Annotated in this window: 41 protein-coding genes and 2 pseudogenes; 15 read left to right on the top strand and 28 right to left on the bottom strand. The window is 69.6% G+C overall.

What is annotated here, in order from left to right; translation table 11 throughout:
* The first annotated feature begins 120 nt into the window (after positions 1-120).
* The 4 genes from ALMP_RS40635 to ALMP_RS40620 all read left to right on the top strand — a co-directional run bounded on the left by ALMP_RS40635 (position 121) and on the right by ALMP_RS40620 (position 4,875).
* Entirely contained in the window at positions 121-1,605 is a 1,485-nt protein-coding gene (locus ALMP_RS40635; RefSeq protein WP_264937029.1) for an NAD-dependent succinate-semialdehyde dehydrogenase, read from the top strand.
* Between the two features lie 417 nt (positions 1,606-2,022).
* Positions 2,023-3,162 (top strand): N-methyl-L-tryptophan oxidase, encoded by a 1,140-nt coding sequence (gene solA / locus ALMP_RS40630; protein ID WP_264937028.1) that lies wholly within the window; start codon positions 2,023-2,025, stop codon positions 3,160-3,162.
* A gap of 18 nt (positions 3,163-3,180) precedes the next feature.
* Positions 3,181-4,152: a succinylglutamate desuccinylase/aspartoacylase family protein gene (locus ALMP_RS40625; protein ID WP_264937027.1), complete on the top strand. Its 972-nt coding sequence runs from the start codon at positions 3,181-3,183 to the stop codon at positions 4,150-4,152.
* Positions 4,153-4,413: 261 nt separating this feature from the next.
* Positions 4,414-4,875, top strand: coding sequence for an Lrp/AsnC family transcriptional regulator (locus tag ALMP_RS40620; protein WP_264937026.1), 462 nt, complete (start codon positions 4,414-4,416; stop codon positions 4,873-4,875).
* Between the two features lie 69 nt (positions 4,876-4,944).
* Here the strand turns inward: ALMP_RS40620 and ALMP_RS40615 are convergent, their stop codons facing one another.
* From ALMP_RS40615 to ALMP_RS40605, 3 genes are all read right to left on the bottom strand, one after another.
* On the bottom strand, positions 4,945-6,375 hold the full coding sequence (locus ALMP_RS40615; protein ID WP_264937025.1) for an aldehyde dehydrogenase family protein: 1,431 nt from the start codon (positions 6,373-6,375) through the stop codon (positions 4,945-4,947).
* Positions 6,368-7,456, bottom strand: coding sequence for a homoserine dehydrogenase (locus ALMP_RS40610; protein ID WP_264937024.1), 1,089 nt, complete (start codon positions 7,454-7,456; stop codon positions 6,368-6,370). Before ALMP_RS40610 ends, ALMP_RS40615 begins: the two co-directional genes overlap by 8 nt.
* A 221-nt stretch (positions 7,457-7,677) precedes the next feature.
* The gene (locus tag ALMP_RS40605) at positions 7,678-7,800 is read right to left on the bottom strand and encodes an RICIN domain-containing protein (RefSeq protein ID WP_264937175.1); all 123 of its coding nucleotides are present in this window, start codon (positions 7,798-7,800) and stop codon (positions 7,678-7,680) included.
* A gap of 479 nt (positions 7,801-8,279) precedes the next feature.
* On the opposite strand from ALMP_RS40605, the gene ALMP_RS40600 reads away from it, so the two are divergent.
* The 6 genes from ALMP_RS40600 (at position 8,280) to ALMP_RS40575 (ending at position 17,707) form a co-directional block, all read left to right on the top strand.
* Positions 8,280-9,638, top strand: a complete 1,359-nt coding sequence (locus tag ALMP_RS40600; RefSeq protein ID WP_264937023.1) for a glycoside hydrolase family 43 protein — start codon at positions 8,280-8,282, stop codon at positions 9,636-9,638.
* 422 nt (positions 9,639-10,060) lie between these two features.
* On the top strand, positions 10,061-12,367 hold the full coding sequence (locus tag ALMP_RS40595) for a beta-L-arabinofuranosidase domain-containing protein (RefSeq protein ID WP_264937022.1): 2,307 nt from the start codon (positions 10,061-10,063) through the stop codon (positions 12,365-12,367).
* A 164-nt stretch (positions 12,368-12,531) separates the two neighbouring features.
* Positions 12,532-13,947: a non-reducing end alpha-L-arabinofuranosidase family hydrolase gene (locus tag ALMP_RS40590; protein ID WP_264937021.1), complete on the top strand. Its 1,416-nt coding sequence runs from the start codon at positions 12,532-12,534 to the stop codon at positions 13,945-13,947.
* An 83-nt stretch (positions 13,948-14,030) separates the two neighbouring features.
* The gene (locus ALMP_RS40585) at positions 14,031-15,677 is read left to right on the top strand and encodes an RICIN domain-containing protein (protein ID WP_264937019.1); all 1,647 of its coding nucleotides are present in this window, start codon (positions 14,031-14,033) and stop codon (positions 15,675-15,677) included.
* A gap of 222 nt (positions 15,678-15,899) precedes the next feature.
* Positions 15,900-16,598, top strand: coding sequence for a response regulator transcription factor (locus tag ALMP_RS40580; protein WP_309299612.1), 699 nt, complete (start codon positions 15,900-15,902; stop codon positions 16,596-16,598).
* Complete coding sequence (locus ALMP_RS40575) at positions 16,595-17,707, top strand: sensor histidine kinase (protein ID WP_264937017.1); 1,113 nt, start codon at positions 16,595-16,597, stop codon at positions 17,705-17,707. Before ALMP_RS40580 ends, ALMP_RS40575 begins: the two co-directional genes overlap by 4 nt.
* Before the next feature lie 132 nt (positions 17,708-17,839).
* Here ALMP_RS40575 and ALMP_RS40570 read toward each other — a convergent pair whose 3' ends face one another.
* Positions 17,840-19,627 carry an ABC transporter ATP-binding protein gene (locus ALMP_RS40570; protein WP_264937016.1) on the bottom strand — a complete coding sequence of 596 codons (1,788 nt, stop codon included), beginning with the start codon at positions 19,625-19,627 and terminating at the stop codon, positions 17,840-17,842.
* Positions 19,628-19,704: 77 nt separating this feature from the next.
* Complete coding sequence (locus ALMP_RS40565) at positions 19,705-19,920, bottom strand: hypothetical protein (RefSeq protein ID WP_264937015.1); 216 nt, start codon at positions 19,918-19,920, stop codon at positions 19,705-19,707.
* Positions 19,921-20,134: 214 nt separating this feature from the next.
* Here ALMP_RS40565 and ALMP_RS40560 point away from each other — a divergent pair, with 214 nt between their 5' ends.
* Positions 20,135-21,382, top strand: coding sequence for a DUF418 domain-containing protein (locus ALMP_RS40560; RefSeq protein ID WP_264937014.1), 1,248 nt, complete (start codon positions 20,135-20,137; stop codon positions 21,380-21,382).
* Positions 21,383-21,469: 87 nt separating this feature from the next.
* Here the strand turns inward: ALMP_RS40560 and ALMP_RS40555 are convergent, their stop codons facing one another.
* The 3 genes and pseudogenes from ALMP_RS40555 to ALMP_RS40545 form a co-directional block, all read right to left on the bottom strand.
* A complete protein-coding gene (locus ALMP_RS40555; RefSeq protein WP_264937013.1) occupies positions 21,470-23,902 on the bottom strand; it encodes a SpoIIE family protein phosphatase in 2,433 nt (810 codons plus the stop codon).
* A gap of 178 nt (positions 23,903-24,080) precedes the next feature.
* Positions 24,081-24,236: pseudogene (locus ALMP_RS40550) on the bottom strand (LuxR C-terminal-related transcriptional regulator); the annotation flags it as partial.
* Between the two features lie 391 nt (positions 24,237-24,627).
* The gene (locus ALMP_RS40545) at positions 24,628-25,191 is read right to left on the bottom strand and encodes an MBL fold metallo-hydrolase (protein WP_264937012.1); all 564 of its coding nucleotides are present in this window, start codon (positions 25,189-25,191) and stop codon (positions 24,628-24,630) included.
* A 198-nt stretch (positions 25,192-25,389) separates the two neighbouring features.
* Between ALMP_RS40545 and ALMP_RS40540 the strand changes: the two genes are divergently transcribed.
* A complete protein-coding gene (locus ALMP_RS40540; RefSeq protein ID WP_264937011.1) occupies positions 25,390-25,668 on the top strand; it encodes a hypothetical protein in 279 nt (92 codons plus the stop codon).
* 228 nt (positions 25,669-25,896) lie between these two features.
* On the opposite strand, the gene trpC is transcribed toward ALMP_RS40540, so the two are convergent.
* A complete protein-coding gene (gene trpC, locus ALMP_RS40535; RefSeq protein WP_264937010.1) occupies positions 25,897-26,682 on the bottom strand; it encodes an indole-3-glycerol phosphate synthase TrpC in 786 nt (261 codons plus the stop codon).
* A 263-nt stretch (positions 26,683-26,945) separates the two neighbouring features.
* On the bottom strand, positions 26,946-28,262 hold the full coding sequence (locus tag ALMP_RS40530; protein WP_264937009.1) for a ferredoxin reductase family protein: 1,317 nt from the start codon (positions 28,260-28,262) through the stop codon (positions 26,946-26,948).
* A 761-nt stretch (positions 28,263-29,023) separates the two neighbouring features.
* On the opposite strand from ALMP_RS40530, the gene ALMP_RS40525 reads away from it, so the two are divergent.
* Entirely contained in the window at positions 29,024-30,130 is a 1,107-nt protein-coding gene (locus ALMP_RS40525; RefSeq protein WP_264937007.1) for a ricin-type beta-trefoil lectin domain protein, read from the top strand.
* A 389-nt stretch (positions 30,131-30,519) separates the two neighbouring features.
* On the opposite strand, the gene ALMP_RS40520 is transcribed toward ALMP_RS40525, so the two are convergent.
* The 3 genes and pseudogenes from ALMP_RS40520 to ALMP_RS40505 form a co-directional block, all read right to left on the bottom strand.
* Entirely contained in the window at positions 30,520-32,790 is a 2,271-nt protein-coding gene (locus ALMP_RS40520; protein WP_264937006.1) for a glycoside hydrolase family 97 catalytic domain-containing protein, read from the bottom strand.
* Positions 32,791-32,868: 78 nt separating this feature from the next.
* Positions 32,869-34,185, bottom strand: a pseudogene (locus tag ALMP_RS40510) (family 43 glycosylhydrolase); the annotation flags it as partial.
* A gap of 366 nt (positions 34,186-34,551) precedes the next feature.
* Positions 34,552-36,000 (bottom strand): glycoside hydrolase family 43 protein, encoded by a 1,449-nt coding sequence (locus ALMP_RS40505; RefSeq protein WP_264937004.1) that lies wholly within the window; start codon positions 35,998-36,000, stop codon positions 34,552-34,554.
* A gap of 657 nt (positions 36,001-36,657) precedes the next feature.
* Between ALMP_RS40505 and ALMP_RS40500 the strand changes: the two genes are divergently transcribed.
* Positions 36,658-38,610, top strand: coding sequence for an RICIN domain-containing protein (locus ALMP_RS40500; protein WP_264937003.1), 1,953 nt, complete (start codon positions 36,658-36,660; stop codon positions 38,608-38,610).
* Positions 38,611-38,688: 78 nt separating this feature from the next.
* Here the strand turns inward: ALMP_RS40500 and ALMP_RS40495 are convergent, their stop codons facing one another.
* The 12 genes from ALMP_RS40495 to ALMP_RS40440 form a co-directional block, all read right to left on the bottom strand.
* On the bottom strand, positions 38,689-39,411 hold the full coding sequence (locus ALMP_RS40495; RefSeq protein ID WP_264937002.1) for a FadR/GntR family transcriptional regulator: 723 nt from the start codon (positions 39,409-39,411) through the stop codon (positions 38,689-38,691).
* Positions 39,402-40,415: an aldo/keto reductase gene (locus tag ALMP_RS40490; RefSeq protein WP_264937001.1), complete on the bottom strand. Its 1,014-nt coding sequence runs from the start codon at positions 40,413-40,415 to the stop codon at positions 39,402-39,404. Before ALMP_RS40490 ends, ALMP_RS40495 begins: the two co-directional genes overlap by 10 nt.
* A 35-nt stretch (positions 40,416-40,450) precedes the next feature.
* Positions 40,451-41,488 (bottom strand): sugar kinase, encoded by a 1,038-nt coding sequence (locus ALMP_RS40485; RefSeq protein WP_264937000.1) that lies wholly within the window; start codon positions 41,486-41,488, stop codon positions 40,451-40,453.
* Positions 41,485-42,117 carry a bifunctional 4-hydroxy-2-oxoglutarate aldolase/2-dehydro-3-deoxy-phosphogluconate aldolase gene (locus ALMP_RS40480; protein ID WP_264936998.1) on the bottom strand — a complete coding sequence of 211 codons (633 nt, stop codon included), beginning with the start codon at positions 42,115-42,117 and terminating at the stop codon, positions 41,485-41,487. The genes ALMP_RS40485 and ALMP_RS40480 overlap by 4 nt, the downstream gene beginning before the upstream one ends.
* Positions 42,114-42,875: an SDR family oxidoreductase gene (locus tag ALMP_RS40475; RefSeq protein ID WP_264936997.1), complete on the bottom strand. Its 762-nt coding sequence runs from the start codon at positions 42,873-42,875 to the stop codon at positions 42,114-42,116. The genes ALMP_RS40480 and ALMP_RS40475 overlap by 4 nt, the downstream gene beginning before the upstream one ends.
* Positions 42,872-43,915, bottom strand: coding sequence for a zinc-binding dehydrogenase (locus ALMP_RS40470; protein ID WP_264936996.1), 1,044 nt, complete (start codon positions 43,913-43,915; stop codon positions 42,872-42,874). The genes ALMP_RS40475 and ALMP_RS40470 overlap by 4 nt, the downstream gene beginning before the upstream one ends.
* Complete coding sequence (locus tag ALMP_RS40465) at positions 43,912-44,349, bottom strand: RbsD/FucU family protein (RefSeq protein ID WP_264936995.1); 438 nt, start codon at positions 44,347-44,349, stop codon at positions 43,912-43,914. Before ALMP_RS40465 ends, ALMP_RS40470 begins: the two co-directional genes overlap by 4 nt.
* Complete coding sequence (locus ALMP_RS40460; protein ID WP_264936994.1) at positions 44,340-45,239, bottom strand: amidohydrolase; 900 nt, start codon at positions 45,237-45,239, stop codon at positions 44,340-44,342. Before ALMP_RS40460 ends, ALMP_RS40465 begins: the two co-directional genes overlap by 10 nt.
* A complete protein-coding gene (locus tag ALMP_RS40455) occupies positions 45,232-46,557 on the bottom strand; it encodes an L-fuconate dehydratase (RefSeq protein ID WP_264936993.1) in 1,326 nt (441 codons plus the stop codon). The genes ALMP_RS40460 and ALMP_RS40455 overlap by 8 nt, the downstream gene beginning before the upstream one ends.
* A 92-nt stretch (positions 46,558-46,649) precedes the next feature.
* On the bottom strand, positions 46,650-47,693 hold the full coding sequence (locus tag ALMP_RS40450) for an ABC transporter permease (RefSeq protein ID WP_264937173.1): 1,044 nt from the start codon (positions 47,691-47,693) through the stop codon (positions 46,650-46,652).
* A 4-nt stretch (positions 47,694-47,697) separates the two neighbouring features.
* A complete protein-coding gene (locus ALMP_RS40445) occupies positions 47,698-49,260 on the bottom strand; it encodes a sugar ABC transporter ATP-binding protein (protein ID WP_264936992.1) in 1,563 nt (520 codons plus the stop codon).
* A 72-nt stretch (positions 49,261-49,332) separates the two neighbouring features.
* Positions 49,333-50,394, bottom strand: coding sequence for a sugar ABC transporter substrate-binding protein (locus tag ALMP_RS40440; protein ID WP_264936991.1), 1,062 nt, complete (start codon positions 50,392-50,394; stop codon positions 49,333-49,335).
* Between the two features lie 434 nt (positions 50,395-50,828).
* On the opposite strand from ALMP_RS40440, the gene ALMP_RS40435 reads away from it, so the two are divergent.
* The gene (locus tag ALMP_RS40435; RefSeq protein WP_264936990.1) at positions 50,829-53,060 is read left to right on the top strand and encodes an alpha-L-fucosidase; all 2,232 of its coding nucleotides are present in this window, start codon (positions 50,829-50,831) and stop codon (positions 53,058-53,060) included.
* A gap of 209 nt (positions 53,061-53,269) precedes the next feature.
* Here ALMP_RS40435 and ALMP_RS40430 read toward each other — a convergent pair whose 3' ends face one another.
* The 3 genes from ALMP_RS40430 to ALMP_RS40420 form a co-directional block, all read right to left on the bottom strand.
* Positions 53,270-53,755 carry a hypothetical protein gene (locus ALMP_RS40430; RefSeq protein WP_309299611.1) on the bottom strand — a complete coding sequence of 162 codons (486 nt, stop codon included), beginning with the start codon at positions 53,753-53,755 and terminating at the stop codon, positions 53,270-53,272.
* A gap of 47 nt (positions 53,756-53,802) precedes the next feature.
* Positions 53,803-55,320: an ABC transporter substrate-binding protein gene (locus ALMP_RS40425; protein ID WP_264936989.1), complete on the bottom strand. Its 1,518-nt coding sequence runs from the start codon at positions 55,318-55,320 to the stop codon at positions 53,803-53,805.
* 85 nt (positions 55,321-55,405) lie between these two features.
* Positions 55,406-55,862: lyase family protein (locus ALMP_RS40420; RefSeq protein WP_264936988.1), on the bottom strand; the 457-nt coding region annotated here is incomplete at its 5' end.

The raw sequence follows: 55,862 nt of genomic DNA, 5'->3' as shown, positions 1-55,862 counted from the left end.
CCCTGCTCTCGGTCGAGAACACAGTCGGCGTCGCCAACCCCGGAGGCGACGCCGTATGACCACCCACCGATCGTGCTCCCTCAACCACACCATCCTGCGTTCAGCGAAAGAGCCACGCGCATGACTGACACGCTCACCGCTCCCTCAGGGGAGTCGGAAGTCCTCGAATCCGTCCCCCGTGGTTTCCTCGCCCACGACTGGCAACCCGCCACCGGAGGTCGCACCTTCGAGGTGCGCAACCCCGCGACCGAGGAAGTCATAGCCACCGTCGCCGACTGCGGCGCACAAGACGCGCTGAAAGCACTGGACGCGGCGGCCGCGGCCGCCGACCAATGGGCCCTCACCAGCCCGCGGGACCGTGCGACCGTCCTGCACCGGATCACCGACGCCATGACCGAACACCGTGAGCGTCTGGCCCGGATCATCACCCTGGAGATCGGCAAGACGATCACCGAAGCCCGGGGCGAGGTCGACTACGCCGCGGCCTATTTCCGCTGGTACGCCGAGGAGGCGGTCCGCCCCCACGCACGCAGCACCCCCTCCCCCGACGGCAAGAGCCACATCGTCACCGTCGCCGAACCGGTCGGGCCCTGCCTGCTGATCACTCCGTGGAACGTGCCGCTGGCCATGGCGGCCCGCAAGGCCGCCGCCGCCCTCGCCGCAGGCTGCACCGCCGTGCTCAAACCGGCCGCGCTCACCCCGCTGTCCTCCCTGATACTGGGCGAACTGGCGCGCGAGGCCGGCGCGCCCGCGGGTGTCCTGACCGTGATCACCAGCAGCGACGCGGCAGCGGTCACCACGGCGCTGCTGGCCGACCCCCGTCTGCGCAAGCTGTCCTTCACCGGGTCCACGCCGGTCGGCAGGCTGCTGCTTCAGCAAAGCGGTGCCCGGGTGCTGCGCACCTCGATGGAGCTGGGCGGCAACGCGCCGTTCCTGGTCTTCGACGACGCCGACCTCGACCTCGCGGTCCGCGAAGCGATGATCGCGAAGATGCGGCTGGGCGGCCAGTCCTGTGTCGGCGCCAACCGGTTCCTGGTCCAGGAGGGAATCGCCGACGCGTTCGCCGCGGCGCTGGGCGAACGGATCGCCGCCATCCGGGTGGGTGCCCCGGACCGGGAGGACACCGAGCTCGGCCCGCTGGCCGACCACCGCGCGGTGGACAAGGTCCGCCACCTCGTCGAGGACGCCGTGGCCCGTGGTGCCGTCGTCATCGGCCAGGCGGACATCCCTGACGGGCCGGGCCACTACGCCGCCCCGACCGTGCTGGACCACGTCCCCGCCGACGCCGCGATCATGCACGAGGAGGTCTTCGGACCTGTCGCCGCCATCCACCGGTTCTCCACCGAGGCCGAGGCCATAGCGGTGGCCAACGACACCGAGCACGGCCTCGCGTCGTATGTGATGACGTCCCACATCGACCGCGCCCGCCGGGTCGCCGCCCGTCTGCAGGCCGGCATGGTCGGTATCAACCGCGGCCTGGTCTCCGAGGTCGCGGCGCCCTTCGGCGGGATCAAGCAGTCCGGCCTGGGCCGCGAAGGCGGACCCGAGGGTCTCCACGAGTACCAGCAGCTCAAGTACCTGTCGATGCCCGGCTTCAACACCTGAGCCGTCACACCGGTTCGGAACCGGGTCAGTCAGAAGTGCTCCAGGGGCTGCTGGGAGGCGGGATCTGCTTTCCTGCGCCGGTCAGGCGGGTCGCGAGATCGGGTCGGCAGACGGGCCCGTCGCCGGTCCACGAGGACCGGGCGGGGTCACGCGCGGCGTGAGGGCGAGTCGCGCGGCCATCCCCGGGACTCTTGACTCCCGCCTGAGCCAATGCCATCCTCTGTGCCAGATATTAGCACAGCATTCCACAATGTGGCACGGCTTGGGAAGGGTTCGAGGACTCGGGACCACCAGTCCCCCGGACCCGGGACGGATACGAGTGTTGGGGCCTTAGGGCGCGCTCCGCTCCAAGTCGCCACCAAGCATCCTCACGCTCGGCGCCCGGCTCGCGGCCCGGTGGTACGAAAGGAAAGTCCTGTGTCAGCTGCCAGGAGGCGCGTCGCCGTGGTCGGCGTGGGAACGATGGGCAGCCAGGCCGCTTGGCGGCTGGCGGCCCGGGGTGCCGAGGTCGTCGGCTACGACCGGTTCGCCCCCGGCCACGACCGGAGCGCCGCCGGCGGTGAGACCCGGGTCTTCCGCAGCGTGCAGACCCACGACGGCCGCTATGTGCCGCTCGTCCGGCACGCCGACGCCCTGTGGAAGCAGTTGCAGGCGGAGACCGGGCGGGAATTGCGCCGTCTGACCGGAGCCCTGGTGATGGGGCCGGCCGACGACCCCGAGATGCGTAACGTCATGGACGGCATCGCCGAACACGGCCTCGACCACGAGGTGATCGACACCCAGGCGATGGCGAAGCGCTTCCCGCAGTTCCACGTCGACGACGGCGACCTGGTGGTCCTCGACTCCCACGCGGGCTTCGTCCGCCCCGAGCTGACGGTCCAGACCGCGGCCCGGCGTGCCGAGGAGTTGGGGGCCCGGATCCGCCGCTACACCCGGGTGCGGGAGGTCACTCCCGTCGCCGGGGGAGGCGTGGAGATCCGCACCGACACCGACACGGAGCGCTTCGACGCCGCGGTCGTCACCCCCGGCCCGTGGGTGGGTGACCTGTTGCCCGACCTGCCGTGGGAGGTGAGCGTCTACCGCGCGATCAGCGCCTGGTTCCTGCCCCACGAGGACCACCCGGCGGACATCGAGCGTCCCGCCTTCGTCCGCTGCGGCGACACCCCCTTCTACGGCATCCCGTCCCCGGACGGCCTGGCTGTCAAGCTCGGCCTGCCCCAGCCCCACCACAAGCCCGTGGACGACCCGAACCGGCTGAACCGAACCGTCGCACCGGAGGAGCTGGAGACCTTCACCACGGCGGTGCGACGCCACCTGCCCGGCCTGAACCCCGACCCGGTGCGTCTGTCCGTCTTCATGGAGGGCTACACCGAGAGCACCCGGCCGCTGGTCGGCCCCCTGCCGGGCTGCGACGACATCGTCCTGCTGGCCGGCTTCTCCGGCCAGGGATTCAAGATCTCGCCCGCCATGGGCGACATCGCCGCGGACCTCGCCCTGGAGGGCCACACCTCCCAGCCGATCGACTTCATCACCACACACGACCGCACTGCGGCCTGAGCCCCGACGAGGAAGACCATGATCCTGACCATCGGCGCGCTGCGGGCCGAGCCCGGCCGGAAGACCCGCGGGAGCCTGCCCGCCGACCTCGGCACCACGACGGTGGAGGTGCCCCTGATCCTCGTCAACGGCTCCCGGCCCGGCCCCAGGGTCGTGATCACCGGTGGTGTCCACGGCGGCGAGTTCATCGGCGTCGACGCCGCCACCCGCCTGGCCGGGCTGCTGGAACCGGACGAGGTCGCCGGCCAGGTGGTGATCTGCCCCGTGGCCAACCCCCCGGCCGTTTACGGGGGCAGGCTCAACATCTCCCCGCTGGACGGCGTCAACATCAACCGCGTCTTCCCCGGCGACAAGGACGGCGGCCCCACCGAGCGGATGGCGGCCTGGCTGTTCGAGAACCTGATCGACGGCGCCGACGCCTACATCGACCTGCACAGCGGCGGCATCGACCAGCACCTGCTCGACTTCGTCGGCTACCGCCTGACCGGCGACGACAAGCTGGACGCGAAGAACAAGGCGATGGCCCACGCGGTCGGATACGAGCGGGTCATCTTCGGCACCAGCCCGGACGGCGGCAACAGCCACGCCGCGGCGAACCGGCGGGGGATCCCCGCGATCCTCGTCGAGACCGGGCAACTCGGCGACCGGGACCCGGCCACCGTGCGCAGGCTCCTCGACGGCCTGTACCGGCTCCTGCACCACCTGGGCGTCACAAAGGCGCCGCAGCACGTCGCGCAGGTGGCCGTGCAGCCGCGCGACTGGATCTGGACGGGCGAGGTCGAATCTCCGGCCGCAGGCCTCTGGTACCCGGACGCGGTCACCGGTGACGAGGTGACCGAGGGGCAGACCATCGGCCGCGTCATCGACCCGGTCGACGGCGCCGAGCTCAAGGTCTCCGCCGTCTCCACCGGAACGATCATCTACAACATGAACGGGCTGACCGTGCGTCCCGGCACGCACCTGGCCGCCATCGCCGCCCCCCGCGACTGACGGGCCTCATGCCCCACCAGCGAACGAAGCAGCCGTCATCAAGCGCCGGCTGGAGTGGGCTCGTGGCTGAATTCGGTGTCGCGCACCGTCCGTCGCGGTGGCCGGCGGCAAGCCGGCCACCGCGACCGGCACATCGCTGTCGGTAGCGGCCCCGCGCAAGATCTACGGCGAGTCGTCGCCGTCGATGGGACGTCCGTGGAGATCGCCGGTCCCCGGTGAGCCGGGATGCCGAGGGACGATTCGCGAAGGAGACGGTCCGCCATGGACGCCATCGACGAGAAGATCATCGCCGAGCTGACCCGCAACGCCCGCATTTCACACTCCGAGCTGGCCGGCAAGGTGCTGCTGTCCCGCAACGCGGTGCGCCAGCGCGTCGAACGGCTGGAGCGCCAGGGCCACATCGCCGGCTACACCATCGTCCGCGCAGGCGGCGACACCGGCGATGCGGTCTCCGCGCTCGTACTCGTGTACCGCCAGGACCGTATGCGCGGCGGCGACGTCCTGGCCGCGCTCAAACGCATCCCCGAGGTCGTCCTCTGCGAGATCCTCAGCGGCGACTTCGACATCATGGTGCGCCTGGAGGCGGCCTCACTGGAACGCGTACGGGGCATCTGGGAGGACATCGCCCAGATGCCCGGTGTACGGGACACGGTCACCGCGCTCACCCTGTCCAGGGTCGTCAACCCTCGGCGAGGACCGCGGATTTCGACGGAGCCGGGGTGAGCAGCGCATCGGCAGGTCCTCGCCGGTCACCGTTCGGTTCCAGGGCTTCGCGCTCGGTGCGGAAAGCGGTCATCGCACCACGTCGGAGATGTGGTTGACGCAGACGACCTTGGGCTGGGTCATCTCCTCGAAGGCGAAGCGCACGCCCTCGCGGCCCATGCTGCCGTACTTGAACCCGCCGAACGGCATCGCGTCGAAGCGGTAGTCGGACGAGTCGTTGATCATCACTCCCCCTGCCTCCAGCAGCCGGGCCGCGGTCAGGGCGCGGTCCAGGCGCGAGGTGAAGATGCCCGCGTGGAGGCTGTAGTCGACGGCGTTGGCCTGCTCGATGGCGTCCTCGAAGGACGTGAACGGCTGCAGCACGACGACCGGGGCGAACACCTCCTCCTGCCAGATCGAGCAGGTCGCCGGGACGTCTTCCAGGACGGCCGGCGTGTACAGGGCGCCGGCGACGGCGTTGCCGCACAGCAGCACCGCGCCTTCGGCCACCGCCGTGTCGACCTTGGCCCGGGTGGCGGCCGCGGCGTCCGGGGTGATCATGGGGCCGACGTCGGTGCGCTCGTCGAGCGGGTCGCCGACGCGCAGCAGCCTGGTGCGGGCGACGAACGCGTCGCGGAAGCGCTCGTAGACCTCGGCCGCGATGAGGATCCGCTGGGTGCCGATGCAGTTCTGGCCCGCCGCCCAGAACGCGCCGGAGACACAGCAGGCCACGGCCTCGTCGAGGTCGGCGTCGTCCATGACGATGACCGGGGCGTTTCCGCCCAGGTCCATGGCGAGCTTTTTCAGGCCGGCGGTGCGGGAGATGGCTTCGCCGGTGGTGAATCCGCCGGTGAAGGACACCATGCGCACGTCGGGGGCGGCGACGATCGCGGCGGCGATGCCGGCGTCGCCGTTGACGACGGTGACGATCTCCTCGGGCAGGCCGGCCTCGATGAGGGTGTCGACCAGGCGCAGCGCGGACAGCGGTGTCAGGGCGGACGGTTTGAGGATGACGGCGTTGCCGCCGGCGATGGCCGGGCCGAGCTTGTGGGCGACCAGGTTGAGGGGGTCGTTGAACGGGGTGATGGCGGCGATGATGCCCAGCGGCTCGCGGGTGAACCAGCCCTGCCGTTTCTCCGAGCCCTCGTAGGAGTCGAAGGGGATGACCTCCCCGGCGTTGCGCCGTGCCTCGGCCCCGGACAGGGACAGGGTGTTGACCGCGCGGGCGACTTCCTTGCGGGCCTGGGTGATGGTCTTGCCGGCCTCGCTGACGATGAGCTGGGCGAAGGACTCGGCGCGCCGCTCGACCAGGTGGGCGGCGCGTTCCAGGGCCGCAGCCCGTGAGGCGCGGGACAGCGCGGCGGCGGTACGGCGCCCGCACCTGGCCTGCTGCAGGACGCCGCCGACGGCGCCCGCGTCGACGGTGGGGACCGAGGCGATGACCTCGCCGGTGTAGGGGTTGTGCACGGGCACCGTGTCGGCGCCGAGTTCGATGCTGGGGGGCACGGCGGTGTCAGACACGGTGGGTCTCCTGGAGAACGGGGCGCGTGGGGGCGGTGTCGTCGTCGGCGTGGCGCTGGTGGATGGCGATGATGTCCGACAGCAGGGCGTAGGCGGTCTCGAAGCGGCCGGCGCCCGGCCCGGACACCGTGACGGTGCCGAGGAGGTCGGTGTGGAAGGCGACCGCGTTGACCGGGCCGGAGATCCCCGCCAGCGGGTGGTGTGCCGGCAGGGCGAGGGGGGCGACGCGGGCATCGACGCTGCCGTCCTCTTGGCGGGTGGCGGAGCCGACCAGCTTCCAGCGCAGCCCCTTCGAGGCGGCGTCCCGCACCTCGTGGGGCGTGAGCGCGGAGATGCCCTCGCAGAAGACGTCCTCGCGGCGCAGCTCGGCGCCGAGGACCTCGTTGGCCAGGATCATGACCTTGAGCTGGACGTCGTGGCCCTCGATGTCCGCGGTGGGATCGGCTTCGGCGTACCCCAGCTCCTGGGCTTCGGCGACGGCCGCCGACAGCTCGATGCCCTCTTCGAGGCGGCCGAGGATGTAGTTCGAGGTGCCGTTCATGATGCCCTGGACACCGGTGATCTCCAGGCCGCCGAACATGCGCTCGGCGGTGCGCAGGATGGGGGTGCCGCTGAGTACCGAGCCCTCGAACTCGAAGCCGACACCGTGCTCGGCAGCAAGCTGCTTCAGTGCGCGGCCGGCGAGTGCGACCGGTCCCTTGTTGGTGGTGCACACGTGCTTGCCCGATTCCAGGGCCCAGCGCACATGGGAGAGGGCGGGCTCTCCGTCGGTCGGGTCGGTGAACGTCGCCTCCACGACGATGTCGGCCGGGACTTCGCGGATCACCCACTCGTTGCGCGGTTCAGCGCTGCCGCCCGCACGTCCCGCGAAGCTCAGCTCCCCGGGCTCGGCGGCCAGCAGCGGCGCCAGATCGATGCCGTCGGTGTCCACCAGGGAACCGGCCCGCAGATCGGTGATGGCCACCACCCGCAGGGCGAAGCCCAAGTCCTCGGCGAGGCGGTGCCCGCGTTGGGATATGAGTTCGGCGAGCGCGCGATTGACGCCGCCGAATCCGATGAGGGCGAGATCGTATCGGCCCATGAGATCGCTCCTTCACAGTCCGCCGCCTCCACGGTGCGGCTGCTCAGAGCCTCGCTTCTCCGCCTGTCACCTGCTCCATGCCGCAACGACCACCCGGCATGCCGATCTGCACCGTTGTGATGACGATTCGCCGCCCACCCCACCTCCGGCAGGCTGAGTACGCCAGGCGGGCGGCCGTCGGTCGGATGGCCCGACGAAGGCGCCGCCCGTCGGCGGGATCGTCAGAAGGCGATGATCTGCCATTGCTGGCGCGTCAGTGACGCGCACGGCTGCTGCTCGGCCCTGGCTCCGTCGGCGGTGCTGCCCTCGTCGACGCCGAGGCAGAGCCCGCTGTAGCGGTTGATGAGGAAGAAGTAGCGTCACCGGTGGGCGTGACGGCGTACGAGGTGATGTCTCCGTCGGTTGAGTCGGTGCGGTTCCACTGCTTGCGCAGGTACTCCAGGGCGGAGACGTTGCTCCACACCCCGCCCAGGCCGATCGTGAACCGGGTCGGCAGGCCCGGTTCGGGGCACGGGGGTTCCTTACGGTGGCCGGATCGCACTCGCACGCGCATGTCCGACTGCCGGACGCAGGTCCTACGGAATGGCCGCCCGAACGCAAAGGGCACCCCCGTACGGAAGTCAACCCATGCGGCAGCGCGCCTTTTCCGCCATCCCGGCGGATGAACCGCGCAGGAACGAAACTCGTGGGAAACATTGACGGGGCCACGACTCAAACTTATCTTCTGCTCGAACCACCGCACATTGTTCGCAATGTCGAACAATTAGGGCCCCTCGCGACGGCGTAATCAGTCAAGCGGACGGGCCGGCCTCCGGAGGAAGAGTTGAACAGAACCGTCAGAACCCTGCTCGCCCTGCTAGGCCCGCTGATGCTGGTCCTGCTGGGCGTGCCCGCCCTTCAGGGCACGGCCTCCGCCGCCGCCCCGCCGCCCGGGCAGGCCACGCGGTACACGATGACCGCGTTCACCAATTCCAGCGAGTCGAACATGTACGTGTACGACTCGCCGGACGCAACCGGCTTCACCCTCCGCAAAGGCCCGGCGTACACCCCGCCCTCCGGGTTGATTCGCGACCCCAGCGTCTTCAAGCACACGGACGGCTTCTACTACATCACTTACACCACCAACTGGACCGGGAACACGATCGGCTTCGCCCGGAGCACCGACCGGGTGAACTGGACGTTCCTGTACAACTACACGATCCCGATCAGCGGACTGACCCGCACCTGGGCGCCGGAGTGGTTCATCGACAGCGACGGCAGCGTCAACATCATCGTGTCGCTGACAACGGCGAGCACCGCCACCCACTTCACCGCCTACAAGATCACCGCGACCAACTCCGCGCTGACCACCTGGTCGACGCCCACCCAGCTGTCCGGCATCGGCCCGAACTACATCGACACCTTCATCGTCAAGGTCGGCTCCACGTACCACGCGTTCACCAAGAACGAGACGACGAAGTACATCGAGTACGCCACCGCCTCCAGCCTCACCGGCCCGTACACCATGCTGAAGACGGGCAACTGGGCCGGATTCGGTGACTGGGTCGAGGGCCCGGCCCTGGTCCAGCTCGACAACGGCGGCTGGCGCATCTACTACGACGGCTACCGCGCCGGGAAGTACTGGTACAGCGACAGCTACGACGACTTCGCCACCTGGACCACCCCCACCGAGCTGCCCGGGCTCACCGGCTTCGCGCGTCACCTCACCGTGCTGAAGGAGACGGTCCCCGGGGGTGTCACCCTGCCCACCAACACCACCAGGTCACTGCAGTCGGTCAACTTCCCCGGCCGATACGCCGTGGTGCGCTCCGACAGCCGCGGCTACATCGACCCGGTGAGCACCTCCAGCACCACCGCCGTCAAGCAGAGCGCGACCTTCACCGTCGTGCCCGGTCTCGCCGACGCCAACTGCTACTCCTTCCGCGACTCCTCCGGCCGCTACCTCCGCCACTGGGACTACCGGATCCGCTTCGACAGCAGCAACGGCACCGACACCTTCAACAAGGACGCCACCTACTGCGCCCGCCCCGGCAGCACATCCGGCTCCGTCAGCCTCGAGTCGTACAACTACCCCGGCCGCTACCTGCGTCACTACAACTACGCGCTGCAGGTGGACCCCTACCAGAACACCGACACCTTCCGAGCCGACAGCTCCTTCACGGTGGTCAGCCCCTGGGCCTGACCTGTCCGCCCCACCCCCTGCCGTGCCGCCGTGGCTGGCGACCCGCGGCGGCGCGGCCCTGACTCGCTGCGCGCGGCCACAGGACGACCAACGACGATCACACATCCAATGTTTGACTGGCCGTCATGGCGCTAATCGGCCACTCATCCGCCAGTAGCCAAGTATTCCGTGTCCCAAGGCTAGACACGGGCAACGTTCATATCCGTTAATCCATCCTATGTATCGCTGGAGAGGGCCGATGGGACCGAGACTCCCATGACCCCCAGGCCTCCTTGCTCAGCTGGGCTGCGGTGTCGTCGCCGCGCTCGACGTATGGCGCCACTTCGGCAGCAGACAAGTCCGCGACGTGCTGCAGCCGACCGCAGGAGATCTGCACCGACCAACGACCGAGCCGTCACTCTCTCCTCAACGAAAGGTGCACCATGCCCTCTTCCGTCAGCAGACGGCGCCTCCTGCAAGTAGCCGGGGCCACCGCCGCCGCTTCTGCCACCGGAGCCTTCATCGGCGCATCTCCCGCACGCTCGGCCGTCCCTCCCGCAAGGGTCGACATCGGCGTCTCCGCGCGCCCCTTCGAACTCGACCAGGTCCGGCTCACCGCGAGCCGGTGGCTGGACAACCAGAACCGTACGCGGAACTACCTCCGGTTCGTCGACGTCGACCGGCTGCTGTACAACTTCCGCGCGAACCACCGGCTGTCCACCAACGGCGCGGCTGCCACCGGCGGCTGGGACGCGCCGACGTTCCCCTTCCGCACCCACGTCCAAGGGCACTTCCTCACGGCATGGGCCCAGCTGTACGCCGTGACCGGGGACACCACCTGCCGGGACAAGGCGACCTACATGGTTGCCGAGTTGGCCAAATGCCAGACCAACAACAGCGCCGCCGGATTCAACGCCGGATACCTCTCCGGCTACCCCGAGTCCGACTTCACCGCCCTCGAGCAGCGGACCCTGAGCAACGGCAACGTGCCGTACTACACCATCCACAAGACCCTCGCCGGCCTGCTGGACGTATGGCGCCACATCGGCAGCACGCAGGCCCGGGACGTGCTGCTCGCCCTGGCCGGATGGGTCGACTGGCGCACCGGCAGACTGAGCAGCCAGCAGATGCAGGCCATGCTGCAGACCGAGTTCGGCGGCATGAACACCGTGCTGACCGATCTCTACATGCAGACCAACGACGCACGGTGGCTCACCGTCGCCCAACGCTTCGACCACGCCGCGGTGTTCGACCCTCTGGCGGCCGGCCAGGACCAGCTCAACGGACTGCACGCCAACACCCAGGTACCCAAGTGGATCGGGGCCGCCCGCGAGTACAAGGCCACCGGCACCACCCGCTACCGGGACATCGCCACCAACGCCTGGAACATCACCGTCAACTCGCACACTTATGCCATCGGCGGCAACAGCCAGGCGGAGCATTTCCGCGCCCCGAACGCCATCGCCGGCTTCCTGAACAAGGACACGTGCGAGAGCTGCAACACCTTCAACATGCTCATCCTCACCCGGGAACTGTTCGCCCTGGACCCGAACCGAGTCGCGCTGTTCGACTACTACGAGCGGGCATGGCTGAACCAGATGATCGGCCAGCAGAACCCGGCCGACGACCACGGCCACGTCACCTACTTCACCCCGCTCAACCCGGGCGGCCGACGCGGTGTGGGCCCGGCCTGGGGCGGTGGCACCTGGAGCACCGACTACGGCACCTTCTGGTGCTGCCAGGGCACGGGCCTGGAGATGCACACCAGGCTGATGGACTCCATCTACTTCCGCAGTGACGACACGCTGATCGTGAACATGTTCGTGCCCTCGGTGCTCAACTGGTCCGAGCGCGGAATCACCGTTACCCAGACCACGACATACCCCGTCAGCGACACCACGACCCTGCAGGTCACCGGCAACGTCAGCGGCACCTGGGCGATGCGCGTCCGCATCCCGGGCTGGACCACCGGGGCCACCATCAGCGTCAATGGCGTCGCGCAGAACATCACCACCACCCCCGGCAGCTACGCCACCCTGACCCGCTCCTGGACCTCCGGCGACACGGTCACCGTCCGCCTGCCCATGCGGGTCGTGATGCGAGCGGCCAACGACAACGCGAACATCGCCGCCATCACCTACGGCCCGGTCGTCCTGTCCGGCAACTACGGCGACTCCACGCTCAGCTCCCTCCCGACGCTGAACACGTCCTCGATCACACGGGCCAGCAGCACGTCGCTCGCCTTCACCGCCACCGCCAACGGCTCCACCGTCAACCTCGGCCCGTTCCACGACGCGCACGGTCACAACTACACGGTGTACTGGAACACCACCGGCAGCGTCCGTCTGGTCAACGTGGCCAGTGGTCTGCTGCTGGGCATCCAGAACATGTCCACGGCCGACGGTGGCCGCGCTCTGCAGTGGTCGGACAACGGCACCGCCGACCACGACTGGTACATGATCACCGACGGAAGCGCGGTCCGCTTCCGCAACGCCCACAGCGGCAAGGTGCTCGGCGTCCTGAACATGTCCACCGCGGACGGCGCGACGGTGCTGCAGTGGTCGGACAACGGCACCGCCGACCACCGGTGGACGCTGCTCGACCAGGGAGACGGGACCTTCAAGATCCGCAACGTCAACAGCGGGAAGCTGCTGGCCATCGCCAACAACTCCACCGCTGTCGGCGCGTTCGCCATCCAGGACGCGGACGACGGCACCGCCGACAACCGGTGGCGCATCGTGCGGAACTGAGTCCGCCGCGGAACCAGATCTCCATCGATCCCGTCCTCATCGTCCGCTCACTCCCCCGACCATGGTTCGGCATTCCGAACATCTCCCCCTGGTCGCAGCCCCATCCGTCCGGACGGCCCGTCAGCGGGCCGTCCGGACCCGCTCCCGCAAAGAATGAGGTCTACGTGCTCAGAAGTACGTTCAGTCGCAGGCACCTGTCCGTGGCACTCTCGGTCCTGGTCGCTTCGGCGGCGACGCTCGTCGTCAACCCCAGCCCGGCTCAGGCGGCCAGCACCGGCGCCTTGCGCGGTGTCGGCTCCGGCCGGTGTCTCGATGTGCCGGGCGCCAGCCAGACCGACGGTACGAACCTGCAGATCTGGGACTGCCACGGCGGGACCAACCAGCAGTGGACGCTGACGGACAACAACCAGCTGACCGTCTACGGCAACAAGTGCCTGGACGTCCCGGGCCACGCCACCACGGCCGGGACCCGGCCGGTGATCTGGCCCTGCAACGGCGGTACGAACCAGCAGTGGCGGGTGAACTCCGACGGCACGGTCGTCGCCGTGGAGTCCGGGCTGTGCCTGGACGTCAGCGGCGGCGCCACAGCCAACGGCACGGCCGTACAGCTGTGGAACTGCACCGGCGCCAACAACCAGAAGTGGACCGGCCTGTCCGGGACGGGCAACACGTGTGCTCTTCCGTCGACGTACCGGTGGACCTCGACGGGTCCGCTGGCGCAGCCGGCGAACGGGTGGGTCGCCCTGAAGGACTTCACCACCGTGAAGTACAACGGCCAGAACCTGGTTTACGCGACCACCTCTGACGGATCGTCGTGGGACTCCATGGCGTTCCGTCCCTTCACGAACTGGTCGGACATGGCGACGGCCACCCAGACCGGGATGGGCGAGGGCTTGGCGGTGGCGCCCAAACTGTTCTACCTCTCCACCAAGAACATCTGGGTGCTGGCTTCGAACGGCTGGGGTACCGCCTGGCCCTTCGTCTACCGCACGTCCAGCGACCCCACCAACCCCAACGGCTGGTCCTCCCCGCAGCCGCTGTTCACCGGCAGCCTCCCCGTGGGCGGCCCGATCGACCCGACCATGATCGCCGACGGCCAGAACATGTACCTGTTCTTCGCCGATGACCTCGGAAGCATCTACAGGTCGACCATGCCGCTCGGGAACTTCCCGAGCAGCTTCGGCTCGTCGTACACGACGGTGATGAAGGACACGGAGGACAAGCTGTTCGAGGCCCCGGAGGTCTACAAGGTCCAGGGCCAGAACCAGTACCTCATGATCGTCGAGGCAAAGGGCGCGGGCGGGCGCTACTTCCGCTCGTTCACCGCCCCCAGCCTGAACGGTCCGTGGACCGAGCAGGCCGGCACCGAGAGCAGCCCCTTCGCGGGCAAGGCCAACAGCGGTGCCACCTGGACCAACGACATCAGCCACGGTGACCTGATCCGCGTCAACGCCGACCAGACCATGACCATCGACCCCTGCAACCTGCAGTTCCTCTACCAGGGCAGGGACCCCGGCGCGAACAGCCCCGACTACCTGAAACTGCCGTACCGGCCGGGCCTGCTCACCTTGCAGCGCTGACCGCGCGTCATCCCGAGCTCGTGACCATGCTCCCAACGCCCGCACCGCGGCTTCCGCGGTGCGGGCCAGGAAGGACCCCCCTCATGGCACCCCTGCACACACGACTGCTGCGTCTCCTCGCAGCCACCGCACTGACGCTCACCGCCTGCGTCACCGCCTCCGCCGGCACGACCGCCACGGCCGCGCCCGGCAGCCCCGCGCTCACCCCGCCCCTGGGCTGGAACAGCTGGAACAGCTTCGGATGCGGGATCACCGAGGCGCAGGTCCGCCAGGCAGCCGACGCGATGGTGTCCTCGGGCATGAAGGACGCCGGCTACCAGTACGTCGTCGTCGACGACTGCTGGTTCGACCCGCAGCGCGACAGCGCGGGCAACCTCCGGGCCAACCCGACCAAGTTCCCCAGCGGCATGAAGGCGCTGGGCGACTACATCCACAGCAAGGGCCTGAAGTTCGGCATCTACCAGGCACCCAACGAGAAAACGTGCGCACAGGGAGTGGGCACCTACCCCGGCTCCACCGGAAGCAAGGGCCACGAGGCCCAGGACGCCGCCACGTTCGCGTCATGGGGCGTCGACTACCTCAAGTACGACTGGTGCTCCGGCAGCGGCACCCTCAACGAGCAGATCGCACAGTTCACCCTCATGCGCAACGCCCTGCGCGCCACGGGGCGGCCGATCGTCTACAGCATCAATCCCAACAGCTTCCACGCCCCCACCGGCGACAAGTACAACTGGGGCGAGGTCGCCGACCTGTGGCGGACCACCGAGGACCTGCTCGACATCTGGCAGAACAACAACACCAACAGCTATCCGATGGGCGTCGGCAACGTTCTGGACGTCACCGCGCCGCTGGCCGCTCAGTCGGGCCCGGGGCACTGGAACGACCCCGACATGCTCGTCGTCGGCCGCCCCGGCCTGTCACTGACCGAGTCCCGCTCCCACTTCGCCCTGTGGGCGTTGCTGGGCGCCCCGCTCATGGCCGGCAACGACATCCGCACCATGTCCGCCGACGTGAGCGCGATCCTGCGCAACCCGCGTCTGCTGGCGGTCAACCAGGACTCGCTGGGTGCGGGCGGACGCAGGGTGCGCGACGACGGCGCCACCGAGGTGTTCGCCAAGCCCTTGTCGGACGGCTCGGTCGCCGTGGGTCTGTTCAACCGGGGAGGGAGCACCACGACCATCACCGCCACGGCCGCGCAAGTCGGCCTCACCGGCGGGTCGTTCACCCTCACCGACCTGTGGACCGGCGGCACGTCGAGCACGTCCGGCCAGATCTCGGCGAGCGTCCCGGCGCACGGTGTCGCCGTGTTCAAGATGACCGGCGGCAGCCCGCTGGCCGCCACCACCGCACGCCTGCGCGGCAACGGATCCGGCCGCTGCCTGGACGTGGATCGCGCCTCCACCGCGGCCGGGGCGGCGACGCTGATCTGGGACTGCCACACCGCCGCCAACCAGCTCTGGACCACCTGGGCCGGCGGCGAGATCCGCGTCTACGGCGACAAGTGCCTGGACGCCACCAACCAGGGCACCACCAACGGCACCCGGGTCATCATCTGGCCCTGCAACGGTCAGAACAACCAGAAGTGGACCAAGCAGGCCGACGGGACGATCCGCAACGCCCACGCCGGACTGTGCCTCGACGTCAACGGGTCCGGCACCGCGAACGGGACCCCGCTGGTCCTGTGGACCTGCAACGGCCAGAACAGCCAGAAGTGGACCACACTGCCGTAGGAGAGTGTCTCAGCAACGGCTGATCTGATCGACGACGGTCTGAAGGGCCGGGGTGACCTACCCCGGCCCTTCAGCGCGAGGAGCCCACGGAACCGCAGGCAGAAGGCCGCGGTGTCCCTGCCGACCGGTGGGTGTCACCCCGCCGTGTGGCTGGACCTACCGCTCGTCGGGCCGCCGACGCTCCGCATGGCTTTAAGGTCGAGTCGGCATGGGCCGGCCGGCATGAACGAAGGTGAGGCGGGAGCGCGCGTGATCCGGGTAGTGGTGGTGGACGACGAGGCACTGGTCCGGTCGGGGTTCGAACTCATTCTGGGCGCGTCCGAGGACATCGAGGTAGTCGCGACCGCGAGCGGGGGCGAGGCCGTGCAGACCGTCCGCCGGGAGCGGCCGGACGTCGTGCTGCTGGACATCCGGATGCCCGACGTCGACGGACTCACCGTCCTGCGAGAGCTGCGGAAGACGCCCGACGCTCCGGTGGTGGCGATGCTGACGACGTTCGATGCCGACGAGTACATCCTGACCGCGCTGCACTGCGGTGCGGCCGGTTTCCTGCTCAAGGACACCGAGCCGGAGCAGCTCGCCCACCTGGTGCGCACCCTGGCCGCGGGCGGCGTGGTCCTCTCCCCCAAGGCGTCGCGGACCCTGCTGCACAGCCACCCCGGCACCACTGCCGCGGTCGATGAGGAGGCCGCCCGGGTCCGGCTGCTCACCGCCCGCGAGCGCGACGTCCTCGTCCTGGTGGCGGAGGGCCTGTCGAACACCGACATCGGGGCACGCATCCACCTGAGTGCAGGGACGGTCAAGGACCACGTCAGCGCGATCCTCACGAAGTTGCGGGTGACGAGCCGGGTGCAGGCCGCGCTGCTGGCGCAGCGGGCCGGTCTGCTCGACGAGCACCCGCGGTCGGAGGCCGGGCGATGAGCCGTGCACGTGCCGTGTGGCAGCGGGTTCCCACGCCGGTCATCGACCTCGTCCTGGTGGCGGTGGCGGCCGTGGACGTACGGGTGGTGAGCATGTGGGAGCACACCCGCCTCGAGGTGGCGCTGGCCGTGGTCGGCTGTGCCGCGTTGGCGTTCCGGCGCAGGTTCCCGCTCGGCGTGTTCCTGCTCACCCTGCCCATCGCGCTGATGCAGGATGTCGCCGTCGCTGTGCTCGCGGCGCTGTTCACCCTGGCCGCACACTCCCGCGACCGCCGTCTCCTCGCGGTGTGCGTCGCCCTGGCCGCCGTCGCGAGCAGCACTCCGTGGCCCCTGGCCGAGGCCGACCGGAGCATGACCCTGATCTTCTTCGTGTACGGCCTGGCGACCGCCGCGGCCCCGGTTCTCTTCGGCCAGCTTCTCCAGGCGCAACGGGACCTGGCGCGGCGGCTGACCGAGATCGAGGAGGCCAGGGAGCACGAGCGGACCCTGCACGCACAGGCCGTGCTCGCCCGCGAACGCGCCCAACTGGCCCGCGAGATGCACGACGTGGTCTCCCACCAGGTCAGCCTGATCGCCGTACGGGCCGGAGCGTTGCAGGTCGCCACCAAGGACGCGGATGCCAAGGAGGCCGCCCGCACGATCCGCTCGCTGAGCGTCACCACGCTCGACGAGTTGCGCACCATGGTCACGCTGCTGCGCGCCTCCGGCGGCCACACCACCGAGCTGACGCCCCAGCCCACCCTGGCCGACCTGCGCAAACTGGTGGAATCAAGCGGCACTAACGCGCAGCTGACGGGTGAGCTGCCGCCCGCCGTGGGCACCCCCGCGCAACGGGCCCTCTACCGCACGGTCCAGGAGGCGCTGACCAACGTCCGCAAGCACGCCCCCGGCGCCACGGCGTCCGTCGAGCTGTGGCAGGACGGCGACGGCATCGGAGTGACCGTCACCAACACTCCCCCCACGCGTCCTTCGCTCTCCCTGCCCGGTTCGCAGCATGGCCTGGTCGGACTGCGGGAACGGGCCGATATCCTGCACGGCACCCTGGATGCGGGCCCGACCGCGGAGGGCGGCTACCGGGTGCGGGTGCGGATTCCCGTCAGCGCGGACTGACCGCCCCCTCACTCAGGTAGTGGCTGACCGTGCACGGCGTGACGGAGACCGGGCAGGGCCGATATGCGGCTCGGCGCCATCGGCCACGCCCTTCTCGATGCCTGTCGAGCGCCACCAGCCAAGGCCCGCGGGTCATCGCGCGGGGGCCAGGAGCTGGGTGGCCGCCAGCTGGGCGTACAGCGGGTCCTGGGCCACCAGTTCCTCATGCGTGCCCAACGAGCGGACCCGGCCGGATTCCATGACGACGATCCGGTCGGCGCCGGTCACCGTCGACAGACGGTGGGCCACCACCAGCACGGTGGTCTCGCGGGCCACCTCCGCGATGACGTCCCGCAGCGCCAGCTCGTTGACGGCGTCGAGTTGCGAGGTCGCCTCGTCGAGGAGCAGGAGCCGGGGCCTGCGCAGCAGGGCGCGGGCGATGGCGATGCGCTGCCGCTCGCCGCCCGACAGCTTCGAGCCGCGGTGTCCTACCGGTGTGTCCAGGCCGTGGGGAAGGCGCTCGACGAGGGTGTCGAGCTTCGTCCGGGCCAGGACGCCGCGGAGGTCGTCGTCCGTCGCGCCGGGCGCCGCGAACACCAGGTTCTCCCGCAGCGTGCCGGCCAGCACCGGAGCGTCCTGCTCCACGTATCCGATGGCGGACCGCAGCTCGGGCAGGAGCCAGTCCCGTACGTCCTTGCCGTCGATCAGGACCCGGCCACCGGTGGCCTCGTAGAACCGCTCGATCAGGGCGAACACCGTCGACTTGCCCGCACCGGAGGGACCCACGAAGGCCGTCATCCCGGCGCCCGGCACCTCGAAAGTCACCTGCTGATGGACGTACGGCAGGCCGGGGCGGTAGCGGAAGGACACGTCCTCGAAGCGGACCGACGCCGGACCCGGCACCGCTGCCCCCTGCTGGGGCAGGGCGACCGTCCGCCGGTCGGTGGGCTCCGTCGCCAGGCGTTCCACCCGCGCGATCCGGGAGATCGCGGCAGCCCCCTCCTGATAAGAGGTCACGGCGTCGATCAGCGTGGACACCGGCTCGATCAGGTAGAAGAGGTACAGCAGGAAGGCGATGAGGGTGGACACGGGAATGTCCCCGGACGCCACCCGCGCCCCGCCGACCGCCAGCACCGCGAGGAAGGCCAGCTGGACGGCGAGTTCGTCCGCCGAGCCCGCCACGGACTCCCACTTCGCGCTCTTCACCCCGTGCCGCCACGCCCGCTGCGCCGCCGCCTCCACACGGGCGGTCTCCCGCTCCTCGGCACCGGACGCCTTCACCGTACGAAACGCCCCAAGAGCCCGCTCCAACGCGACGGAGATCTCCCCGACCGCCTCCTGCGACCGCTCGGTGGCCCGCGCGATCCTCGGCATCACCAGGGCGACGCCACCGCCGACCAGCACGACGACCCCGAGCGTCACAGCCAGCAGTACGACGTCCAGGTAGGCCATCATCACGATCGCCGCCACGAAGGCCACCGCGCCGGTGGCCGCGGAGACGACCGCCTGGGTGCTGACCGCCCGCAGCAGCGTGGTGTCCGAGGTGACCCGGGACATCAGATCGCCCGGCGGGATCCGCTCCCACTCCGCGATCCGCAGCCGCAGCAGCCGTCCCACCAGGGTGCGCCGCGCGGCCAGGACCACCGACTCCGCCGTCCGCTCCAGCACATACGCGCCGAACGCCTCGACCGCCGTGCCCAGCACCACCAGCACGGTGAGCGCGATCAGGATCCCGGCGATGGTGTCACCGGACGCCAGCCGGTCCACCAGTGCCTTCGTGGCCAGCGGCTGCAACAGTCCCCCGGCGGCTCCGGCCAGGGCACACAGCAGGCCGAGGGCGACGGCCCACCGGTGCGGCCGGACGTACGCGCCCAGTGCCTTGACCGTCTCTCGGGCGGACAGGGACGTCTCATCCGTCGTCGGGGCGGATGCGGTGTTCACAGAATGCCTTTCTTCTACGGTGTGCCGGGCACCACATCAGCGGTGCCGCGTACCAGGGAGCGTGAGCGGGTGTCGGCTCAGTGACCGAGTCCGGCTGTGCTCGTGGCGAGGGTGTGCGCCAACGCTTCGGAGACCTCAGGACGGACGACGAACAGTACGAAGGCGCCCGCCGCCAGCGTGAAACCGAGGAACTCCAGAAACTCGCCCCTGCCAGGGACGACGTCACGGCCCGGTACGTCGGCCGTTGACTCGAGGAAGTCCTCACGCTCGTTGTGTCGCGCACGGTGTGTCATGCCTTCAGCATGGAAGCCCGTCCGCCCCGCGCCCATCCGGCGACTGTCGGGTCCACCCCCGCCGAGTGGCTGGAGAGGACCGCCCTCCGGTCGCGCCGGAGACCGGTCAGGGCGAGACTCCGCCGGTCGGCCGGGCGGTACCCGCCGATCGGCGGGGGCGTTACCGAAGACTGCCGGATGGTCCGCCCCCTGACGTCCACGCGAGATTCTCCGTATGACACAGACACAGCCGCCGCAGGAGACGTCAGCTCTCCAGGAGAACTCGCCTCCGCAGCCCCGAACCTCCCCCGAGTCCGCCGTGCCGGACTCGCCCGGTCCCTCGATGGGACGCCTCGTCGGGGTGGATCTGGCCCGCGCGCTGGCGGTGTTCGGCATGTACGTCGTGCACATCGGCCCCCCGCTGTCGGCCACGGACGGCGTCGCCAGCTGGATCCGGTACCTGGCGGACGGTCATTCGTCGGTCCTCTTCGCCACCCTCGCCGGGTTCTCGCTGATGCTGCTCGCCGGCCGCCGGGAGCCGAAGACCGGCCTGGCCGGCCGGCAGGCGAAAGCCCGCATCGCGATCCGCGCCGTGGTCCTGCTGGCGCTGGGCACCGCGATGGCCATGGAGTACGGGGGAGTGATCATCCTCGGCTTCTATGGCGTCTACTTCCTCCTCGCCCTGCCCCTGGTGCGACTGAGCGCCAGGACCCTCGCGATCACCGCGGCCGCGTTCGCGCTCGTCACACCGCAGCTGGCCTTCGCCCTCAACTCGCTGCTGACCGACTCGATCCGGCAGAGCGTCAACGCCTACGACCCGCTGTACCGGCTCAGCGAGGTGGGAGTTCTCGATCTGCTGCTCACCGGCTTCTACCCGGCGCTCACATGGCTGTCGTTCGTGATCGCGGGCATGGCACTGGGCCGCCTCGACCTGTCCTCCGGCACTGTCCAGCGGCGCCTGGCCGTGTTCGGTGCCGCCCTCACCGTGACCGCCTACGGCATGTCCCTGCTGCTCGCCGGTCCGGGCGCGTTGAGGAGCCTCGCGGAGGACGGGCCGTCGTCCGGCGGCTCCGGGTCGATGCCCCCCGACAGCGGGTCGTTCCCCGATATGCCGGCATCGTCGCTCCTGACGGCCGGGCCGCACAGCGGCACCACGTTCGACATCATCGGCAGCATCGGAGTCGCGATCCTCGTGATCGTGGGCGCGACGGTGGCGATGGACCGCCTGCCGCGACTGCGCCGCCTGGCCACACCGGTCATCGCCGTGGGCACCATGTCCCTGACCGCCTACGTCGGCCACTTCCTCGCACAGTCCATGCTGTCCCTGCCCACCGGGACCAGTACCCAGCAGTCATGGGTGCCGCTGCTCCTGTTCGTCCTCGGGGCGATCTTGTTCGCCGCACTCTGGTCCCGCTTCTTCCGCCGCGGCCCCCTGGAGTACCTCCTCAACGCCGCCACCAAGCCGGCGAAGCACATCCGATGAGACCCGACCGTGGTGGGACGCCTCCACGTCCCACCGGCGGCTCCGACCAGGGGCGGCAGATCATCGCGGTGTGAGCGGCTGGGACGCTCAGTGAGGCAGAGATTGTTCGGCCCAGATCGTCTTGCCTGCGGCGGTGTGGCGACTGCCCCAGCGCTCGGCGATCTGGGCGACGAGCAGCAGTCCGCGTCCGCCCTCGTCGAAGACGCGGGCCCGCCGCAGGTGCGGGGCGGTGCTGCTGCCGTCGGAGACTTCGCAGATGAGCACGTCGGCCCGGATGAGCCGCAGCTCGACGGGGGCGTTTCCGTATCGGATGGCGTTGGTGACCAGCTCGCTGACGATCAGCTCGGTGGGGAACTCGAACTCGGCCAGTCCCCAGGCGGCCAGCTGTTCGCTCGCCATCCGGCGGGCCCCCGCGACGGCCGCGGGGTCCACGGGCAGTTGCCAGGTGCGTACCTGTTGCGCGCCGAGACCGGAGGTGCGGGCCAGGAGCAGGACGATGTCGTCGGCGGGCGGGTCGGGTCGTACCTTGCGCATGACCTCGTCGCAGACTTCCTCCAGGCCGGCGGCCGGACGGTGCAGCGCTTCGGTCAGCAGGTCCAGTCCGACGTCGATGTCCCGGCCGGGGGCCTCGATCAGGCCGTCGGTGTAGAGGGCGAGCAGGCTGCCCTCGCTCACGTCGATCCTGGCGGCCTCGAAGGGCAGTCCGCCCAGGCCGAGCGGTGGCCCGGCGGGCAGGTCCAGGACGTGTACGGTGCCGTCGGGGTCCACCAGGACGGGCGGCGGGTGCCCGGCCCGGGCCAGGTCGCATCGGCCGGCGACGGGGTCGTAGACGGCGTAGAGGCACGTGGCACCGACCTCTCCCGAGGCTCCCTCCGCCTGACCCCGGGTGTCGGGGCCTTCCTCCCGGTCGAGGCGGATGACCAGGTCGTCCAGCCGGGTGAGCAGCTCGTCGGGTGCGAAGTCGGCGTCGGCGAGAGTCCGTACCGCGGTGCGCAGGCGGCCCATCGTGGCCGAGGCGTGCACGCCGTGGCCCACGACGTCGCCCACCACCAGCGCGACCCGTCCTCCGGACAGCGCGATGACGTCGAACCAGTCTCCGCCGATCTCGTCCCCCGGACCGGCGGGAAGGTACCGGTGGGCGAGGTCCACGGCGGGTGCTTGGGGCAGCCGCTCGGGCAGCAGACTGCGCTGGAGGGTGAGCGCGGTACGGCGCTCGCGGGTGTAGCGGCGGGCGTTGTCGATACTCACGGCCGCCCTGGCGGCGATCTCCTCGGCGAGCGTCAGATCGTCCTCGACGAAGGCGTCCCCCGTACGGTGTCGAAGCAGGTGCATCACGCCCAGGGTGACGCCCCGGGCGCGCAGCGGCACCATCATCACCGAATGGATCCTGAACCGCCTCATGCTCTCGGCGCGGGCCGGGGAAGCCGTCGACCACTCGCGCAGCCGCGGGTCTCCCGCGCGGTAGTGGGCACCCCGGCCGGTGGTCAGCGCCTGTGCCGGTGGTGAGCCGGGCGGGTATACGTCGACGTCGCCCGTCCGGACCACGGATTCCGGGCAACCCGAGAGCACCGAGCGTTGCGCGGTACGGCGGCACTGCACCGGCGTGTCGGGCGGTATCGGTTGCGGTTCGTGCCCCTGGACGACCGACTCCAGCAGGTCGACGGTGACGAAGTCGGCGAACCCGCCCACCGCCACCTCGGCCAGCTCCTCGGTCGTCCGGGTCACGTCCAGGGTGCTGCCGATCCGCGTGCTGGCCTCGTTGAGCACCGCCAGACGGCGCCGGGCCCAGTACTGCCCGGTGATGTCGATCACCAGCGCCGACATCCCCAGCACCGCGCCCGCCCGGTCCTTCAGCGGCGAGAGGTAGACCGACCACGCGTGATCGCGGACCTCCCCGGAGGCCCGAAAAGGCTGCTCCTCGCGGAAGATCATCTCACCGGTGCGCACCACCTGCCGCTGAAGGCGGTCGATCTCGTCCAGCGGCGGGACGGGATAGATCTCCCACAAGGTCAGGCCCCGCATCTCCTCCTGTGTCAGGCCCATGGCACGGCTCATCACCTGGTTGCAGGCCACGAACCGCGCCTCATGGTCGTAGACGGCCACGGGCACCGGGAGCTGTGCGAGCGTGAGGTCCCACAGCCGCGCCGTCCCCGCCTCGGTCGGCGCGGCGGCGTATGCCATGGCCGCCGGTGTGACGACCCACAGGGTGTCGCCGTCCGGGTCCGCCAGTGGCGTACCCCGCAGCTGCACCTTGACTCGGTCTCCGTCCCGATTCCGCAGCGACACATCGCTCGTCCACGGCTCCCTGGCCGCGAGGTGGCGCCGCAACGCGACGGGCAGCTTCGCGGCGAGCAGGTAGGCGGCCGGCCGGCCGACCACCTCCTGGGACTCGTATCCGAGCAGTCGCCGTGCTCCGGCGCTCCACGCCGTGACGGCTCCGCGGCCGTCGATGACGACGGCGAAGTCCTCGGGTGCTCCCGCGCCCCTCGCTTCGGTGGTCGTGTCGAGTTCGTTGTCCATGCGCGTACCACGACCTCGTTCCTGCAGCCACTCAGCATGGCGTCGCGTCGCTTCTCACGCCGCTGCCTCCAGCATCCCGCCACTGCCCACCCCGCTCAACCGGCCGCGTTCCGGCGCCGTGCCCACGGTGTGCCGTTCCCGGTCCGGGCACGGGCCGGTCTGATCCGAACGACAGGGCCTAGCCCGCCAGCCAGCCGGGGCTGACCCTCCCGTATTCGTACGCGAGGACGACGACCTGGGATCGGTCCCTCGCGCCGAGTTTTGCCATGATGCGGCTGACGTGGGTCTTCGCTGTCAGGGGAGAGACCACCAGGCGGGCCGCTATCTCGTCGTTGGCAGATGCTGGGCAGGAGGGCTTGGTGGCTGCCCGCACCGCTCGCCCGAAAGCTGCCCAGGGTGTCCGTCGAACGCCCCGATCAGCCGGCCTCTCGGGAAGCGGCTCGACCGCACACCGCCGAGCGTTGAACCCGCCCTCGCCGCAATGACGCCGCGAGTGCCGTCTCCCGCGACGTCAGCCGGCGGCGTCGGCACGAAGTCCGATGGCGGTGTCACTTTCGCATCAGCGTGCCCACCGCGCCGAAGCCATGGCCAGGAGACGAGCCCGGCTGATTCTCATGTTCGCTCTCCCCCGTGGCGCCCCCTGGGTCGATATCAGTGTGGGAGGGGGGAAGGCGGGAAGGTGTCGGCCGAAGATCCATGGCAGGGCGACGACGGTATGAGGCAGGCTAGACGGGCGTCGACGCCGACGGCACGAACGGTGCCCCGTGTCCCGGCACGATCAGCGCCGGGCCGAGGCCCAGGACCTTCTCCCTGGCCGCCCGCAGCTGCTCGCGGTCGGGCGCGAAGGGGTCGTCGGCCGGTCCCTCGGCGGTCCACCACAGATGAGTCAGGACCACCAGGCCCTCTTCGGCCGTGACGAGGGTGCTGACGTCTTGCGCGGTGTGGCCCGGGGTCGTCATGAGCGTGATCGACGGGGAGAGCCGGTATCCGTCGGCATCGCGGTCCTCCCAGATGTCATCCCGGTAGATGGCCATGTGGTCGTGGAAGCGGGCTTCGGGGGACAGGGCCGCGTTCAGCGTGTGGTCCGGGTGGTGGTGGCTGAAGATCACGTCGGTGACGTCTTCGGGGCTCAGCCCGTGGTGCGTGAGCGGGTCCAGGATGAGTCGGCGATCCGCGACCATGCCGGGATCGACTATCGCGACCGTCTCGCCGTCGACGAGCAGGGTGACGGTGCCGGCCACCCGCGTGTCGGCGTAGCCGGTGGTCAGGACGTGGAAGGCAGCGGTCATGAGGGGCTCCTCGGGGATGGGCGTGGTGTGGGGCGGTACGAGCCGGTCACCGGGCAAGGAGCTCCCGGAAGCCGGTGAACAGGGCACGCAGACCGGTGTCGAACGCGAGCTCGGCCGCCCTACTCTACCGAAACCGAATCAGTTTCAGTTCGATTCGGTTCAGCTCGGTTGTCGTGCGACGGGAAGGGCTCCGCCGCTATGCAGGCCGACATCGTGTTCACCGAAGGGACCGCCAGGACCGGGGCCGCCGAAGGCCCGGTGCTCGACGCCCTCGCCGTCACGGGCGGCAGGATCGGCGGTGGCTGGCCGCTCAGGGCATTCCGGATGGAACAGCGTTCCCGGACCAGTCCGGCCGGTGAGTACGACACGGACCTGAACGGGTACGGCAGGTCACCGGCTCCGATCGGCAGTCCGGTGAACACGCAGTTGGCGTTCGCCCGCGGCATGAAGGAAGAACAGCGGATCAGGGTTGATTGAGCGGCCGCGGACGTGGAAGGACGCGACGGCACAGGACCGGCAGGTGTACGGGGTCTGGCGTAACCGTGATCCGGCCGGCCCTCAGCACGGCACTGGGCCGACGAGCACCCCGGGCCGAGTGGATCACCGGCGACGGTTTCGACGCCTGGCCCGCCGCTGACGGCCGGCATGCAGTCCGGTGGCTCGGCTCGGCATGTCGAGGCATGCCACGGGCCGAGCCGGACGCCGCTACGCTCCGGCCGCCTCGATGAACTCGCGCACGGCGGTGCTCGGGGCCCCCGAGCGGACCAGTGCCTCACCGACCAGTACCACGTCGGCTCCCCAACCGCGGTACTCCGCCACGTCCTTCGGGCCCGTCACTCCCGATTCCGCGACCTTGACCGTGCCTTCCGGGATGGCTGTCACGAGGTCGGCGAACACGCTGCGATCCACATCCAGCGTGGTCAAGTCCCGCGCGTTGATGCCGAGGAGCTCGGCGCCTGCGGCGGCGGCGCGCCGCACTTCGTCGGCTGTGTGCGCCTCCACGAGCGGTGTGAGACCCAACTCCTTGCACAGTCCCATCAAGTCGGCGAGTTGGCCGTCGTCCAGCGACACGACCATGAGCAGCGCAAGGTCGGCGCCGTGTGCGCGGGCTTCCCACAGCTGATAGGGGTCGACGATGAAGTCCTTGCGCAGGACGGGCACGTCGACCCGGGCGCGTACGGCGTCCAGGTCGGCGAGAGAGCCGCCGAAACGCCTGCGCTCGGTCAGCACGCTGATCGCGGCGGCACCGCCGGCCGCGTACTGGACCGCGAGGGACGCAGGATCGGGAATGTCCGCCAGCTCACCCTTGCTGGGGCTCTTTCGCTTCACCTCGGCGATGATGGACACCCCGGGCGCCCGGAAGGCGGGCAGGGGGTCGATCGCGGGTGCCGCGTCCGCTGCCCGGGAGCGCAACTCTGCCAGCGGCGTCGCACGCTTACGCTCTTCCAAGTCTTCGCGGACTCCCGCGAGGATCTCATCGAGAACGCTCATTGTCCTCTCCTTGTCGAACTGTCTGCCGCTGCGGACGTCCTCCGGCTTGAGTGAGGCCGTGCATCACCCACGTCCAAGTCGTGCTCAGAAGACGGCTATTCGGATCGATCATGGTATGCGTGCCGGCCGGCCACGGGGCACGGAGGTTGAACTTCTCGCGGATGACCCGTGAAGTGTCGCCTCAGGCTGCATGCAGGCGCTCGGCGCTTTGCATGCAGCCTCACTGCCTTCGGTCTTGAGCCGGATGCCGCCGCAGGCGGGGCTCAGGCCAGGCCGAACCGCTCGGCGTGCACTTGCGGTTGGGGAACCTTCAGGCTGCGCAGGGCGCTGAGCACGGCCGAGGTCATCGCGGGCGGGCCGCAGACGTACACGTCCCGTTCGGTTATGTCGGGGACCAGGGCACGGAGACTGTCCGGCTCGAACGGCGGGTTCCCCTCCCCCGTGCGGCCGGTGAGCAGGTGCAGCTGTCCGCCGCGGTCCGCGACCAGAGCTCGGACCTCGTCGACCAGCACGGCGTCGTTCTCGCTGCGCACCCGGTACAGCACGACGACATCACCGGCCGGCTCCTCCTCCAGCAGGGCGCGAACCGGCGTGATCCCCACTCCCCCGGCGATCAGGAGTGCGCCGGGCCGCGTTCGATGCAGCGAGGTGAACGCCCCGTACGGCCCCTCGACGAACGCGCGGCTCCCGACCGGGACGTGCCGCAGGCCGGCGCTGGTGCTGCCGACCGCCTTGGCGGTCAGGCGCAACGTACGGCCGTCGGGTGCCGCCGACAGCGAGAACGGATTGGCCAGCCACCAGTGGTTGTGCCCGGGGAACCGCCAGATGCAGAACTGGCCGGCCCGGGCCGGCAGCTTGTCGAGGTGGCGGCCGGTGACGCGCACCGACACCACGTTGTCCGACTCCGCCACCACCTCCGCGACCCGGAATCTGTGATAGGCGTTGCGCCACAGGGGCATGACGATCCGCCCCGTGACCAGGGCACCGAACGCGAACAGCCACAGGGCCCACCAGTAGATCATCGCGAGCGTGGACGAGCTGAAGGTCGTGGTCTCCTGCAGCTGGTGGACGAACGCCAGCCCCAACGCCAGGTACAGCAGCAGGTGCAGGCCGTGCCAGGTCTCGTACCGCAGCCGCTGCCTCACATACCGGGCGGAGACCACACCGACCACGACGACGATCGCCGCGGCCAGCATCCCGAGCAGGGAGGCCGGCACTCCGGCCAGCGCGAAGAACGTCTTCGTCATCGACGCGTCATCGAGCCTCGCGTAGCCCAGCACCACCAGAAAGGCGTGCGTGAGGATGGTCCACAGCAGGGTGAAGCCGACCCACCGGTGCCACACTGTCAGCCGGTCCATGCCGATGCGGCGGTCGAGCCACGGCAGCCGGGCCACGAGCAGCAGCTGGAACAGCATCAGCGCGGCGGCGTGCAGGCCGAAGAACTTGGCGACCGTGAGCACCCCGTTCTTGCCAGTCCCGGCGGTGAGGAACAGGGCCTCGACGACCACCAAGTTGGTGATGACAAACGTCCACAGCGCCCACCGCGCCGCAACGACCGGAGGTATGGTGCTTTGCCGCACCCTTGAAATCGTCGCCTCCACCGCTTCCCCTCTTGCCCATGTGACGCACTCGCGCCCGGTACCTGCAAGGTCGCAAGGATCCCAGCGTCCTCACCTGATACTGGCTCCGGTTGCGACAAAACTACGGAACTTGATCTGCAAAGCGTCGACCGTTCTCGTGCCGCGGGTCAGCACGATGGTCGAGCCGACCACACCGTGCCTTACGGGGTGAACTCCAACCCCTTCACAGGCGGCCGACCCGGCGGCCGTCGCTGGGTAGGTTGAGCGATTAAGGCCTTAACCACAAGCCATCACAGGGCTGTTGATGTTCACAAGTCGACGTCGTCATGCCCGTCGTCCGGCACCCGAGCGCCGTCGTACTGCGATCGGCGGCGCCGACGACACGGGGCGCGTGATCAGAGGACTGAACACCAGCAGTGTCAGACATAGGATGTTCGTGGGCCTACATCGGCGAGGGACGGATCGGCGAAAAGGCCGCACCAGCAGCTACCTCGGCACGAAACAGCACTGGACTCGCCCTCGTGCCACCGACCCCTAAATTCCCCGCGATTCATGGGATGTTCCAGCGGGATCGTGGTATCTATACGGATGCGCTTGCGAGGCGGGTCAGGGCCGACCCGCTCGGTGCGTGCTCCCCACCCACCCGTTCTGCCAGTACGTCAGGCGGCCGTCGCCGAAGGGAAGGCGTTGCGGCCGAGTTGCTGACACGAACGGCGATCATCCCCGCTGATTCAGCACTCATTCGCAGAAGAGGACGCTGCATGAGAAAATCCCGGGTTCTACCCTTGATCTCGCTTGTCGCTGCCGCGCTCGGGGTCACCGTGGCAGGTGTGACCCCTGCCTCCGCCGCCCCCGACACCCCTTTGCGAGTCATGCCGTTGGGCGACTCGATAACCTGGGGTGTGGGAAGCAGTACGGGCAACGGTTACCGGGCTCCGCTGTGGAACCGGCTTGCGGCGGACGGCCATCCGCTGGACTTCGTCGGCACGGTGCGGAACGGGTCGATGTCCGACCCCGACAACGAAGGCCACTCCGGATACCGCATCGACCAGATCGCCGCCCTTGCCGACGCCTCGCTGACCCGCTACCGGCCCAACGTCGTGACGCTGCACATCGGTACCAACGACCTCCAAGGGGCCTCCGAGGTCGACAGCGCCATCGCCCGGCTGAGGTCGCTGGTCAACCAGATCACCGCCGACGTCCCCGACGCAACCGTCCTCGTCGCCTCCCTGGTCGTGTCCACCAGCAGTTCGGAGGAGCGGTGGCGGGGCACGTACAACCAGGCCACCCGCCAGATCGTCAGCGACGCACAGGCCGCGGGCAAGCGCGTCGCATTCGTCGACATGAGCAGCCTGACCACGGCCGACCTGGCCGACCCCCTGCATCCCAACGACGCCGGCTACCAGAAGATGGCCGACGCCTTCCACCGCGGCGTCCAGGCCGCGGACAGCGCAGGGTGGCTGAGGAACCCCGCCCCCGCCCCCGCACGCGTACAGTCCGGCATCGCCGGCAAGTGCATGGACGTCAACGGCGCCGGCACCGCCAACGGGACCGCCGTCCAGACGTGGAGCTGCGGCGACAGCGCCAACCAGTACTGGTCCGCCTACACCGACGGCACCCTGCGCTCCATGGGCAAGTGCCTCGACGCCGCCGGCGGGGCCACCGCCAACGGCACCAAGGTGCAGCTCTGGTCCTGCCACGGCGGCGCCAACCAGGTCTGGCAGCCCTACAACGGCGGCTACCGCAACCCCGCCTCTGGCCGCTGTCTCGACGTCCCGGGCTCCTCCACGGCCGACGGCACTCAGCTCGTGCTGTGGGACTGCAACGGCGGCTCCAACCAGAAGTGGACCACTCTGACCGCCGGATGAACCCGCTCCCGGGACCTGAGTCCGGCTCAGGTCCCGGCCGGACGCCGTCCGGGTGCGGGCCTCGTCCGGGACCGTCGACGAATCCGGCAGTTGCAGCATGTTTCCCGCTCGGTGGGAGCGGCCGGTGCCTCGGCCGCCGTCGGGTGCGCGACGGCGCACCGGGGCGCGGTCCGTGGTCGTGCCGCCAGGGCTGTCCGAGAACGTCGTCCCCGACCAGCCCTGGTTCCGGATGGAAGACTCCCGCCGATGACGGTCGGCGGGCTCGACGGACGGACGCCGTGGCCACCGCCGCCGTCACCGCGGCCGTCGCCCTCGACCACGGCCCCGGCCTGGGGGCGCAGGGTTCTGACCCAGTGATGGCCGTTACACGGCTGTCTCGTTCAGCGGCATCAGGAGACGGTGAACAGCTGGTGGTCGGCGCCGTCGAACGGACGCTGCTCCAGCTGCTCGCCCTGGGCGCTGCCCGCGGTGAGGTAGAGACCGCTGTGGCGGTTGAGGAGCCGGATACGGCCGTTGCCGGCGTCTTCCGCCAGCCATTCTTCGTTGGTGTTCGCGTTGTCTTCGTACGAGTACTGGACGGCCTTGGCGCCCGCGTCACGGGAGGCCCACCGGATGACGACGTCCTTGCCGCTCGCCTGGTTGACGATCCGTGTGTATCCGTCGCCGAGGGGCACGAATGCGAAGCGCTGGTTGGTGCCGCCGGTGCTGGGCCAGCGGATGATCGCGGCGTCGTTCGCGAGGCTTGCGCTCTTCACGTCGAGTACGTGGCTGCTGCCGGCGATGGTCACCGTGCGGTTCCCGGTCGGGATGACCGGGACCTTGGTCAGCCTGACCACATGGCCGCCGTTCGCGACCGCCGGCACGCTCAGTGTGTCACCGGCCTGGATGACCTTGCTGGTACGGGTCAGGCCGCCAGAGCCGTCGGTGGTGATCTCCGCGTGCCAGGTACCGGAGCCGAGGAACGTGGTCGGGTAGCTGATGGTGCCGGCGCCGCCGCGCCTGAGAGCTCCGACGAACCACCGGTCGCCGTCGCGGCGCGCGATGACCCCTCCGGTGAGCGGGTCGCCCGAGACGTACTTCGTCTCGTCCCACACGGTCGGCAGCATGCGCATCCACCGCTGCGCCTCGGGCCGGGCCTCGTAGTCCGAGATGCGGCTGCCGGGCAGCATGATGCCGCTGTCCAGGAGCACACCGAGGGCGAGTTCGGCGGCGTCGCTGTTCGGGTTGCCCTGCTGGAAGCTCATCGGCGAGTAGTCGGCCGGGCCCAGCAGGCCGCGCGTGAACGGGAGCGCGGCCACGTGCCCGATGTTCCGGCCGTTGGGGTATTCCTCGCCCCGTACGGCCTCGTTGGTCAGCACGTGCGGCCAGGTGCGGTGGACGCCGACGGACAGGCGCGAGCCGTGCAGGTCGACCATCAGCTTGTAGCGGGCGGTGTCGGCCAGGGCCGCGTCGTACCACTGCTGACGGGCCTGGGCCTCGGAGCCCATGAAGTCCATCTTGACGCCGACGACACCCCACCCGGTGATCTTGGTGAACTGGGCGTCCCGCTCGGCGGCGGTGTCCAGGTCCTGCCAGTGGTACCAGAGCATGATCCGCACGCCGCGTTCGCGGGCGTAGGCGACGAGCTCGGGAATGATCGCCTGGTTGTCCTTCCACCCGTCGTCCACGAGGAGGTAGGGCCAGCCCTGCGAGGAGGCGTAGTCGGCCCACTGCTTGAGCTTAGTCAGGTCGCGCTGGGTGTTCCACATGCCGTCCAGCCACGGCCACGCGGCGACACCCGGCTTGATCCACGAGGTGTCGGAGATCTTCGACGCGGGTGCGACGTCGTCGACCAGCGTGGACTCCACGACCGTCGCCGTGCTGCCGATGGTGGCGGTGCGCCACGCTGTGGTGAACGCGCCGGACCGCACGATCTGCGCGTCGGCCAGCGCGACGGTGAACCGGCCGGTGCCCTGGCTGTGGGTGAACCGGCCACCCGAATAGCCACCGTCCACACCGGACTCGGCGAGCAGCACCCGCGCGCCGTTGCTCTGCTGGGCGAACATGCCCATGTCGTAGGAGCCCGTCGGGACCTCGGCGACCGTAGAGGTCACATAACCCCTCTCGTGATCGGGGCTGAACTCCTGCCGGGACAGCTGGGCGTCGGTCGGCAGTTCGAACGACGTCACCTCTCTCAACACCGTCGCACCCGACGGCAGCTCGTAGCGCAGCGCCATACCATCCGCGGACGTGCGGACGTGCACGGTCATCTGCGCGGAGCCCTTCGCGAACACGAGTCTGGTCTCGGTCGCGGACCGCGTCCGGACGCGGGACTTCCCCGCTTCGACCTCGTAGTTGTACGAGACGGGCGTATCCGTGCGTCTGACGAAGTCCAGTCCGGTGGTGAAGTCGGCCTGACTGGTCACCAGGCCGATCGGAGCGGGTATCAGGGCCTGGCGGCAGTTCCAGGTCGCGCCGAGCGAGAGGGCGCCGTTCGCGTCCAGCGCCACGGTGGCGCGCACGCCGTCACAGCCGGTCTGTGCGACACCGGGCTGGACCGAGGTCCAGTTCCCCGGCGTGGCGGCGGAGGCGGGCGGCGCAGTGACCGCCGAACCTATGCCGGCGAGGACGGCGGCGGCCGTACCGGCGACTCGGATCCCGCTTCGTTGGAGGAGTCTCATGGGGCCTTCCGTGTGAGGTGGTTGCAGGTGGTCCGCGGCGCATCACTCACGCCGGGAGCGGGAGGGACGTTGCCTTGGTCAGGCCCAGGGGCTGACCGCTGTGAAGGAGCTGTCGGCGCGGAAGGTGGCGTTGTCCTGGTAGCGGTCGATGCGCAGCTCGTAGAAGTAGTGGCGGAGGTAGTGGCCGGGGTAGTTGTACGACTCCAGGCTGACCGAGCCGACGGTCGCGCCCGGACGCGCGCAGTACGTGGCGTCCTTGTTGAAGAGCGTCGTGCCGTTGCTCGCGTCGAAGCGGATCCGGAGGTCCTTGTGGCGCAGGTAGCGGCCGGACGTGTCACGGAACGAGTAGCACTTGGAGTCGGCCAGGCCGGGGACGATGGTGAAGGTTGCGCTCTGCTTGACCGCCGTGGTGCTGGAGGACGTCACCGGGTCGAGGTAGCCGAGGCCGTCCGAGCGCACGACGGCGTAGCGGCCGGGGAAGTTGGCCGATCGGAGCGAGCGGGTGGTGTCGGTCGGCAGGGCCGTGCCGGCGGTGACCGGGTCGATGCTGCTCAGAGTGGGGACGACCTTCTTGATCAGGCCGTCCGAGGTGAACTCCAGCTTGTCGATGGTGGTTTCGCGGTGGGTGCCGTCGCCACCGGGGATGGCGAAGCGGTGGTAGGCGATGTACCAGTCGTCGGTGTTCGGGATCTGGACGACTGAGTGGTGGCCGGTGCCCTTGATGCCGAGCGAGAGGTCCTTCTCGAGGATCACACCGTGCTTGGTCCAGGGTCCGGTGGGCGAGGGGCCGGTGGCGTAGGCGACGCGGTAGTTCTCGTCGCGGGTGTCGTTCTCCGACCACATGAAGTAGTAGGTGCCCTTGCGCTTGATGACGAAGGTGCCCTCGTTGTAGCCGCTAGGTGTGATGTCGCGGACCTTCGAGGCGTCGAAGGAGATCATGTCGTCGTTCAGCGGCACCACGCGGGCGCGGCCTTGGCCCCAGTAGAGGTAGGACTGGCCGTCGTCGTCGGTGAAGACCGCCGGGTCGATCATCTGGCCCGTGTACGCGCCGCGGGCGATCAGCGGCTTGCCCAGGGGGTCCTTGAACGGACCGGTGGGCGAGTCGGAGACCGCGACGCCGATGTTCGTGTCGGCGGAGTAGTAGAAGTAGTACTTGCCGTTCTTCGCCTCGATCGCCGGCGCCCAGGCCCTGATGTCGGCCCAGCTGACGTCCGGTCCAAGGTCGAGGATGACGCCGTGGTCGTTCCAGTTGACCAGGTCCTTGGAGGAGTACGCCTTGAACTGCGTGCCGTCCCAGCCCGGGAAGCCGTCGGTCGTCGGGTACATGTAGTAGGTGTCGCCGAAGCGGATGATGTTCGGGTCGGCGGTGAGCCCTGGCAGGACCGGGCTCTCCGCGGCCTGGGCGGGCACGGCAGGGCCGGCAAGGCCCAACAGGAGCGAGGCGGCGGCCGCGGCGGCCAGAGCGCCCGGCCGGAACCTGCGGCGGCCGGAAAATCTCACGCTGTGCATGGATTCACATCCTGAAGAAGACATGGCTGTGGCAGGGCGCGCGCGAGACCTCGGCGGTCATCATCACCGCGAGTTGGTCGACCGGACGCGGCCCCGCTGAACTCGGTGGCGGTCGGCGGTGGGGAGACGTGTGGTCGGACGTCGGGGTCGCCGGGATGGCTCGTGGAGGGAAGCCGGCGCCTGCTCCGCTGGTGGGCGGTTGGCTGGCGAGGGGTTCGCCGTGAAGGCGCCGGCATCCCGGTCGGTGTCGGGTCAGTTCGTCACGCGGAAGGTGGCGTCACTGCGTCCCGTCGCGGTGCTGATCGGGTCGAGGCGGAGTTGGTAGGCGTAGTGGCGGATGTAGCGGTCGGGGTGGTTGTAGGACTGGAAGGAGGACCAGGTGGAGTCGGCGAGGCCGGCGACCTGGCGGAAGGTGGCGTCCGCGGCGAACTGGGCGGTGCCGTCGTTGCGGACCAGCTGGAAGTCGTAGTTGGCGTGCCGCAGGAAGTACCCGGGGTGGCTCACCGACTCGAAGGAGACGGTGTCGGAGCCCGCCAGGCCGGGCCGCAGCCGGAACTGTGCGTCGGGGCCGGTGATGTTCTGGTCGATGCGCACGTCGAAGTTGGCGTGCCGCACGTAGCGGTCCTGGAAGTTGAACGACTGGAGCCGCTGGGCCGGGGTGCTGGGCCAGCGGGCGAGGACGCGCGTCTCCTCGGCGGCCGTGAGGTTCAGGATCGAGCCGTGGCGCTTCTTGTTGACACCCATGTTGTAGCTGCCCGATGCCGGGATCTGGTAGGTGCCGGGGGCGGAGGGGTTGGTCGTCGTGACCGGCATGTACCCGCCGCGGATGGCGTACTGGTCGAGGTACAGGGCCCACTCGTTGCGGTCCCGGAACTTCATCCACATCGGACCCTCGACCGCCGTGCCGGTCGTGCCCGCCGCGCCGGTCAGGCCGATGCCGGAGAGGTCGCCGAGGTTCGTCCACGTCCCGAGGATCGAGTTGCTGCCTTCGAGGGTGATCTGGCCGTCACCTGAGGCGCGTACGTAGCGGAAGTTGCCGACGCCGGCCGGCACCTCGACGATCTGGGTGTCGATGAGTTCCTGGGCGCCGGGGCGGTCGATGTAGATCTGCGGGGTGGTGATGGTGCGGAAGTCGCTGGTGCGGGCGTAGAAGATGCGGTGCTTCGTCTTTCCGTCGAGGGGCACGTTCGTCGCCCAGTACAGGACGTAGTCGTTGGTGGCGGGGTTGAAGATCGCCTCCGGCGCCCACGCGTTGCGCCCGTCGGGGATCGCGCCGGCGACGTTGAGCAGCCACGGCTCCGACCAGTTGACCAGGTCCGTCGACTCCCACACCACGATGCTGCGGCTGCCGTTGTTGATGGAGCCGTCCACGGTCGACCCGCAGCCCCAGCACAGGTCGGTCGCGATGATCCAGTACTTGCTGCCGTCGGGGGATCTCACCAGTGCGGGGTCACGCACCCCCTTGGTGCCGACCGTGGAGCGCAGGATCGATGCTCCGTCGTTGAGGTCGTTCCAGTGCAGACCGTCCGCGCTGTGCGCGAGGTACATCTGCTGACCGGTCGACCCCTCCCCGGTGAAGTGCAGCATCAGATAACCCGGGTCGGCAGCGGCCGCCCGGTCCGGTGTGATCAAGGCTTGGGATGTGAGGAGCAGGCATACGGCGAGCAATATCGCCGACAGCCGGGCGCGAAGCGCGGACATATGTGTCTCCTGTCGTTCTGCAAAGGCCATCACCGGGCGAAAGTTGCCCAAATCGGGGTGGCGCGGGGGAAGTTCGGTCTCGGTGTTGGCGTCCAAGCCCAACGGCCTTCGGGTACGGCGAAGTCAGCGGTGGTCGACCCGGTCTCCGCCTCCAGGTCCTGACCGCTGTCGCGCCGTGCGGTGTGCCTCCCAGTGCTCGGTGGAAGGAAGCCTCCGTAGCCGACTCCCAGTCCGCCGAGGCGAGTTGTTCGACAAATCGAACGATGTTCGTATGGTCGGGCAGACGTTAAGCTTGGGAATCAGAACGCGTCAATACCTCCGACCGCAGTGGTCCGTCGGACCCGCAAGGACGCGCCAGACATGCGATGTATAGCGATGGACGAATCGCAATATCACTGCCGTTAGCAGGCAGAACGACTTCCCGTGTATGGCAGTTCATCCCTGCACACCCGTTGACATGAACGGGTTACATAGCCCAACTTCATGCGTAACACCGGTACCCGACACCCAGGAGTACCGCGCCACTCGTGTGTTCTCTCCGCCAAGGGATGCCCCCGTGCCCACATCGTCGGGGCGTACGGCCTCCCTCCCGCGAACGGACGGGCGGTTTCCCGTAGATGCATACGCCGAACCCCCCTGGACGTAGGAGTAAGCCCCATGTCGTCAGGAAGACTGTCCCGACGCACGCTGCTGGGTGCCGCGGGCGCCGCTGTGGCCGCGACCGCGCTGCCCGTGACCCCCGCGTTGTCGCCCCTGCCGGCGGAGGCCGCCGCCGCGGACCCCCAGACCAACCTGGAAAAGCTGGTGAACATGCGGTTCGGCATGTTCAACCACTTCAGCCTGGGCACGTTCACCAACGAGGAGTGGGCCGCCCCGAACCAGAACCCCGCTCTGTTCGCCCCGACGGCCGTGGACTGTGCCCAGTGGGCCGCCGCCGCCGCGGCGGCGAAGATGAGCTACGGCATCCTGACGACCAAGCATCATGACGGCTTCGCCCTGTGGCCGAGCGCCTACGGCACCCAGAACGTCGCGAACAGCTCCTACAAGCAGGACGTGGTGAAGGCGTACTGTGACGCCTTCCGGGCGAAGGGGCTGAGGGTGGGGTTCTACTACTCGATCTGGGACCGCACCTTCGGCGTCGAGGCGTGGGAGACCCGGCACAGGGTGTCCGGTCTCGACATCACCGATGCCATCCAGCCCAGCGACATGACCTTCATGCTCGGTCAGATCACCGAGCTGCTCACCAACTACGGCACCATCGACATGTTCGTCACCGACGGTTACGCGTGGCAGATGGGCCAGCAGGCCGTCTCGTACCAGCGGATCCGCGAGCACGTGAAGTCGCTCCAGCCGGACATCGTCATGATCGACCACGGTGGGCTGTCGGTGCCGTTCCTCGGCGACGCGATCTACTTCGAGGAGCCGCTGGGCATCACCGCGCCGGCCGGAAACACCTACGCCGCCACGCAGGGACAGACGATCAGCAACGGGTGGTTCTGGCATCCGTCCACGCCGACCGAGGGCCTGATGAGCAAGGACGCGATCCTGTCGCACCTGGCGGACCTGGAACCGAAGTACACCTCGTTCATCCTCAACTGCCCGCCCAACCGCGACGGCAAGCTGGACACCAACATCGTCAACCGACTTGCCGAAGTCGGGGCGGCATGGAGCCCGAACACCTCCCGCCCGCGACTGCCCGCCCAGATGCCCCGCGCCGAACATCCCGTGACCCCCGTCAGCGCCTACGCCACCGGATTCCGCACCGGCGAGGGACCGCTCAACGCCATCGACGGGCTGAGCGACAGGGGCTACGAGACCTGCTGGTCGACGTGGGGACTGTCCCCGGCCCTGCCTCACTCGATCACGATCGACCTGGGCGGGGTGTGGAGCAACGTCTCCACCCTCGAGTACCTGCCCAAGCAGTGGAACCGCAACAACACCACCGACGGCGACATCACCTCGTACACCATCTCCACCAGCACCGACGGCACGGACTTCACCCAGGTCGCCACCGGCACCTGGGCCGGCGACCGCACCACCAAGGTGGCCGAATGGCCCGCCCGGAACGTGGGCTTCGTACGGATCCAGGCCACCGCGGCCACCGGCGGCTACGCCAACATCGGCGGCGTCAGGATCGGCGGCCGGACGGCCAAGCCGGCCCTGGTGTCGAGAGTCCTGCCGGGCAACGGCACGGTCTACCGCATCGTCAACCGCAAGAGCGGCAAAGTCGCCGACGTGTTCAACTTCGGCGCCGCCAACGGCACCAACATCCAGCAGTGGCCGTGGCTGAACAACACCGCCCAGAAGTGGACCTTCGCCTCCACGGGAGACGGCTACTACGAGATCAAGAACGTGAACAGCGGCAAGCTGATGGAAGTGGCCGGACTCTCACGGGTGGAGGGCGGGAACGTCGCCATCTACGGGGACAACAACGTTCCCCAGCAGCACTGGGCAGTCACGCCGACCGGCGACGGCTACTTCTACCTCACCAACCGGTTCAGCGGACTGTCGCTCAACGTCGACGGGGGCTCGACCGCCGACGGGGCCAACATCAACCAGTCCACGTACAACCGCGCGCCTGAGAAGCAGTGGCAGATCATCGCCGTCTGACGATCCCGACGACGGGCGACGCCTTCGATGGTCCGGATGCTTCGACGACCACTTCGCACCACCGGCGGCGCCCGCACGTCACTTCCGCGTTGCCGTCCCGAAGGGCAGGGCTTCGCCCGAGCGTAGGTGTTCCCTCAGCCACTGCTCGGTGTTGCTCACGTGCAGCAGTGCGGCGGCCTGGCTGAGGGCGGCGTCGCGGGCGGACAGGGCGTTGAAGATCGCCTCGTGCTCGGCGAGGGTGCGGCCCGCGGCCTTGTCGTCGACCAGACCGCGCCAGGTCCGGGCACGCAGGGTGCGGCCGGAGATTCCCTCCAAGAGGGTGAGGAGGGTCTCGTTGCCCGTGGCCGAGACGACGGCGCGGTGGAAGGCGGCGTCGTGGGCGTTGAGCTGTTCCACCTCGTCGCGCGCCTCGCGCATGGCGTCCAAGTGCCGCTTGACTTCGGCCAGTTTGGCCTCGGAGATCCGGGTGGCGGCAAGGGCCGTGGCCATCGGTTCGAGGAGCCGTCGTACCTCCATGAGGTCCTGCAGGGCCACCGTGTCGCCCTGCAGCAGCTCCACCGCGCCGCCGAGACCCTCCAGAAGCAGGCTCGGCTGCAGGCTGGTCACATAGGTGCCGTCGCCCCGCCGGACCTCCAGGACCCGTGCCACGGCCAGTGCCTTGACCGCTTCCCGGGCGAGGTTGCGGGACAGTCCCAGCTGGGCGGCCAGGTCCGGCTCCGGCGGCAGCTTCGACCCCGGCGGCAGCGCACCGGTCCGGATCAGCTCACGGATCTGTTCGATGGCCTTGTCCGTCAGAGACACCGCGCATCCCTCCCCCCACCGTGCCCCGCGAGCACGTCCGACCTGATCAGCCCCTGAGCGCGAAGATCGCCCCAGAGGCTGCCGGGGACGTGCTGACCATGGAGTTCCACGTTTCGTACGACCTGTTCGAGATTTCGCATGCCGAGGGTGACGTTGATGATACTGGGGTGCGTGTACGGGAAGGCGATCGCGGCGGCGGGCAGGGTGGTCCCGTGTGCCGCGCAGACCTCGGCGATGGCCTGGGCGCGGACGACGAGGGCCGACGGGGCGTCCTGGTAGTCGTACTTCATGCCCTCGGTGGGCCGGTCGCGCGAGAGCAGTCCCGAGTTGAACACGCCCACCGCGACCACGCTCTTGCCGAGTTCCCGCGCGGCGGGCAGGACGTCGTCCAGCGCCGACTGGTCGAGGAGGGTGTAGCGCCCGGCGAGCATGACCACGTCGGCGGCGGTTTCGCGGAGGAAGCGGGCGAGCATCGCCGACTGGTTCATGCCGGCGCCGATCGCGCCGATCACGCCCTGGTCGCGTAGTTCGGCGAGGGTGGGCATGGCCTCTTCGGCGGCCTGGCGCCAGTGGTCGTCCGGATCGTGCAGGTAGACGATGTCGAGGCGGTCCAGGCCGGTGCGCTCCAGCGTGTCCTCGATGGAGCGGAGTACGCCGTCCCGGCTGAAGTCCCACTGGCGGCGCAGGTCGTCCCGTACGACGAAGCCCTCGGTGTCGACGCCGCGTGGCTCCTCGTTGGGCACGAGCAGCCTGCCCACCTTGGAGGAGATGACGTACGCGTCAGGCGGTCGGCCTCGCAGTGCGGCGCCCAGGCGGCGTTCGGAGAGGCCGAGGCCGTAGTGAGGGGCGGTGTCGAAGTACCGTATGCCGGCCGCCCAGGCCGCGTCGACGGCGGCTGTCGCGTCGTCGGCCGGGGTGACGCGGTAGAGGTTGCCGATCACGGACGCCCCGAAGCCGAGCTCGGTGAGGGAGACGGACGTGTTCTGGATCTTCCGCTGGTGCAAGTGGTGCTCCTGGGATACGGGGGTGGGGGCGCCGGTCAGCGTCTGACGTGGGCCGTCCCGCCCGCGATGAGCGCCTCGACCTCGGCGAGCGAGGCCATGGAGACGTCTCCGGGCGTGGTCATGGTGAGCGCGCCGTGGGCGGTGCCGTAGGCCAGGGCCTGCTCCAGGCCGGCGTCGCCGAGCAGTCCGTGGATCAGTCCGGCGGCGAATGCGTCGCCGGAGCCGATGCGGTCCAGCACCTGCAGGCCGGTCATCCTGGGGCCGGTGACGAAGCCGGTCTCGGCGGACCAGGCGGCCGAGGACCAGTCGTTGACGCCGGCCGACCGTACGTCGCGCAGGGTCGTTGCCAGTACCTTCGCGTCGGGCAGGAGGGCGGCGACGGAGGCGAGTGCGTCACACACCTCGTCGGCACTGACCCGCACGTCGCCCGGGTACGTCCCGGCCAGGCCGAGGGCGCCCACCACGACGTCGGCGTGCCGGGCGAGCCGCAGGTCGACCTCGCGGGCGGCGTCGGCGCCGCCCCGGCCGGCCCACAGGCTGGGGCGGTAGTTGGGGTCGTAGGAGACGGTGACGCCGTGCCGGCGGGCCGCGGCCATGGCCTCGTCGGCGACGTCCACCGTGGTGTCGGACAGGCCGGCGAAGATGCCGCCGGTGTGGAACCAGCGCACCCCGCCCGAGAACACCGCCTCCCAGTCGACGTCCCCTTTGCGCAGCTGGGAGACGGCGGTGTGGGCGCGGTCGCTGACGCCCAGGGCGCCGCGGATGCCGTAGCCGCGTTCGACGAAGTTGAGGCCGTTGCGGGCGGTCCGGCCGATGCCGTCGTCAGGCACCCAGCGGATCAGCGAGGCGTCGACGCCGCCCTGGAGGATCAGGTCCTCGACGAGCCGGCCCACCGCGTTGTCGGCGAGCGCGGTCACGACGGCGGTGCGCAGGCCGAAGCAGCGGCGCAGTCCGCGGACGACGTTGTACTCGCCGCCGCCCTCCCAGACCTGGAAGGAGCGGGCGGTGCGGATGCGTCCCTCGCCCGGGTCGAAGCGCAGCATCACCTCGCCGAGGGCCACCACGTCGATCACGTCGCACTCCTCTCCACCGCATCTGCGGTCAGCCTGCGGATCTCCGCGTAGTCGCCCCGGTCCAGGTGGTCGGCGGTGGCCATCCAGCTGCCGCCGACGGCGAGGACCGCCGGGTCGGCGAGGTAGGCGGCCAGCTGGTCGGTGCCGATCCCGCCGGTCGGTACGAAGCGCGTCCGGGGGAAGGGAGCCGCGAGCGCCCGCAGCATCCGCACGCCGCCGAGCGGCTCGGCGGGGAAGAGCTTGACGGTGTCGAGGCCTGCCTTCAGGGCGCGCATCAGCTCGGTGGCGGTGGCGATGCCGGGCACCACGGGCACCCCCAGCTCGCGGCACTTGTCGACGACCTCCTCGTCGAAGCCGGGCGAGACCACGAAGCGGGCGCCGGCCACCACGGCCCGCTCCGCCTGCTCGGCCGTGAGGACCGTACCGGCGCCGACAGCCAGGCCACCGTGGGCGGCCATCTCCTTGAGCACCTGCTCGGCGTCCGATGTGCGGAAGGTGACCTCGGCGCACCGAGCACCGCCCGCCGCGAGCGCTTCGGCCAGCAGGCCGGCGGCCGAGACGCGCCGCACCGTAAGTACCGGCAGCACGCGTGCTCCGGCCAGCACGGAGCCCAGGTCGGTTGCGGTCATCGGCCGAGCCATCCGCCGTCGACGGGCAGGACGACACCGTGGACGTAGGCGGCGGCGTCCGAGGCGAGGAACACCGTGGCGCCCGCCAGGTCGTCGGCGTCGCCCCAGCGGCCGGCCGGGATGCGGTCCAGGATCGCCTGGCTGCGCACCGGGTCGTCCCGCAGTGCCTGGGTGTTGTCGGTGGCGATGTAGCCGGGGGCGATGGCGTTGACGTTCACGCCGTGCGGCGCCCACTCGTTGGCCAGCGCCTTCGTGAGTCCGGCGATGCCGTGCTTGGCGGCGGTGTAACCGGGGACGGTGATGCCGCCCTGGAAGCTGAGCAGCGACGCCGTGAAGATGACCTTCCCCTGGCCGCGGGCCACCATCGCCGCGCCCACAGCCCGGCTCAGCGCGAACTGCGCGTTGAGGTTGACCTGGAGCACCAACTCCCAGTCGGCGTCGGTGTGTTCGGCGGCCGGAGTGCGGCGGATCGTACCCGCGTTGTTGACCAGGATGTCCACCGGCCGCTCGCGCCCGGCGAGGTCCGCACCCAGGGTCCGTACGGCCTCCGGATCGGCGAAGTCGGTCCGGATCGCCTCGAAGGTGCGCCCCGCGGCGACGACGTCCTTTTCCACCGCACTGCCGGACTCCTCCAGCGAGGCGCTGACACCGATGACGTCCGCGCCGGCCTCGGCGAGCGCGCGGGCCATGGCCCGTCCGATACCGCGCCGGGCTCCCGTGACGACGGCAAGCTTTCCGGTGAGGTCGAAGGCGGTCATACGGCGGCTCCCTGGGCGTCGTCGGTGCAGTCCACGAGGATCTTCATCACGTCGCCGCCGCCCTCCAGGGCCTCGAAGGCGGCAGGTGCCTGCGTGAGCGGCACGACCTTGCTGATCAGCCGGTCGGCCTGGATCGTGCCGTCGTCGACCAGGGCGACCGCCTTCTCGAAGTCGGAGCGGTCGTACAACCGGGCGCCGACGAGGGTGAGTTCGCGCCAGAAGAAGCGGTGCAGGTTGACCTCGCGGGGGCGCGGGTGGATGGCGACGAGGCAGAGACGGCCGCGCACACCCAGCACGTCGACCGCGGTGTTGACGCCGCCCGCCGCGCCGGACACCTCGAAGGCGACGTCCGCGCCCGCGCCTGCGGTCCACTGCCGCACCAGCTCCGGCACCTCGACGTCGGCCGGGTTCCACGCCGTCAGTCCCAGCTCCTCGGCGAGCAGCCGACGGTGGGCGCTCAGCTCGGCCACCCGGACCTCGGCGCCCGCGGCTCGCGCGACCAGCGCGATGAGGATGCCGACGGGGCCGCCGCCGACAACGACCACCTTCTCGCCCTCGGCGACCTCGGCCCGGCCCACGTCATGCACGGCCACCGCCGTCGGCTCGACGAGCGCGGCCCGGTCCAGAGGAAGGGAATCGGGCAGCCGGATGAGCGTCGAGGCGGGTACGGTCCAGCGCTGCTGCATCGCGCCCGGGGAGTCGATGCCGATGAAGTCCAGGTGCTGGCAGATGTGTTGGTGGCCCGCGCGGCAGGCCGGGCAGGTGTCGTCCCAGCGCAGCGGCATCACGGTGACCGCGTCGCCGGGCTGCCAGCCCTCGACGCCCGGACCGACGCGTACGACGCGGCCGGACATCTCGTGTCCCAGGACGGCGGGCGCGGTGACCCGGGCGTCCATGTCGCCGTGGAAGATGTGCAGGTCGGTGCCGCATATACCGACGTAGGCGGGGGCCAGTTCCACCTCGCCGGGACCGGGCGGCGTAGTAGGTGCGGGAGCCGTGTCCAAGGTGCGGGCGGCTGTGTAGCGGACGGCGAGTGTCATCGTGTCGTCAGGGTCCCTTCAGCGCGGACGCCGATGGTCAGCAGCAGGTTGGCGTAGGTACGGGTGTCGGCGGTGACGATCGCCAGCGCCAGGTCCGGCGAGCGGGCGGCGTCGTAGAACTCGAAGCGGCCGAGCGTGCCGACCGGGACGGGCGCCAGCATCGAGCGGTACTCGGCGATGGCCGGCGGCTCGGGTTCACCCTCGGGCGGAACCATCACATGGGCCGCCTCGACGGGCAGGGCGCGCAGCAGGACGTCGAGGACAGTGGTGACGTCGAGCAGGCCGGGGGCCAGGTTGAGGTGGACGGTTCTGGCGCGCTCGCCGGTGGCGGTGCTCGCCGGGTAGTGACCGTCGGCGAGCAGTACGCGGGCGCCGTGGCCGGCTCCGGCAAGGGCTTCGAGGATGCCGGGATGCAGTAGTTCCGTCAGGAGCACGGGGGTGTCCTCTCCTTCTCGTCGGTCAGCCGGTAGAAGGCAGTCGCCGTACCGGACAGCACCGCCTGCTTTTCGCTCTCGGAACAGTCGTCCAGCAGCTTTTCGACGGTGGCGGCCCAGCGGTTCCAGCCGCCCGCGAGCACGCAGACCGGCCAGTCGGAGCCGAACATCAGGCGGTCGGGCCCGAAGGCGGAGAGCAGGACGTCCCACACGGGGCGGATGTCGTCCACGGTCCACTTCTCGTGGTCGGCCTCTGTGATCAGCCCCGACACCTTGCAGCGAACCTGCTTGTGCCAGGCCAGCCTCCGCAACTGCTGTGCCCAGTCGGTCAGTTCCCGCCGTGCGATGGGGGGCTTGCCCGCATGGTCCAGGACCAGCGGTAGCTCGGGGAGCCGTTCCGCGAGGTCGATCGCCTGCGCGAGCTGGTGGCTGCGGACCAGCACGTCGTATCCGAGCCCGCGCTCCCCGACCGCTGCCAACCCGCGTTCGACGTCGGGCCGTTGGAGCCAGTGCGGGTCCGACTCGCCCTGCACGACGTGCCGTACGGCCCGCAGGTACCGGCCCGCCGAGCCGGTCCGCAGGTCGTCGAGTACGTCACTGATCGCGAGGGACGTCAGGTCCACCCAGCCGACGACGGCACCGATCAGCGGGTCGCTGTCGGCCAGGGCGAGGAGGTCCCGGGTCTCCGGCACGGACGTAATGCACTGGACGACCACCGTGCTGGTCAATCGCCGTCCGGCGATCGGCCGGGTCGCGGCCGAGCGCAGGGCGTGCGAGCTGAAGTTGCGGCGGATCGGCTCGTGGCCCGGTTCGTCCAACCAGGGCTGCGGCCGGACGTCCAGGTCCCACACGTGGTGGTGGGCGTCGACGAGGGCCTGGGCGTCAGACACGAGCGGTCCAGACCGGGCCGTCGGGGTAGGCGTACTCCTTGAGCGACTCGGGGTGCATCTGCGCGCTGAGCCCCGGCAGGGTCGGGGCCAGGTAGTTGCCGTCGGCAATGCGGACCGGGTCGACGAAGTGCTCGTGCAGGTGGTCGACGTACTCGATGACGCGGTCCTCGGTCGTGCCGGAGACGGCGATGTAGTCGAACATCGACAGGTGCTGCACCATCTCGCACAGGCCGACGCCGCCCGCGTGCGGGCAGACCGGCACGCCGAACTTCGCGGCGAGCAGCAGGATCGCAATGTTCTCGTTGACGCCGCCGACCCGCGCGGAGTCGATCTGCACGATGTCCACCGCGCCGGCCTGGAGGAGCTGCTTGAAGACGACCCGGTTGGCGATGTGCTCGCCGGTGGCGACCTTGATGGGGCTGACGGCCTCGCGCACGGCGGCGTGGCCGAGGATGTCGTCCGGGGAGGTCGGCTCCTCGATCCAGTACGGCTGGAAAGGGGCCAGGGCACTCATCCAGTCGATCGCGGGCTGGACGTCCCATCTCTGGTTGGCGTCCACCGCGATGCGGATGCCGTCGCCGACCGTCTCGCGGGCGGTGCGCATGCGCCGTACGTCGTCCTCCAGGTCCGCGCCGACCTTCAGCTTGATCTGGGTGAAGCCGTCGGCGACGGCCTCGCGGGCGAGGCGGGCCAGCTTCTCGTCGGAGTAGCCGAGCCAGCCGGGGGTGGTGGTGTAGGCGGGGTAGCCCCGGTCGAGCAGGTGGCCGATGCGCTGTTCGCGGCCGGGTTCGGCGCGGCGCAGGATCTCCAGGGCCTCCTCCGGGGTGAGGGCGTCGCTCAGCCAGCGGAAGTCGACCTGGGCGACCAGGTCCTCCGGCGACATCTCGCCGAGGAACCGCCACACGGGCTTGCCGGCGCGCTTGGCGGCCAGGTCCCAGGCGGCGTTGACGACGGCTCCGGTGGCCATGTGGATGGCGCCCTTCTCCGGTCCCAGCCAGCGCAGTTGGGGGTCGTGGACGAGGGAGCGGGAGAACGCGCCGAGGTCGGCGCAGACCTCCTCGACCGAGAGTCCCACCACGTGCGGGGCGAGGGCCGCGATGGCGGCGGCCTGCACGTCGTTGCCGCGGCCGGTGGTGAAGGCCAGGGCGTGGCCCTCGAGTCCGTCGCCGGCGTCGGTGCGCAGGACGACGTAGGCGGCGGAGTAGTCGGGTTCGGGGTTCATGGCGTCCGAGCCGTCGAGGTGTTCGGAGGTAGGGAACCGCACGTCCAGGACGTCCAGGGCGGTGATGCGGGCGGATGAGGGCACGGTGGAGGACATGGCGGCAACTCCTGTGAGAGCAGGGGCGGTCCGGCCCCTGGCAACGAGACGTGAACGCGGCGGAGGTCGGGCGGCCGGTGGGGCCGCCCGGGTCACTCCTGGACCTTGCCGCCCGTGATGCGGGAGATGGCGAGGGCGACCAGGATGATCAGGCCGTTGAGAGCGCCGATCCACTGAGCGGGGACGCCCGCCAGCGTGAGGACGTTCTGGATCATGAAGAGCAGCAGGATGCCGCAGAACGCGCCGAACATGGTGCCCTTGCCGCCGTTCAGGCTGATCCCGCCGATGACGGCGGCGGCGAAGACGGTGAAGATGTAGCCGTTGCCCTGCGCCGAGGCGACGGAGGCCAGGCGTCCGGAGAGCATCAGTCCGGCGAGGGCGGCGAGCAGGCTGCCGGTGACGATGACGATCCACAGCACCCGGTCGGTGCGGATGCCGGCCGCCTTCGCGGCGTCGACGTTGCCGCCGATGGCGTACAGCGAGCGGCCGAAGCTGGTCCAGCCGAGGACGACGATCGCAACGGCGAACAGCACCAGGCAGATCCAGATGGACGCGGGCATCCCGAACCATTGCTCGGTGCCGAGGTAGAGCATCGACGGCGGCAGCTGGAAGAAGGTCTGGCCGCCGGAGATGCCGGTGAGGACACCGCGCAGCACGATCAGCATGCCGAGGGTGACGATGAAGCCGTTGAGGCCGAAGCGGATGATCAGCAGGGCGTTGATCACGCCGACGAGCGCGCCCACGGCGAGGGTGACGGGGATGGCCCAGGCGCCGGGGAGCAGTCCGAGTCCATGGCCCGCGCCGGCCGGGACCACCAGCCAGGCGGCGACGCCGGGGGCGAGGCCCATGGTGGACTCGAGTGACAGGTCCATCTTCTTGACGATCAGGATCATCGTCTGGGCGAGGACCAGAAGGGCTATTTCGGACATCGTCTGCAGGACGTTGATGAGGTTGTCCGTCTGCAGAAAGACCGGGTTGACGATCTGGCCGACGATCGCGATGGCGACGATCGCGGGGACGAGGGCGAGGTCGCGCAGCCGGGCCAGGGGGATGCGGCCGCCGAGCAGCGCGGTCCGCTTGGGCGCCGGCTCCGTGCCCTTGGCCGCGGCGGTGTCCGCGAGGACGGTTTCAGGCATCACTTCAGGCATGCAGGTCCACTCCTTCCATCGCGGCCACGAGGTCGTGGTCGTGCCAGCCGCGGGCGATCTCCGAGGTCACACGGCCCTGGAACATCACCAGGACCCGGTCGCACATGCGCAGGTCGTCGAGTTCGTCGGAGGCGATGAGCACTCCGGTGCCGGTGGCCGCGGTCTCCTCGACCTTGCCGAGGAGGAACTCCTTGGAGCGCACGTCCACGCCCGCGGTCGGGTTGATCAGGACCAGCAGCTTCGGGTCGTCGGCCAGGGCGCGGGCCATGACGACCTTCTGCTGGTTGCCGCCGGAGAGGGTGGAGACGGGCAGGTCCGGACCGGGGGTCTTGATCGCGAGGTTCTCGATCAGGCCCTCGGCGATCCTGTCCCGACGGCCGCGGTTGAGGAAGCCGCCCTGGCCGAGCCGCTTCGGCACGGACAGCGTGGCGTTGTCCGCGATCGACATGTCCGGAACGAAGCCCTGGTGGTGCCGGTCCTGGGGGACGAAACCGGCGCCGGCGGCGAGCGCGGCGGGCACGCTGCCCGGCCGGGGCCGCCGCCCCGCGATCTCCACCTCGCCCGCCGCTGCCGTCCTCAGCCCTACGACGGTCTCGGCGACCTCGGTGCGCCCGCTGCCGGCGGCGCCCGCGAGGCCGACGATCTCGCCGGCTCCGACCTGGAAGCTGACGTCGTCGTACGCGTCGCCCCGCAGCGCGCGGACGCTCAGCGCGGCCGTGGCACCGGGGTCGACGGTGCTCGCCCGGTCCTCGCGCCGGTCGGCCGCCGCCTCGCCGGTCATGGCGGCGACCAGATCGGCGCGGCCCAGTTCCGCGACCGGCGCGGTCACGATGTGCCGGGCGTCGCGGAACACCGTCACCATGTCGCAGATCTCGTAGATCTCCTGGAGATGGTGGCTGATGAACAGGAAGGTCACGCCCTGGCGTTGCAGGTCGCGGATGCGGTCGAAGAGGCGGTTGATGGCGGCTCCGTCGAGCTGGGCGGTCGGCTCGTCGAGGATGATGAACCGCGCCCCGAAGGACAGTGCCCGGGCGATCTCGACGAACTGCCGCTGCTCGACGCTCAGATCACCGGCCGGGGTCTGTGGGTCGACGTCCACCGACCAGGTCGACAGCAGCTCCTGTGCGCGGCGGCGGGTGGCCTGCCAGCTGATGAGCCGGCCTCGCCCGTGGTCGTGCCGGTTCAGGAAGAGGTTCTCGGCGACGGTCAGCGTGGGGATGATCGTCGACTTCTGATAGACGCAGGCCACGCGCCGGCGCCAGGCGTCGCGGTCGCTGAGCCGGGGGGCCGGCTCGCCGTCGAAGGTCACCGTTCCCTCGTCGGGGGCCTGCAGGCCGGTGAGGACCGAAACCAGGGTCGACTTGCCGGCTCCGTTGCGGCCGACGAGCGCGTGGGTCTCGCCGGGTCTGATGGTGATCCGGGCGCCGTTCAGGGCCACCGTCGGACCGAATCGTTTGACTATGCCCGTCGCCTCGACGACGGGCGGGTCCGAGGGGGCCCGTCCGTCGTCCGCCGGGGCGGGTGCGGGGGTGACTGCTCGCTCCCCGTCGCTCATCTCAACCGCCTTGTTCTCGTGAGCCGTTGTGTTCCTGATGAGGAATCAGAGGGATCGGAGGAATCAGAGAGATCAGCCGAGGTTGTTGCCCCACAGCGACTTGTCGTCGCTCTTGACGCTGGGCACACCGCCGTAGGTGCCGCCGTCGGCCGTGACGAGCGGGGCGGAGAGCTGGTCCTCGAGCACGCCGTCGCGGACCTGGATGATCGTGCTGTCGTGGTCGGTCTTGCCGGGGTTGAACGTCTTTCCGTCGATCGCGGCCTTGAGGTAGTACAGGGCGTACTTGGCGTAGAGGTCGGCCGGCTGGGAGACGGTGGCGTCGATCTTCCCGGCGGCGATGGACTTGAGCTCCTCCGGGATACCGTCGTTGGAGACGACGAACACATGCTTCTTGTCCTCCGGTCCCGTCAACAGGTCCTTCTGCTTGAGGACTTGGAGCGTGCCGGACAGGGCGAAGCTGGACTGCATGTAGACGCCCTTGATGTCCGGGTGCTGGGTCAGCCGCGTCTGGAGCTTCTGTGCGGCGACGGCGCCGTCCCAGTTGGTGGCCTCGCCGAACACCTTGATGTCCGGGTAGTTCTTCTTCATGCAGTCGTTGAACGCCTCGGTGCGGTCACGGCCGTTGATGGAGGACAGGTCGCCCTGGAGCATCACGACCTTGCCCTTGCCGCCGAGCTTGGTGCCGAGGTACTGGCAGGCCTTCTCGCCGTAGGCGCGGTTGTCGGCGCGCACGACCATGAACACATTGCCGGTGTCGGGGCGGGTGTCGACGGTGACGACCGGGATCTTCTTCGCCTCCATCTGCGCGAGCGTCGGGGCGATGGCGGCGGTGTCCTGCGGGGCCATCGCGAGGCCCTTGACGCCCTGGCTGATGAACGTCTGTGCGTTGGCGGTGAGTTTGGCGACGTCGTTCTGGGAATTGGTGGTCTTCAGGTCCAGTCCCAGCTCCTTGGCGTACTGGGGTGTGTACTTGATGTACGAGTTCCAGAAGTCGGTGTCGGAGCGCGGGTAGTCGACACCGACCAGCGGCGTGCCACTCGACGACGCCGCGGTGGTGGAGCCGCTGCACGCGCTGAGCAGCGCCACTGCGGAGAGGGTGGAGACGGCGGAACAGAGGGCGGTTCTGAGTCTCATCGGTGCTTCCTCGCGCCGGTCCCGTAGCGGGAGATGTTTCGCCTCGGCGACATCTGCGTATCGTCGCGGCCGTAGAGATGGGATGTTTATAGGCGCGTTACTGGCACGCTGTCTAGCCTCCTGCATCAGTTCGTACTGAAAAGCCAGCTCACAGTCGCTCCGAGACGGGGGCGCGACAGCGGGAAGGCGCGAGATCCATCCCATCAATCTTCGCCGATGGATGGCCTCAGTCGGCCACGAGACTCCGACAGACATGCCATGTTTCGATGGTCGGAAACCGCACTAAACCTGCCCCAAATGGGGCTGATTGCCGAACCGCATGACGCTTTTCATCCCTGCACGGCGGTTGACATCCCAGGGAGACATGGCGGACCTTCATGCGTAACAAGCGGCGCCCTGCACTCCCCTGTCCCCTCTGCACCAGGGATGTCTCCATGTCGAGTTCGATCAACAGACGCCACTTCCTGGCGGGCGCAACCTGCGTGGCCGCGGCCGCCGTTGCCGGAGGTTTGTTCGGCGCGAACGTCGCCCAGGCGGCACCCAGCACCTACACACCGGACTGGAACTCGGTCGACCAGCACCCGCCGGCCCCGGAGTGGTTCCAGGACGCGAAGTTCGGGATCTACTTCCACTGGGGCGTCTTCAGCGTCCCGGCCTTCGGCAACGAGTGGTATCCCCGCAACATGTACCGGGCCGACGACAGCGCCCACCAGCACCACATCGCGACCTACGGCCAGCCATCGGCGTGGCCGTACCACAACTTCATCAACGGGGCTCAGGACCTGGCGGGCAACTTCGTGAAGTTCGCGCCGAAGCTGAAGTCGGCCGGCGGGAAGTTCGACCCCGAAGAATGGGTGCAGCTGTTCGTCGACGCCGGCGCCAGGTTCGCCGGCCCGGTCGCCGAGCACCATGACGGCTTCTCCATGTGGGACAGCCAGGTCAACGAGTGGAACTCGGTCAAGAAGGGCCCGGGCCTCGACCTGCTGAAGCTCTTCTCCACGGCCATCCGCGCCAAGGGCCTCAAGCTGCTGGTGGCCATGCACCACGCGTACAACTTCACCGGTTTCTACGAATCCGCCCCCGCCCAGACGGACCCGAGCCTCAAGAAGCTCTACGGGCAGCTGGGGTCGGCCGCGGAGAACCAGCTCTGGTTCGACAAGCTCAAGGAGGTCATCGACCGCGCCCAGCCCGACATCCTGTGGCAGGACTTCAACCTGGACGACGTCGACGAACAACAGCGCCTCAACTTCCTGGCGTACTACTACAACCAGGCCAACAGCTGGGGTCGTGAGGTCGTCACCACGTACAAGGACGGCATGCACGGCAAGGGCGAGGTCTTCGACTACGAGCGCGGCGGCCCTGCCGACCTCACCACCCCGTACTGGCTGACCGACGACAGCATCTCCAGCAGCAGCTGGTGCTACACCCAGGGCATCGGCTACTACACCATCCAGCAGATGCTGCACTCGTTCATCGACCGGGTCAGCAAGAACGGCAACATGCTGCTGAACATCGCGCCGATGGCCGACGGCACCATCCCGCAGGCGCAGAAGGACATCCTGCTGGGCATCGGAGACCATCTGAAGCGCTTCGGCGAGTCGTTGTACGCGACCCGCGCCTGGTCGGCGTACGGCGAGGGCCCGACGAAGATGGGCGGCGGCTCGTTCACCACCCCGCACGCCGGTACGCCGCAGGACATCCGCTTCACCCGCAACAAGGCGGGCAACGTCCTGTACGCCACCGTCCTGGGCTGGCCCGGCAGCTCGCTGACGATCAAGACCCTGAGCTCGGACCGGATCAACCTCTCCTCGCTGACCTCGGTCAAGCTCCTCGGCTCCACCGCCGGCACCTACATCGACCTGCCCACGCCGACGCAGAGCTCCTCCGGCCTCACGGTCACCCTGCCGTCCTCCGCGCCGTACAGTGCGAACGCCTACGTCCTGAAGCTCTCGTTCTCCGGCCCGATCCCGGGCCTGCGGCCGCTCGCCGGCGCCATCGGCTTCAAGGACGTCAACTACACCGGCGACTACGCGGTGCTCCCCGTCGGCGAACACACCGCGGCCGACCTGACCGCGGCCGGGCTGGGCGCGCGCACCCTCTCCTCCCTCCGGCCGGCCCCCGGCTACCAGGTGATCGGCTACGCCGGCGACAACTTCACCGGCACCTCCTGGACCTTCACCACCGACAACGCCGACCTCAGGGTCACCGGCAACAACGACCAGATCACCTCGCTGAGGGTTCAGTTCAACCCGGCGACGTACTTCCGGATCAGCAACGTCACCAGCGGCCTCGCCCTGGACAGCGGCGGCAACGTCGCCTCCGGGTCCAACCTCAAGCAGTGGACCTGGGACGGCAGCCCCAACCTGCAGTGGCACGCGGAGCCCGTCGGAGGCGGCTACTACCGGCTGGTCAACCGCACGAACGGCATGGTCGCCGACGGCTGGGGCTTCACCGCCGACGGCTCCGCGGCCCGACAGGCCCCGTGGAACGGTGGCACCAACCAGCAGTGGACGATCACCCACCGGGGCGGCGACAGCTACTCGATCGCCAACCGCACCACCGGTCTGGTCCTCGACGGCGGCGGCAAGGTCGACTCGGGCTCCGTCACCAAGCAGTGGACGTACGGCAGCAGCGCCAACCTGCTGTGGACGTTCACGGCCGTCTGATCCTCGGGACGCGCGAGCGGCTGTGGCGGCGTACTCCTCGTACGCTGCCGCAGCCGCCGCCACGGTGCCGCCCGGTTCGGTCACCGAGCCAGAGGCATTCACTCCGCCGGCCAGCGGGACCACCCCCGCCGACAGGCCGGACTCCGGTCATGCGGAAGTCGGGCCTGTGCACAGGAGCGGGTTCATCGACTCGCAGGACAGCATCGCTTTCATCGGTCGGCGCACACGGTGGCGAGGAGCGAGGCGAGCAGGAACTTGGGCAGCGCGGCGAGGACGGCGACCCCGACGGCCCCTCTCCCCCGGTGCAGCCGGCGCCGGGAGCCGAGGTACAGGGTGCGGGCGCTGACCAGTGCGGCGACCGCGACGGTGACGACGAGCGCCCCGAGCATCAGGGTGACGGAGACCGCGAAGGCGTTCGTCACCTGGGGCAGCACCGCCTCGCCCGACACCCAGGAAGTGCCCGCGTCGCCTCGCGGCAGCCCGCCCAGCCAGTGCACAAGATGCGTGAAGGGCCCCTCGCCCAGACCCGGTTGCTCCCGAACGGAGGCCAGCTGGGCGGGCGTGGGGTCCTGGTCGGCGGAGCGGGCCCGCAGGACGGTCAGCGCGGGGTCGTTCCCGGACAGCCAGGGCAGCAGGGCCACCGCCGTCAGCAGCGCGGTCCCGGCGGCGAGGCGGCCGAGGCCCGCGCGCGCCACCGGGACGGGCGGGCCTCGGTACCGGCCGACATGACGCTCACCGGCAGCTACTTCAGGTGGGTGTCGACGTCGATCAGGGAGCGCTCGCGAGGGTCGAGGAGCACGCCCTCGACATCGGTGGCGATGCCCTGGACGACCTTCTCGTGGACGAGCGGGACGACGGCGTCGGTGCGCAGGATCTGCGCCTCGGCGGCCATGGTCTTCTGCTGCCGCCTCGTCACGTCGCCTTCCACGGCGGCGGACTTGACCGCCTGGTCCACCTTGGGGTCCTTCAGGCGGGCGATGTTGTACACGCCGTTGCTCGTGTAGTCGCTCGCCAGGTAGGCGACCGCGTCGCCGGTGTCGAGGAGCACCACCCGGGACATGACGAGGGCGTCGTACTTGCCGGCGAGGAGGTCGGCCTCCATCTGTGTGTACTCGCGGACGTCCTGCTTCACGGTGAACCCGGCCTGCTCCAGTTGCTGCTGCAGCACGGTGGCGGCCTCGGGCAGCTCCGCGCGGTTGGTGTAGGCGGCCAGCCGCACGACCTTGCCCTTCGTCCTGGACCTGACCTGTGCGGGTGTCGCGGCCTTGGCCCGGCCGGTGACGTCGACGCGCTTGCCGACCGCCCAGGGGACGGCGGGTCCGAACAGGCCCTGCGCGGGGTCGGCGTAGCCGCCGAAGACCGAGTCGACGAGCGCGGAGGCGTCCACGGCCTCGCGGGCCGCCGCACGCAGCGCGGGGTCGGTGAACATGCCGTCGCCGGTGTTGAGGATGAGGCTGTCGGTCCGTACGGACGGCACTTCGTGACGGGTTTTCACGTCCAGCAGCTTGGCCTGGGAGGTGGGGATCCACTCGGCGATGTCGACGTCGCCGGAGCGCAGGGCGCCCGCGCGGGCCGTGCCGTCGGCTATCCAGGTCACGTCGATGCCGGGCGCCTTGGCCTTGCCGCCCCAGTAGCCGTCGTAACGGTCGAGCGTGGCCTTGGACTTGCCGATGAGCTTCGTGACCTTGAAGGGGCCGGTGCCGGTGCCGATCGGGCTGACGGTGCCGTCCTCGTGGTACGCCTTGGCGGAGAGGATGGCCAGCACCGGGCTGGCCAGCCGCAGCGGGAGCACCGGGTCGGCGGCCTTGGTGCTGATCGTGACGGTGTCGGCGTCGTCGGCCTTCGCGGTGAGGGTCACGTCGCTGAGGACGCGGGGCTTGGGCTTGGCGGCGTCCGCGTGGTCGAGGGCGCCCACGACCGCGTCGGCGGTGACCGGCGTGCCGTCCTGGAAGGTGGCCTTGCGCAGCTCGAAGATCCAGGTGGTGGGGTTGACCTGCTTCCAGGACGTGGCCAGCGCGGGGGCTGCGGCGCCGTCCTTGTCCAGGGCGGTGAGTCCTTCGACCACGGAGAGCTTGCCCAGCAAGGTGGCGTCGTCGCTGTACGGGGACAGCGCCTGCACCGGCGGGCGGGCGAGCGCGACCCTGAGCCGCCCTCCTGACCCGCCTTCAGTGCCCGTGCCTCCCTCGCTGGACACGAAACAACCGGCCAGCAGTGGGGTGAGAGCAAGTGCCGCGGTGAGGCGGCGGTAGGTCGTACGCATGGAGGGTCCTGTCACGCGGAAGGAGAGGGTGTGGCCCCTTGCTCGCACATGAATCGAAGGGGCCGCTTCAGCTTATAAGGCACCGTCAGGCCAGCACCTGGCCGCTGCCCGCCACAGCCTCGGGTCGGAGCAGGTCGGCGAGGGTCTCGGCGGGCAACAGGCCCTTTTCCAGGACGAGTTCGGCCACGCCCCGGCCGGTGACGAGGGCCTCCTTGGCGATGTCGGTGGCCGCCGTGTACCCGATGTGCGGGTTGAGGGCGGTGACCAGCCCGATGGAGTTCTCCACGCTCCGGCGCAGCGCCTCGGTGTTGGCGGTGATGCCGGACACGCAGCGCTCGGCGAGGGTGACGCACGCGTTGCGCAGGTGGGTGATGGACTCCGACAGGGAGTGCAGGATGACCGGCTCGAAGGCGTTGAGCTGGAGCTGTCCGGCCTCGGCGGCCATCGTGATGGTGACGTCGTTGCCGATCACCTCGAAGGCGACCTGGTTGACGACCTCGGGGATCACCGGGTTCACCTTGCCCGGCATGATCGACGAACCG

Origin of the sequence: Streptomyces sp. A012304, from assembly GCF_026008495.1 — a bacterium.
Classification (GTDB): Bacteria; Actinomycetota; Actinomycetes; order Streptomycetales; family Streptomycetaceae; genus Streptomyces.
The sequence above is the reverse complement of the archived record's forward strand: the minus strand, read 5'-3'. Positions and strand labels throughout refer to the sequence as shown.

Bases quoted from the DNA above. Each gene is read 5' to 3' on its own strand.
- ALMP_RS40620 (WP_264937026.1), top strand. From the start codon at position 4,414: ATGGACGCCATCGACGAGAAGATCATCGCCGAGCTGACCCGCAACGCC.
- ALMP_RS40565 (WP_264937015.1), bottom strand. From the start codon at position 19,920: ATGACACACCGTGCGCGACACAACGAGCGTGAGGACTTCCTCGAGTCA.
- ALMP_RS40625 (WP_264937027.1), top strand. From the start codon at position 3,181: ATGATCCTGACCATCGGCGCGCTGCGGGCCGAGCCCGGCCGGAAGACC.
- ALMP_RS40425 (WP_264936989.1), bottom strand. From the start codon at position 55,320: ATGCGTACGACCTACCGCCGCCTCACCGCGGCACTTGCTCTCACCCCA.
- ALMP_RS40440 (WP_264936991.1), bottom strand. From the start codon at position 50,394: ATGAGACTCAGAACCGCCCTCTGTTCCGCCGTCTCCACCCTCTCCGCA.
- trpC (WP_264937010.1), bottom strand. From the start codon at position 26,682: ATGAGCGTTCTCGATGAGATCCTCGCGGGAGTCCGCGAAGACTTGGAA.
- ALMP_RS40520 (WP_264937006.1), bottom strand. From the start codon at position 32,790: ATGAGACTCCTCCAACGAAGCGGGATCCGAGTCGCCGGTACGGCCGCC.
- ALMP_RS40555 (WP_264937013.1), bottom strand. From the start codon at position 23,902: ATGGACAACGAACTCGACACGACCACCGAAGCGAGGGGCGCGGGAGCA.
- ALMP_RS40450 (WP_264937173.1), bottom strand. From the start codon at position 47,693: ATGCCTGAAACCGTCCTCGCGGACACCGCCGCGGCCAAGGGCACGGAG.
- ALMP_RS40475 (WP_264936997.1), bottom strand. From the start codon at position 42,875: ATGACCGCCTTCGACCTCACCGGAAAGCTTGCCGTCGTCACGGGAGCC.
- ALMP_RS40455 (WP_264936993.1), bottom strand. From the start codon at position 46,557: ATGTCCTCCACCGTGCCCTCATCCGCCCGCATCACCGCCCTGGACGTC.
- ALMP_RS40505 (WP_264937004.1), bottom strand. From the start codon at position 36,000: ATGTCCGCGCTTCGCGCCCGGCTGTCGGCGATATTGCTCGCCGTATGC.
- ALMP_RS40445 (WP_264936992.1), bottom strand. From the start codon at position 49,260: ATGAGCGACGGGGAGCGAGCAGTCACCCCCGCACCCGCCCCGGCGGAC.
- ALMP_RS40545 (WP_264937012.1), bottom strand. From the start codon at position 25,191: ATGACCGCTGCCTTCCACGTCCTGACCACCGGCTACGCCGACACGCGG.
- ALMP_RS40540 (WP_264937011.1), top strand. From the start codon at position 25,390: ATGCAGGCCGACATCGTGTTCACCGAAGGGACCGCCAGGACCGGGGCC.
- ALMP_RS40610 (WP_264937024.1), bottom strand. From the start codon at position 7,456: ATGGGCCGATACGATCTCGCCCTCATCGGATTCGGCGGCGTCAATCGC.
- ALMP_RS40500 (WP_264937003.1), top strand. From the start codon at position 36,658: ATGTCGTCAGGAAGACTGTCCCGACGCACGCTGCTGGGTGCCGCGGGC.
- ALMP_RS40595 (WP_264937022.1), top strand. From the start codon at position 10,061: ATGCCCTCTTCCGTCAGCAGACGGCGCCTCCTGCAAGTAGCCGGGGCC.
- ALMP_RS40580 (WP_309299612.1), top strand. From the start codon at position 15,900: ATGAACGAAGGTGAGGCGGGAGCGCGCGTGATCCGGGTAGTGGTGGTG.
- ALMP_RS40560 (WP_264937014.1), top strand. From the start codon at position 20,135: ATGACACAGACACAGCCGCCGCAGGAGACGTCAGCTCTCCAGGAGAAC.
- ALMP_RS40470 (WP_264936996.1), bottom strand. From the start codon at position 43,915: ATGACACTCGCCGTCCGCTACACAGCCGCCCGCACCTTGGACACGGCT.
- ALMP_RS40525 (WP_264937007.1), top strand. From the start codon at position 29,024: ATGAGAAAATCCCGGGTTCTACCCTTGATCTCGCTTGTCGCTGCCGCG.
- ALMP_RS40575 (WP_264937017.1), top strand. From the start codon at position 16,595: ATGAGCCGTGCACGTGCCGTGTGGCAGCGGGTTCCCACGCCGGTCATC.
- ALMP_RS40585 (WP_264937019.1), top strand. From the start codon at position 14,031: ATGGCACCCCTGCACACACGACTGCTGCGTCTCCTCGCAGCCACCGCA.
- ALMP_RS40435 (WP_264936990.1), top strand. From the start codon at position 50,829: ATGTCGAGTTCGATCAACAGACGCCACTTCCTGGCGGGCGCAACCTGC.
- ALMP_RS40480 (WP_264936998.1), bottom strand. From the start codon at position 42,117: ATGACCGCAACCGACCTGGGCTCCGTGCTGGCCGGAGCACGCGTGCTG.
- ALMP_RS40635 (WP_264937029.1), top strand. From the start codon at position 121: ATGACTGACACGCTCACCGCTCCCTCAGGGGAGTCGGAAGTCCTCGAA.